Raw genomic sequence first — 55306 nt, forward strand, 5'->3', positions numbered from 1 at the left:
ACGGGCACGATGCGATAGCCGGCCTGCTGCAGATAGCGCGCCACGTCGTAGCTAGGCCGCGTGGGGCGTGGCGACAGCCCGACCACGGCGATGGTCTTGCCGGACAGCAGCCGGCGCATGGTGTCTTGCTCGTCGGCGTAGGAAGGATTGGCGGACATGGTTGGCGATGCAGAGGCAATCAGGTTGTGGGCCGCTTGCATGCGGCGCCCAGGTCATCGAAGCGCACGGCGGCTCGGAATGCGCCCGACGAATACGGACCGACCTCATACGGCCCGTAGTGCACGACGATGCGGTCTCCTTGCAGCGTAAACGGAAACGCCGCGTTACGCAGGTCCCGCTCCTTGAGCGCGCCGCGCGGCGCATCGGGTGCGCCTTCTCGCTTGAGCGCATCGACGATCTGCGTATTGAGGTTCTGCAGGCACGTGGATGTGGGGTTCAGCACATCGGCCAATGCGATTGGCTGAAAGCCCTGCGCACCGCGGCGCCAGTTGCCGGCAGTGAAGCTGTAGTTGCCATGCGCGCCGCCGCTGTAGGCCCACACCATGCGCAAGAGGCTGACGGTGTCGCCGAGGCCGACGGCGCTGATGCGGATGACGCATTCGGTGTCGTATTGGTCGCACTTGCGCACGCGCAGTGATTGGATCAGCGCGTCGATGGCGGCATCGCCCGTCACCGGGTAGCGCTCGGTCAGCTTGGCCTGGCCGGAGGTGCCCGTAGCCTCCTGATAGCGCGCCACGCGCTTCAGCGTGAAGGGCTGGCTGCGGCCACCGTCGCTCCAGGTGCCAGTAGCGGTGGCGCCGTCGGCCGAAAACGCACCGGAGAGCGTGCCGCCCTCGCGCACGACGGACTGCCCGGCCGCATCGAGCGCTTCTGCACGTTCGCGCCACACGAAGCGATGCTCGGGCGCATTACGGCCTTCGATAGTCCAGAAGGCGCGGCCCTGGGGGCGGTCATCGTAGGCTTCGCCGGTTAGTGTGTCGGCCACCGGATCCTTGTCTTTGTCCTGCGCTTTGGGTGGGGGGTCGTACACGTTCAACCACACGTTCCAGCCGGGGCTGTCGGCGCCCTTTCCCACCGCGCCCTGCCAGAAACTGCCGGCCAGACGCTCGGACTGCTCTTTCGTTTTTGCAAGAGGAACGGTTGGCGCAGAAGCAACAGGTGCGGAGGCGGGCGGCGCACTCGCCGGCGTTGCAGGCGGAGCTGAGGCCGCTTCGGGGCCAGCCTGTGCGCCCGCAGCCGCGCCTAGTGCCCCCATCAAGGTAACAAAAACGCCCGCGCCCACTGACTTCTGCAACACATGGTGCATCGCATGCCTGTGCATGCCTCCCTCCTATGAAACCGACACCCCAGACTCGGACACACCCCACTGGTTCGCCTTTCGCCAAGCCCCGTCTGCCTAAGCGGCAAGGTGCTGGGACTGTGCGGGTGCAGCAGGCGTTCCCTGAGCAGGCCCTCCAGGCGCTTTTGCATGCACACCAAGCGACTTTTACAGCGCTTGCATTCGATTGCAATCCGACACACTTTGTTACGCCTCAGGGCCACCCCGTCACCCACAATGCCTTCGCACCTCAGCGTTTGTGTCCAATTGTTGTGCGCCATATCGGACCCCGGACGGTCATTCCTCCGACACGATGGCGACGACACAGTCCACGGTGCAAGGTTACCCCCTCCTTTCGAATTGACCCCTCGAAGGGATTTCCCGTCCGCGCGGTGCTCCCCGGCCCGCGCGCTTTTTTTTTTGTGCGCGCAATTCGCGCGCCTGCCCGCCAGCTTCCCGGCTTTCCCGAGCGCCCTGGATACGGCAGATCCGTCTATCGGCTTCCCGCGCTAGGAAACACGCTCTTACAAAGCCAAGTCGGCCCCTCGACGCCTCCCGCGTTAAATGGAGACATCCACGCGGCACAGGCCGCCATAAAAACGAGGGCTCACCATGTCCAATGTTTCCCGTCGTTCTCCTCTCTCCGGTGTACGGCTGCCGCATGTGCTGCGCGCGGTAGGCGTTGCCGCCGTATTGCTTGTCTGCGGTGCGCAGGCTGCAATGGCCGCCGATCCGGCTTCGCGGGTGGCGCGCCTGTCGGACTTTTCAGGCACGGTGAGCTTCGCACCCGCCGGCTCCGATGACTGGGCCGGCGCCTCGCTCAACCGCCCGCTCACCACGGGCGACCGCCTGTGGTCGGACCAGGGCAGCCACAGCGAGCTGCACGTCGGGTCCACGGCGCTGCGGCTCGGGCAAAACACCGGCGCCACGCTCGTCGACCTGGACGACCGCAACACACAGGTAAAGCTCACCCAAGGCGCCCTGTCGGTTCGCGTGCGTTCGCTGCCCGCCGACCAGACCATCGAGATCGATACGCCCAACCTCGCGTTCACGCCGCAAGCACCGGGCGAATACCGTCTCGACGTCGCACCCGATGGCTCCAGCACGACCGTCACCGTCTGGCACGGTCAGGGCACGGCCTACGGCGATGACCGCTCTACTCCGCTGGGCGCGGGCCAGCAAATCCGCTTTGGCGGCACCGACCTCGCCGAGGCCGGCGGCACCGACAACCCCGGGCGCGACGCCTTCGACCGCTGGGCGGAATCGCGCGATTCCCGCGAAGACGCATCTGTGTCTGCCCGCTACGTCGGTCGTGAAATGACCGGCTATGAAGCCCTCGACGACAACGGCACATGGCGTGAAGAAGACGGCTATGGCGCCGTGTGGGTACCGCGCGCGGTGCCGGTCGGCTGGGCCCCGTATCGCACGGGCCATTGGGCGTGGGTGGCGCCCTGGGGCTGGACGTGGGTCGATGACGCGCCGTGGGGCTTCGCGCCTTTCCACTATGGCCGTTGGGCGTATGTCGGCTCCACCTGGTGCTGGGTGCCCGGGCCGGTGGTGCCGCGTCCGGTCTATGCGCCGGCACTCGTCGGTTTCGTGGGCGGCGGTGGCGGTGGCGGGGTGAGCTGGGGGATCAACATCTCGATCGGCTCGCCGGGTGTGGCGTGGTTCCCGCTAGCGCCGGGCGAGGCATATCGCCCCGTGTATGCGGCCAGCCCGACGTACGTGACGAACATCAACCGCACCGTGGTGGTGAACAATGTCACGGTCAACAAGACCATCATCAACAACACCACCAACGTGACCAACGTTCGAAACGTGAACCGGGTCACATATGTCAACGCAAACAACCCCGCCGCCCTGACGGCAGTGCCGGCCAAGACGTTCGTGAACGGCCAACCGGTCGGCCCCGCCATGACGCATCTGCGGCCTGAACAGCTGCGCGCGCAGATGGCGCACGCGCAGTTTGTGTCGACGCCGGCGCTGGCACCCGTGCGTGCCAGCCTGGTAGGCGCGGCGGCCAACGGCGGGCCGCATCAGTTGCCGCCGCCGCAGGCGTTTGCACGTCAGGCGATTGCAGTGCACGCTCCCGCCACGCCGGCAGGCGGACACGATGCGTTGGCAGAACGCTTCCGCTCTCAAGGCGGAGCGCTCCCGGGCGCTGGCCCTGCGTGGACAGGTGGCAACGCGGGCACCCGCGTTGCGCCGGTGCGGGGTCACGCCAATTTGGAGATGCCGACCGCGCCAGCGGCTGCGCAGGCAGCGGGTCTACGGTTGAGTCGCGCCGCACCGAACGGGTCTGCACACGCCGAGCCCGGCCGACCGGTGGAACAACGCGGTCCGAATGGTCCGCAAGGATTGATGGGCTCCCCGAACCCGCAGGGCACGCCGATGCCGCATGGCGCCCAGCCGGGACCGGCGCCGCGGGCCCTCATGGCCCCGGACTCGATCAACCGCCCACGTCCCTTGCCGGGTGCCGCCACGCCGCAAGAGCGGCCGGGGCAACCGCAGGCTGCGCCTGCGCCGCAAGGCCCGGCCGGCATGACGACACGTCCGCCGCAGCGCGACGGCGCACCCGGCACACCGCGCGACGAGCGCCGCGCCTTCGAGCCGCGTCCGCAACTGCCGCAGACCGGCCCTCAAGCGCCGCATCTTCAACCGCAACCACAGCGCGGTGGCCAGGAGCCGAATCGCTTCAATGGCAATCCTGCCCCGGCCATGCAGGAGCGTCCGCACAACGAGCCGCCGCAGATGCGCACACGCCCGGAGCCTGAACAGCGCCGGCCGGAACCGCACATGGAAGCCCCGCGCCCCGCACCGCAACCGCATGTTGAGATGCGTCAGCCGCAACCGCAGGCCCAACCGCGTCCGCCCGAAGCCCGTCCGCCGCAGGCTCAACCGCCTCGGCAGGAACACCATGAAGCCCAACCGCATCCGCAAGGCAATCGCGGTGATGAAAAGCGCGAAGGCGAGCACCGCTGAGCGCAGGTGCCGCGCCAGTTCGCAGGCAAAAAAAAGCAGCCCTTCGGGGCTGCTTTTTCGTCTGTGCCGACCGATGACACCGGCCGGTACACACTTGCCTTAGCGCTTGCGACGCAGGCGGGCGATCGCTGCAAGCTGCGCAGCGGCCACGGCCAGTTCACTTTGCGCACGCGCCAGATCCAGGTCACTGCTTTGATTCTGCAGCGCCTCTTCGGCCGCACGCTTGGCTTCGTTCGCCTTGGCTTCGTCCAGGTCGTGACCGCGGATTGCGGTATCGGCCAGCACGGTCACCTTCTTCGGCTGCACTTCGAGAATGCCACCAGCAACGAACACGAACTCTTCGCCGCCGTCTTCCTTCTCGATGCGCACGGCGCCCGGCTTGATGCGCGTGATCAGCGGCGTGTGACCAGGCAGAATGCCCAGCTCGCCGGCTTCGCCGGGCAGTGCCACAAACTTGGCATTGCCGGAGAAGATCTCGTGCTCAGCGCTGACGACGTCTACATGAATGGTTGCCATCTCGATTCCTTTGCTCAGAAAAGCGGCTTCCTGAATGGGCTTCAGGAAGCCAGTACTGGCCCCGGCTTACGCGCGGTGCCAGACGTTGCTCTTACTGGAGCTTCTTGGCCTTCTCGAAGGCTTCGTCGATCGAGCCGACCATGTAGAACGCCTGTTCCGGCAGGTGATCGCACTCGCCGTCCACCAGCATCTTGAAGCCGCGGATGGTTTCCTTCAGCGGCACGTACTTGCCCGGCGAACCCGTGAACACTTCTGCAACGTGGAACGGCTGCGACAGGAAACGCTGGATCTTACGGGCGCGGCCCACAGCCAGCTTGTCTTCCGGCGACAGTTCGTCCATGCCCAGAATCGCGATGATGTCGCGCAGTTCCTTGTAGCGCTGCAGCGTCTTCTTCACGCGGTCGGCGACTTCGTAGTGCTCCTGGCCAACCACTTGCGGGTCGAGCTGGCGCGACGTCGAGTCGAGCGGATCCACTGCGGGGTAGATACCCAGTGCAGCGATGTCACGCGACAGCACGACGGTCGAGTCAAGGTGCAGGAAGGTCGTTGCCGGCGACGGGTCGGTCAAGTCATCGGCAGGCACGTACACGGCCTGGATCGACGTGATCGAGCCGGTCTTGGTCGACGTAATACGTTCCTGCAGCTTGCCCATTTCTTCAGCCAGCGTCGGCTGATAGCCCACGGCGGAAGGCATACGGCCCAGCAGTGCCGACACTTCGGTACCGGCCAGCGTGTAGCGGTAGATGTTGTCGACGAAGAACAGGATGTCACGGCCTTCGTCACGGAAGCGCTCGGCCATCGTCAGGCCGGTCAGCGCCACGCGCAGACGGTTGCCCGGCGGCTCGTTCATCTGGCCGAACACCATGGCCACCTTGTCGAGCACGTTGGAGTCCTTCATTTCGTGGTAGAAGTCGTTGCCCTCACGGGTACGCTCGCCCACGCCAGCAAACACCGACAAGCCCGAGTGCTGCTTGGCGATGTTGTTGATCAGCTCCATCATGTTCACGGTCTTGCCGACGCCGGCGCCACCGAACAGACCCACCTTACCGCCCTTGGCGAACGGGCAGACCAAGTCGATCACCTTGATGCCGGTTTCCAGCAGGTCCACCGACGGCGACAGCTCGTCGAACTTCGGGGCCTTCTGGTGAATCGCGCGCTTTTCGTCGCAGGCGATCGGGCCGGCTTCGTCAATCGGGCGACCCAGCACGTCCATGATGCGGCCCAGCGTGCCGTGACCAACCGGCACCGAGATCGGCGCGCCGGTGGTCGCCACGCGCATGCCGCGACGCAGACCGTCGGACGAACCCAGCGCAATGGTACGCACCACGCCGTCGCCCAGCTGTTGTTGCACTTCGAAGGTCAGGCCCTTCTCGGCGAACGAAGCGTCGTTGCTGTCATCCAGCACCAGCGCGTCGTAGACCTTCGGCATCGCGTCGCGCGGGAACTGAATGTCCACCACGGCGCCGATGCACTGCACGATATTTCCGTTTGCGATACTCATTTGTATCTCCAATAACTTGATTCTTTGCCGTGGCTATCAGACTGCAGCTGCGCCGCTGACGATCTCGGACAGTTCCTTCGTGATCGCTGCCTGACGGGTCTTGTTGTAGACCAGTTGCAGTTCGCCGATCACGTTCTTCGCGTTGTCCGAAGCCGCCTTCATCGCCACCATCCGGGCCGATTGCTCGGACGCCATGTTCTCGGCCACCGCCTGGTACACCAGCGCCTCGACGTAGCGGATCAGCAGCTCGTCGACCACCGTCTGTGCGTCCGGCTCGTAGATGTAATCCCACGAGTAGGCCTGCTTCTCGGCGTCGCTCTGCGCTAGCTTGTCGGCGGTCAGCGGCAGCAGTTGCTCGACCACCGGCTCCTGCTTCATCGTGTTGATGAAGCGGGTGTACGCGAGGTACACGGCATCGATCTGGCCAGCGTTGAACGCGTCCAGTTGCACCTTGATCGCGCCGATCAGCTTTTCCAGATGCGGCGTGTCGCCCAGATGCACGACGTTCGAGACCACCTTCGCACCGACGCGGCCCAGGAACTGCATGCCCTTGGTACCGATGGCAGTGGTTTGCGTCTCAACGCCCTTGTTCTGCAGATCGCGCAGTTGGGTGGTGACGGCACGCAGCACGTTGGTGTTCAAGCCACCGCACAGGCCCTTGTCCGTCGTCACCACGATCAGGCCGGCACGCTTGATGTCGCGCGCAACCATGAACGGGTGCTTGTACTCCGGATTGGCCAGTGCCATGTGCGCAGCCACGTTGCGGATCTTCTCGGCATACGGGCGGGCAGCACGCATCCGTTCCTGCGCCTTGCGCATCTTGGATGCGGCGACCATTTCCATCGCCTTGGTGATCTTGCGCGTGTTTTGCACGCTCTTGATCTTGGTGCGGATTTCTTTTGTTCCGGCCATTTCTTCCTCTCCGTTCAAACCTGGTCACGCTGGCTACGCGCGACCAGTTTCGGGAATGACGCGGTTAGAACGCGGCGGACTTCTTGAAATCCTCGATCGCGGCACGCAGGGCGGCCTCATCGTCCTTCGAAAGATCCTTCGTATCTTCGATGCGGTTGATGAGATCGGCGTACTTCGTCTTCAGCGTGTCGTGCAGGCCCTTTTCAAAAGCCAGGATGTCCTTCACGTCCACGTTGTCGAGGAAGCCGTTGTTGGCTGCGTACAGCGACGCGGCCAACTGCCACACTTGCAGCGGCTGGTATTGCGGCTGCTTGAGCAGTTCGGTCACGCGGCGGCCGCGCTCGAGCTGCTTGCGGGTCGCTTCGTCCAGGTCGGAAGCAAACTGCGCGAACGCAGCCAGTTCACGATACTGAGCCAAGTCGGTACGGATACCGCCGGACAGCTTCTTGATGACCTTGGTCTGAGCAGCACCACCCACACGCGACACCGAAATACCGGCGTTGATTGCGGGGCGCACACCTGCGTTGAACAGGTCGGTTTCCAGGAAGATCTGGCCGTCGGTAATCGAGATCACGTTGGTCGGAACGAACGCGGACACGTCGCCGGCCTGCGTTTCGATCACGGGCAGTGCGGTCAGCGAACCGGTCTTGCCCTTGACTTCACCGTTGGTGATCTTCTCGATGTGCTCGGCGTTCACACGTGCAGCACGCTCCAGCAGACGCGAGTGCAGATAGAACACGTCGCCGGGGTACGCTTCACGGCCAGGCGGACGGCGCAGCAGCAGCGAAACCTGACGGTACGCCCAAGCTTGCTTGGTCAGATCGTCATACACGATGAGGGCGTCTTCGCCACGGTCGCGGAAGTATTCGCCCATCGTGCAGCCGGCGTAGGCCGACAGGTACTGCATGGCAGCCGAGTCGGAAGCGGCAGCCGCCACCACGATCGTGTAGTCCAGCGCGCCGTGCTCTTCGAGCTTGCGCACCACGTTGGCGATCGTCGAAGCCTTCTGGCCGATTGCCACGTACACGCAGAAGATGCCCTTGCCCTTCTGGTTGATGATGGCGTCGACGGCCACAGCGGTCTTGCCGGTCTGACGGTCGCCAATGATCAGCTCACGCTGGCCACGGCCGATCGGCACCATTGCGTCGATCGACTTCAGACCGGTCTGCACCGGCTGGCTCACCGATTGACGTGCGATCACGCCCGGAGCGACCTTTTCGATCACGTCCGTCTTCTTGGCGTTGATCGGGCCCTTGCCGTCGATCGGCTGGCCCAGTGCGTTGACCACGCGGCCCAGCAGTTCCGGGCCAACCGGAACTTCCAGAATGCGGCCCGTGCACTTGACTTCGTCGCCTTCGGAAATGTGCTCGTACTCACCCAGCACCACAGCGCCGACGGAGTCGCGCTCGAGGTTCAGCGCGAGGCCGAACGTGTTGCCCGGGAATTCCAGCATTTCGCCTTGCATCACGCCCGACAGGCCATGAATGCGGCAGATACCGTCCGTCACGGAGATGACCGTGCCGGTGTTCTTTGCGTCAGCGCCAGCCTTCAAGCCCTCGATACGGGTCTTGATCAGGTCGCTGATCTCGGAGGGGTTCAGTTGCATCGAATGCTCCTAATTCTTCAATCTGTCTGCGGGCGCGATATCGTCGATGGCATCGGCGCCTCGCAAAACAGCATTACGCGGCGGTCAGCGCAGACTGCATCTGCGTCAGGCGCGCGCGCACCGAGGTGTCGAGCACTTCGTCGCCAATCTGCACACGCACGCCGCCGATCAACGAAGGATCGACGCTCACGTGAGCCTGCAGCTTCTTGCCGAACTTGCGTTCGAGCGTGGCGACCAGTTCGGTCAGGGGCGCGCCCTCAAGCGGGAACGCACTGGTGATCTCGACGTCGGCGGCGCCTTCGCTGGCATTCCGCAGCACATGGAATTGCGCGGCAATTTCCGGCAGCAACGACAGGCGCTTGTTGGCCACCAGCAGGCCAACCAGTTCCTTTGCTTCATGCGATACCGGAGATTTCAGCGCCGACAGGAAGATCCCCGCCACATCGGCTTTGGAGAGCTTCGGATCATCGGCGACTGCCTTCATGTCGGGCACGGCGGCAATTTGCCCCATTTCCGACACGAGCTCAGACCATGCACCCAGATTGCCGGCCTTCGCCACGCGGAACAGCGCCTCTGCGTACGGACGGGCAACGGTTGCGAGTTCTGCCATGATTACAGCTCAGCCTTGAGTTGATTGAGCAGATCGGCGTGGACCTGCGCATTGACTTCACGCTTGAGGATCTGCTCGGCACCCTTGACGGCCAGCACAGCAACCTGGTCACGCAGCGATTCACGCGCGCGCACGGTTTGCTGCTCGGCTTCTGCCTTGGCTTGCGCGATGATGCGCGCGGCTTCGGCCTGGGCGTTTTGCTTGATCTCATCGGCGCTCATCTGGGCGCGCTTTTCAGCGTCCGCGATGCGTTGCGCGCCTTCATTGCGCGCTTCGGTCAGTGCCTGGTCGACCCGCTTGTTGGCCAGCTCCAGCTCGGCCTTGCCCTTATCGGCAGCGGCCAGGCCATCGGCGATTTTCTTCGCGCGTTCGTCGAGCGCCTTCACCAGGGGCGGCCAAATGAATTTGGCAACAACCCACCACAGGATGAAGAACACGACCATCTGCGCGACGAGTGTGGCGTTCAGGTTCATGGTGTGTTCCTTTCGGTATTGAGACTACGGATCAATGCACGAAGCGGCGAGGGTCACGCGCTGCGTTCACCCAGGCCGCCTCCGGCATCATGCAGACCGAAAAGAATTACTTGATGACCGACAGCAGCGGGTTGGCAAACGCGAACAGCATGGCCACACCAACGCCGATCAGGAATGCCGCGTCGATCAGGCCAGCCAGCAGGAACATCTTGGTTTGCAGCGGGTTCATCAGTTCAGGCTGACGTGCGCAGGCTTCGATGTACTTGCCGCCCATCAGTGCGATGCCCAGGCAGGCGCCGATAGCACCCAGGCCAATGATGATGCCGATACCGATGGCGGTCAGACCTTGGATGTTGGCGAGAAATGCTTGCATGATGACTCCCTTTTACGTGAAAGACTAAGAACTTGAGAACTTGGAAAAATCAAACGGAACCGGAGAACCTGAACCGCAACTACTTAGTGGTGTTCATGTGCCTGGCCGATATACACCAGCGTCAGCATCATGAAGATGAAGGCTTGCAGCAGCACGATCAGGATGTGGAAGATCGCCCACACTGCGCCAGCCACCACGTGACCCACGAAACCCAGCGCCGACGCGTCGGCACCGAACGTCCAGACCGAGCCAAGCAGCGCGATCAGCAGGAACACCAGCTCGCCCGCGTACATGTTGCCGAACAACCGCATGCCCAGCGACACAGCCTTGGCGAGGAATTCGATGATGTTGAGGATCAGGTTGAACGGCGCGAGGTACCACTTGGCGCCGAACGGTGCCGACAGCAGCTCGTGCGCGAAGCCGCCAGCGCCCTTGATCTTGAAGCTGTAGTAGATCATCAGGATCAGCACAGCGAACGACATGCCGAACGTGCCGTTCAGGTCAGCCGTGGCCACTGCGCGGTGGTGCGGCACGTGCACGCCAAACGTACCGAGGAGGTGGTTGACGCCCGTGACCCAGTCCACCGGGATCAAGTCGACCGCGTTCATCAGCGTGACCCACACGAAGACCATCAGCGCCAGCGGAGCAATCCAGGAACGATCGCCGTGGATGATGCCCTTGGCCTGGTCATCGACCATCTCGACGACGAGTTCAACGAAGGCCTGGAAGCGGCCCGGAACGCCGGAGGTGACGCGACGTGCGGCGATGCCCAGGAAGATGATGCCGATCAGACCCATCAACACGGACCAGAACATCGTGTCCCAGTTGATGACGGAGAAGTCGACAACGGAGGCCTGCTTGCCGCCGATGCTATTGAAATTCTGCAAATGCTCCGCGATATACGCGGAAGGCGTGAGAGCGTGCTCGGCGGCGTGGCCGGCGGCTTCTGCGACTTCAGTTGCCATGATGATTCAGTCCAATATTGCGAAACATTCTTCGTGACCCATTCCGACTCGCGCCCGATTCAGCCAGGTTTCCCCTGGGGATCGCGGACTGCACGCGGCTGGAACGCGCCACCTTATTCTTTCGGAGTGTCAGCGCAATGAACCGGGGGCTTCTCCTGCCTCACAGGTTCCTGCCACGTGCCAACACGTCCAGTGTGCCCGCCATGTCGCGGTGGGCTGGAGCCGACTCAACGCGCTATCGCAGCGCGAGACCGACCCAATACATCTTGAGCACCAGGATCAGGGTGATCAGCAAGGGCGGCCAATGCAGGCCCTTGAAGACAACCACCACGATCACCAGCAGCGCGACCGTGCCGAGCACCTTGATCGCTTCGCCCACCACCAGACGGGCGATGGATTCGAACCCCTTGGCCGTCGACAGCCGCATCGCGAACCATGCCGAAGGCACCACGCACACGCCACCGCCCAGCAGAGCAGAAAGCGCGGCCTCGCCCGCTGACGCAGCGCCCGTGCCCGCGAACCAACTGCCGACATACCAACCGAGCGCACACAACAGTGTGATGGCCACCTGGCCGAGCACGATGGAAAAAGGCGTGATGCGCGAGGCCTGCAGAGCCTGCTCGCCGAACAGGGCGACCGCTTCGTCATGTGAAAGCACATGCACCGGCGGCTCCGCCTTCTCCTCATCGTCCCAACCATCGTGCTTCGGATCCTGCACCGACTGAGGTCGGGCGGCGTTCAACGAAGCGTAAGAATCGGGCCGTTGCCGGTCGGCTGGCTGCATGGAAGAATGTGCTTTCATCATGCCGCACCGCTTTGGGTCAGGCGGATTTAAAACCGCACGATTTTACGGGACATGGCGTTCACCAGTCAACGCGCAAGCGAACGCTCGTGCGGGCGCCTTCGACAGCACTCTGTGCGGCTGCGTTCCATTCCGCGTGCGCAATGCGTTGCTGCTGCCGGGGTACCGAATCCGCCTGATGGAGCGGCACCCCGTTGATTTCATGATGGTGTTGGCAACGCTCCGCGTCGATGACGCGGGAGGTAATCGCACCAATTCCGTGCCAACTGGCTGCCCCCAAATGGCGCAACGACGCGGGCGACGGCTAGTGCGTCAAACTGTCGCAGATGGAACTCAGGCAGCTTCTTCGTCGCCGTCAGGACGCAGACGCGCCAACAAACCATCGAACTCATCGAGACTGCTGAATTGCACGGTCAGCTGGCCACGACCCTTTGCCGCCAGCTTGATCTGCACCCCCAAGCCGAGTTCGTCTGCAAGTTCTTCTTCCAGACGCGCAACATCACGGCCGCCCTGATGCCCGCCCTTCTGCTTGAGCGACTTCAGCTCGAATGGCTTGAGCGTCAGGGCCACCAGTTTTTCCGTCTCGCGGACCGACAGGCGCTTGTTGACGATCTGATTGGCCAAGGTGATTTGCGTGGCACCGTCGACGGCGAGCAGCGCACGGGCGTGACCCATATCCAGGTCGCCGGCCATCAGCATGGTCTGCACAGGCTGGGCGAGATTGAGAAGACGCAGCAGGTTTGACACCGCGCTGCGCGAACGCCCCACCGATTCCGCCGCCTGCTCATGTGTGAACTGGAATTCACGCACCAGGCGCGCGATGCCCTGCGCCTCTTCCAGCGGATTGAGGTCTTCGCGCTGGATGTTTTCGATCAGCGCCATGGCGGCGGCCGATTCATCCGGCACGTCCTTCACGAGGACGGGCACTTCGGTCAGACCGGCAAGGCGCGAGGCGCGGAAGCGGCGTTCACCCGCAATGATTTCGTACTTCGGCTTGGCACCGTCGGACTCGACCTTGCGCACCAGAATCGGCTGCATCAGGCCTTGGGCGCGGATGCTCGCGGCCAGTTCCTGCAGCGCGCCTTCGTCCATGCGCGTGCGCGGCTGATATTTGCCGGGCTGCATCTGTTCGAGCTTCAGCACCGTCGGCGCGCCCTCCTGCTTGGCGGCTTCGACAATCTCGGCCGGACTGCCGAGCAGCGCTTCGAGGCCTCGGCCCAGTCCCTTTTTCTTCATCGTGCTCATGTTGTTCCTCGTGCTGCTCAGGCCGGCGTGTCGGCCATCTGCCGCACGCGCGCGATCATCTCGGCGCCGAAATCCAGATAGGCCTTCGCACCTTTCGATGCCACGTCAAATGCCACGCCCGGCATGCCGTACGACGGCGCTTCGGCCAGACGCACGTTGCGCGGAATGACTGTCTTGAACACCTTGTCGCCGAAATGCGATTCGAGCTGCGCCGAGACCTGCTGCTGCAGCGTCACGCGCGGGTCGAACATCACGCGCAACAGGCCGATCACTTTGAGGTCCCGGTTCAGGTTTGCGTGCACCTGCTTGATGGTGTTGACGAGATCTGACAGGCCTTCGAGCGCGAAGTACTCGCACTGCATCGGCACGACCACGCCGTGTGCGGCACACAGGCCGTTGAGCGTGAGCAGCGAGAGCGACGGCGGGCAATCGATGAGGACAAAGTCGTAGTCGGCTTCTACCTCGGCGAGCGCAAGCTTGAGGCGGTTTTCGCGATGCTCGAGATCGACCAGTTCGACTTCGGCGCCGGCCAGGTCGCGGTTGGCGGGCAGCACGTCGTAGCGCCCAGCCTCCGAGCGCTGACGCGCCTGCGGAATCGTCGCCAGCCCGACAAGGACCTGGTAGACGCTGAATTCGAGCGTGTGCTTATCGATGCCCGAGCCCATCGAGGCGTTGCCCTGCGGGTCGAGGTCGACCAGCAGCACGCGCTGCCCTTGCGCGGCCAGCCCGGCCGCGAGATTCACCGTGGTGGTGGTCTTGCCGACCCCACCCTTCTGGTTGGCGATCACGAAAATATTCGACATGACTCCTCTGCGGTGAATGGCTCGCTACAACGTTCGCTCACGCCGACGGCGCAAGGATGACCAGGTGACGCTCGGCCGGCAGCCCCGGCACGGTCAGGCGTTCGATGGCTTCGACGGTCCAGCCGGCGGGCAGGCGCTCGATTTCGGCATCCGGGCGTACGCCCTTCATGGCGACCATGCGGCCGCCCGGCGCCAGCAGATGGCCGGCCAGATTCACGAAATCCACCAGCTCGGCAAACGCGCGCGAGGTGATGACGCCGTAGCCGGTGGCATCGGCCAGCTTTTCCACGTGGCCCCAATGCGATTGGGCATTGGTCAGGCCAAGCTCTGCACGGCACTGCGTCAGGAATGCCGTCTTTTTTTGCACGATGTCGACCATCGTGACGCTCACATCTGGAAAAGCGATGGCCAGGGGAATACCGGGCAGGCCACCGCCCGAACCGACGTCCAGCACGCGCGGTGCGCCAGGTTGAGCACGCCGAGCCAACTCAGCAATGCGCGACACGGCCGAGAGCGAATCCAGCAAGTGATGCGTCAGCATGTCGCCGGCGTCACGAATGGCGGTCAGGTTATAGACGCGGTTCCATTTGGCGAGCAGCCCTTGGTAAGCGAGCAGGCGATCCAGCTGCGCGCCGTCCAGGGACAAGCCGAGCGCGCGAGCGCCGGCTTCCAGTTCTGTTCGGGCGTCAGTCAATGCATCCGCCATCAAGCCGCCTCGCCTTGGGAATCAGCGCGCGGGCCTACTTGGCCGCGCAACACGCCCTTCTTCAAATGCACGAGCAGCAGCGACACAGCGGCCGGCGTGACGCCGGAGATACGGGAAGCCTGTCCGATGGTCTCGGGCTTGTGCTTGGCCAGCTTCTGTTGCACCTCGATCGACAGTCCGCGCACTTGCGAATAGTCGAAATCCGCTGGCAGACGGGTGTTTTCGTTTGCACCCAAACGCTCCACTTCATCGGCTTGCCGGGCGATGTAGCCGTGGTATTTGATGCCGATTTCGACCTGCTCGCGAATCTGCTCGGCCAGCAACGGATCTTCCGCCAACGGCGCTTCGAGCGCGTACTTACCGCCCTGCATGCCCATGAGCGTTTCGTAGGTCACGTTCGGGCGGCGTAGCAAGTCGGCCAACGCGTACTCGCGCTCAATGCCCTTCCCAAGGACCGGCTCAGCGTCTTCCAACGGCAGCGTGGCCGGGTTCACCCAAGTCGACTTGAGGCGCTCTGTTTCACGTGAAACAGCGTCGCGCTTGCGGTTGAAGGCATCCCAGCGGGCGTCGTCGACCACGCCCAGCGTGCGACCGACTTCAGTCAGGCGCATGTCAGCGTTATCTTCGCGCAGGCTCAGGCGGAACTCCGCACGGCTGGTGAACATGCGATACGGCTCGGTCACGCCCCGGGTGATGAGGTCGTCAACGAGCACGCCCAGATAGGCCTGATCGCGGCGCGGCGTCCAGGCGTCCTTGCCCCGCACTTGCAAGCCGGCGTTGATACCGGCCAGCAGACCTTGCGCCGCCGCCTCTTCGTAACCGGTCGTGCCGTTGATCTGGCCCGCGAAGAACAGCCCGGAAATTGCCTTCGATTCCAGCGATGCCCGCAGCCCCCGCGGGTCGAAGTAGTCGTACTCGATCGCGTAACCGGGGCGCAGGATGTGAGCGTTCTCCAGCCCGCGCATCGAATGGATCAGGTCAAGCTGCACATCAAACGGCAGGCTGGTCGACACGCCGTTCGGGTAAAACTCGTTCGTCGTCAGGCCTTCCGGCTCCAGGAAGATCTGGTGGCTATCCTTGCTGGCGAAGCGGTGGATCTTGTCTTCGATGCTCGGGCAATAGCGCGGCCCCACCCCTTCGATCACGCCCGTGTACATCGGGGAGCGATCCAACCCGGCGCGGATGATGTCGTGCGTGCGCTCGTTGGTGTGCGTCACCCAGCACGGCACTTGGCGCGGGTGCATATCCGCGCGGCCCATGAACGAAAACACCGGCACCGGATCGAGATCACCCGGCTGCTCTTCCAGCACAGAAAAATCGATGGAACGGCCATCGATGCGCGGCGGCGTTCCAGTCTTGAGCCGCCCTTGCGGCAGCTTCAATTCCTTCAACCGCGCCGACAGCGACACCGCAGCCGGGTCGCCCGCGCGGCCACCGGTGTAGTTGTTCAGCCCGACGTGGATCTTGCCGTCGAGGAACGTCCCCGCCGTCAGCACCACGGCACGCGCGCGGAATTGCACGCCAACCTGCGTCACGGCCCCGACTACGCGATCACCTTCCACGAGCAGGTCTTCCACGGCTTGCTGGAACAGCATCAGGTTGGGCTGGTTTTCCAGGCGATGACGGATGGCAGCCTTGTACAGCACGCGATCCGCCTGGGCGCGAGTCGCACGCACCGCCGGCCCTTTGCTGGAATTGAGGATGCGGAATTGGATACCGCCCTCGTCCGTCGCGATGGCCATGGCCCCGCCCAGAGCATCGACTTCCTTGACCAGATGGCCCTTACCAATGCCCCCAATGGACGGGTTGCAGCTCATCTGCCCCAGTGTCTCGATGTTGTGCGTCAGCAGCAGGGTCTGGCAACCCATGCGCGCCGCCGCTAGGGCGGCCTCGGTGCCAGCGTGTCCGCCGCCCACCACGATCACATCGAATTCAATTGGATACAGCATGGCTTCCTCCTCGCATGGAGGCATCGAAAATTTGAAGAAGCGGAATTATAAGTCGCGCAGCTACCCCGCAGTTCGACCATGCGGCAATCGCGACAAAATTCGGCCGCTTTTCGTGTTTCACGTGAAACATGCACCGCTTGTTGGCAGCGTTTGTGTTTCACGTGAAACACATCAACGGGCTTGGCGCCCTACCTTCGCTGCCCGAATGCGCGCGCCGAAAGTGGACGAAGACGCGGAGCGTGCCCGCCATCTGCGGCGTGGGCGGGACATAGAGACGAAAGCGATACATCGAAGGCGCTGCCGGCCTCAAGCTGACTGACGCGCAGATCTCACTGAAATCCAGGCCGCGTTCCCCCAGACCACGGCATCGCCCATTCCGCAGAGCCTCGCCTACGGTTGCGCCGCAAAAAGCAAAACGCACGGCGCGAACCGTGCGTTTTGCGTGGGAAGACGACGTTGGCTAGGTCGTCAGTTCTGCAGCTTCCACTTCCCGTCCTTGATCTCCACCATCACTCGCGCCCGCTGATCCAGCCCGAGGTGATCCTTCGCATTCATGTTCATCACGCCGTGCGAGATCGCCAGATTGGTCGTCGTCTCCATCGCATCGCGCAGCCCCTTGCGGAACGCCGGCGTGCCGGGTTGTCCCTTCTTCAGCGCTTCGGGCATCGCATGTGTGAACAACAAACCGGCATCCCACATGTGCCCGCCGAACGTGGAGACCTGTCCGCCGTAGGCCTTCTCATACGCCGTCTTGTACGCCAGCGCCGGCTTCTTCACCGGGTTGCTGTCGGGCAGTTGCTCGGCAACCAAGATCGGACCTGCCGGCAGGAACGTACCGTCGCAGTCCTTGCCGCACACGCGCAGGAAGTCGGCGTTCGCCACGCCGTGCGTCTGATACAGCTTGCCCTTGTAGCCACGCTCCTTGAGCGCCCGCTCCGGCAGCGCGGCCGGCGTACCCGAGCCTGCGATCAGCACCGCATCCGGATTGGCCGACATGATCTTCAGCACCTGCCCCGTCACCGACGTATCGGTCCTTGCAAAGCGCTCATTGGCGACAACCTTCAGCTTGCGCAGCCCCGCCACCTTGTCGAACTCCTGCGCCCACGAATCGCCATAGGCATCGGCAAAGCCGATCAGCGCGACGGTCTTCACGCCGTGGTTGACCATGTGTTCGGCAATGGCGGTCGCCATGTGCGAATCGTTTTGCGGCGTCTTGAATACCCACGCCCGCTTGGCGTCCATCGGCTCGATGATGCGCGCAGATGCGGCCAGGGTGATCATCGGCGTTTCGCTCTCGGCCACCACATCCACCATCGCCAGCGAGTTCGGCGTAACGGTCGAGCCGATCACCAAGTCGACCTTGTCTTCGGTGATGAGCTTGCGTGTGTTCTTGACGGCGGTGGTGGTGTCAGACGCATCGTCGAGCACGATGTACTCGATCTTCTTGCCCGCGATTTCCTTGGGCAGCAGCGCCACGGTGTTCTTTTCCGGAATGCCGAGCGAGGCGGCCGGACCGGTGGCAGATACCGTGATGCCGACCTTCACCTGGGCGAATGCCGTACCTGCCAACAGCGCCATTGCGGCGAGTGCAATGCGGGATGCGCGCGAAACCTTCATGCCGTCTCCTGAGATGTGCCGAGCGGGTCTGCGCCCGCCCTGAATCTGCGATTGGCCGACCGCTGGGTCGGGGATGAACGAGTCTAGAAGGAGTCACGCCACGCGGGCAAGGGGGAGATACCCCAAACCTTAACGTGTTCACGACCTGGGCAACTTCAGCCCACGCGATACACCCGCCCGCTCTGCACGCCCTCCACGCTGCGGCGGTAGGCCAGTGCCGCGCGCGCCGCCGTAATCGGTTCGAAGCCCGGAAAGAACGGGCCATAGGCACCCATGGATTCGGTCAGCACGGTCGGGCTGACGGCATTGATGCGGAGGCTGCGCGGCAACTCGCACGCGGCTGCCCGCACGAAGCCTTCCACACCAGCGTTCACGGCCGTCGCGTTGGCGCCCTGGGCGATGGGCTCCTGCCCAACGATGCCGGTCGTGAGCGTGATCGAACCGCCATCGTTCAGATAGTGCTGGCCGACCAGCGCCAGGCGCACCTGCCCAAGCAGCTTGTCCTGCAGGCCGACGTTGAAATCCGCTGCGGTCATCTTGGTGAGCGGCCCGAAGAACAGGTTGCCGGCGGTGGAGACGATGGCGTCCACACGGCCAAGCCTGTCGAACAGCGCGGCCACGCTGTCGGCGCTGGTGATGTCGACCTGATGCTCGCCCTGCGTACGTCCCACGCGGATGATTTCGTGCGCACCGCCCTGCTCCAGTTCCGCCACCACGGCGCGGCCAAGCGTGCCGCTGGCGCCAATCACGACGATTTTCATGCTTTGCTCCTTCACAAATCCGGTTGGAATGGCGCCCATTCTTGGCCGAACTCGCTATGGGATAAAGCCGTGATACCTTCGGGTATTCCTAATCAATAGTTCGGAATATGGACAAGCTGCGGAGCATGGAAACCTTCGTCGCCGTGGTGGAGGGCGGCAACTTCACCGAGGCGGCGGTACGGCTGGAAATGTCCGCAGTGATGGTCGGCAAATACGTGAGCGCGTTGGAAACGCAATTGGGCGCGCGCCTGCTCCAGCGCAGCACACGACGCCAAAGCCTGACCGACGCGGGGCGCGTGTTCTACGAAGACGCCAAGCGCGTGCTGGAACAGGTGCGCTGGGCGGAAACGTCTGTCGAACGGCTGCGCGCATCGCCTTCGGGCACGCTGCGCGTGAGCGCGCCCACCACGTTCGGCGCGTGCGTGATCGCGCCACTGGCCGCGACGTTCCAGCAGGCGCATCCGCAGGTACGTGTGGAGTTGAACCTGAGCAACAGCATGGTCGATCTCGTCGACGAAGGGTTCGATCTCGCCATTCGCATCGGGCCGTTGGGTGACGCCGATCTGGTGGCCAAGCCGCTGTGCGTGTATCGCATGGTCATCTGCGCGTCACCAGATTACCTTGAGCGGCACGGCCGACCGGAAACGCCGGCCGACCTGCCGCAGCATCGCTGCCTGTCGCACATGGTGTGGAACAACCGCAATGCGTGGCAGCTCGCCGGCTGGACCGGCGCCACGCCGTGGCGCGACGACCCGGCCTTCACCTGCAACGACGGCCATGGCCTGCGCGCGGCGGCGGTTGCCGGTGCCGGCCTGCTGCTGCAGCCCGAAGTGCTCGTCGCCGACGACCTGGCAAGCGGCCGACTGGTGCGCGTGCTGCAAGCGTATGCACCCGAGCCGCGGCCGATTCATGTCGTGTATCGACAGGATCGGCGGCCGTTGCCGAAGCTCTCCAGTTTTGTTGGGCATTTGCTGGAGCGGGTGCCCACGTTCGTCCCCGCATCGGCGGCACAATAGCGCCCATGAACCCCGAAGACCTCCAACGCCTCGTCACCACGCAAATGCCCTTCGGCAAATACAAGGGCCGCCTGATTGCCGACCTGCCGGGCCACTACCTCAACTGGTTCGCGCGCGAGGGCTTTCCGCCGGGGCAGATCGGCCACCTGCTCGCGCTGATGCAGGAGCTGGACCACAACGGTCTGAAGGGCCTGCTCGACCCACTGCGCCAGGGCCGCTGACAACGCGATCGATCAATCGCCGTTGATGTACCGCAACAGCCCCGTCGCCAGCGCATCAAACACGACGCGACAGCGCGGGCTGTCACGCAGGTCTTCGTGCATGGCGAGCCAGGTGTCGAGCGTGATGCTGATCTGATCGCTGAACAGACGAACCAGATCCACGTTGTGCCGTGCCAAGCCGACCTGGCAGAAGCCGACGCCAAAGCCCGCACGCAGTGCGGCAATCGCAGCCAGATCACTGTCGGTACGCAGCGCGAAGCGGTTGCGCTGGATCCATGGGAACTGCGCTCGCACGCTGCGCAGGAATGCGTTCTCCTTGTCGTAGCCGATCAACGTGTGGCCAGCGAGTTCTTCCACCGTGCTGGGCGTGCCGCGCTGTGCCAGATAGCGCCGGTGCGCAAACAACCCCAATTCGATCTCGCCGAGGTGCCGCGCGACGAGCACGCCCTGGCTCGGCGGCTGCATGCGCACGGCGATGTCCGCCTCACGGCGCAGCAGGTCTTCCATCCGGTTCGACGGCACCAATTCGAGCGTCAGCTCCGGATAGGCGGCGTGCAGATCGGCGAGGATGGGCGGCAGCACCTCGACCGCCACGACCTCGCTGGCGGTGATGCGCACGGTGCCCCGTACGCCCTCGCCCTGGCTGGAGGCAGCGCGCAGCAAGGCAGCGCTGGTGGCTTCCAGCGATTCGGCAAACGGCCGCAGTGATAGCGCCGCTTCTGTGGGGCTCAGCCCCTGCTGCGTTCGGACGAAGAGCGACATGCCCAGTGCCCGTTCGAGCGCATCGACATGCCGCCCCACCGTCGGCTGCGTCAGCCCAAGCGCCCGGGCGGCGCCCGACAACGATCCTTCTCGCACCACGGCAAGGAAGGTCCGATACAACTCCCAGCCTGGCTCCGATCCGTTCATACAAATTTGTATAACTGCACGCTCATCATCAACAATTCCATTGAAGCACAGTCGCGCCCAGAATGCCTCCATCGCAACGCTCTCTCTCACATCAGGAGCACGGTCATGGAACAGGCACAACGTATCGCATTGGTATTGGGCGCCACTGGCGGCATCGGCGGTGAAGTGGCACGTCGGCTGGTGGCACGCGGCTGGCATGTGCGGGCGCTGCAGCGCAATCCGGATGCGCTGACGAACCGCAACACCGCATTCGAATGGATTCGCGGCGACGCGATGGTGCGCGAAGACGTGGTCGGCGCAGCGCAAGGGGCAGAACTGATCATCCACGCCGTCAACCCGCCGGGCTACCAGAACTGGGCCGGACTGGTGCTGCCGATGATCGACAACACCATCGCCGCGGCCCGCGCCTCGGGTGCACGCATCGTGCTGCCGGGCACGGTGTACAACTTCGCGCCGGACACGTTTCCCGTGCTGCGCGAAACGACAATGCAGGCACCGCTCACCCGCAAGGGCAAGATCCGCGCAGAGCTGGAGCGCCGCATGCAGGCCGCCAGCGCCGAGGGCGTGCGCAGCCTGATCGTGCGCGCGGGTGATTTCTTCGGGCCGCAAACCAGCAACACGTGGTTTGCCGGCGCGCTAGTCAAGCCGGGCAAGCCCGTCCGCACCGTCACGCAGCCGGGTGCTGCCGGCATCGGCCATCAATGGGCGTACTTACCGGACGTGGCCGAAACGATGCTGCGCCTGGTCGAGCAAGGCGACCGTCTGCCGGACTTTGCCGTCTATCACATGCGCGGCCACTGGGATGCCGACGGCACGCAAATGGCCGCCGCGATTGGCCGCGCAGTGGGCCACCCCGTCAAGACGCGCGCATTCCCGTGGTGGCTGATGCCCGCGCTGGCGCCGTTCTCGGAGATGCTGCGCGAGATGCGCGAGATGCGCTACCTGTGGCAGCACCCGGTGCGCATGGACAACGCCAAGCTCGTGCAAGCACTCGGCGCTGAACCGCACACCCCATGGGACGACGCCGTGGGCACGACGCTGCGCAGCCTAGGCTGCCACTGAAACCCGCGCGGCCGTCGCCAGGAAGTGCGCAAGATCAGGCGTGCGCTGCCCGGCCACCTTGGCGAGGTCATCCCACCGGCGCAGTTGCAGGGCATCGGCCGCGTACAGACGCTGCATGAAGGCCTCGGCCTCGTGCGCTGAAAACACACCGCCCTGCAATGCCAGGCTCCGTACAGAATCGGCTGACAGGCGCGCGTAGTAATGCGCGTCCATCGCGCACAGGCATCGCTTGGCATCCACATGCAGGCGGATCGGCTCCAGCACGGCATCGGGAAACGTCGCACGCAGAAACGGCAGCGCAAAGTACTGGTGCTGATCGTCGATGCCGTGCGCGGTTGGCGTCTCGCCCTGCAGGTTCAGCAAATGACCGAGGTCGTGCAGCAGCGCCGCCGTGACCAGCGCGTCCGACGCGCCGGCGGCCTCCGCCAACGCGGCCGTCTGCAGGGCATGTTCGAGTTGCGTGACGGGCTCGCCGCTGTAGGCAATGTTGCCGTGACGGTCAAAGAGCGTGCGGATGTCGTCGAGACTCAGGGCCATGATGCTGCGCGGGCAAAAGCGAAACCTTGCAGCGTAGCCCGCCCGTGCGGCAACACGGTGACAATGCGCCGCGCATTAGCCTGCGTGATCAGCGCGATTAGAAAGTTTGGTTGGGAATGCGCGGCGCCCGCCCTTATCTTCAGTGCCTTCCCACACATCGGAGCGCAACATGCTCGCAGGACACGCCGTACAGGTCGCGCAGGCGCTGGAACAGGTCACGGACTATTGGTCGCCGCGCGTCGTCGGCCAAGTCAACGATCAGTACATCAAGGTCGCCAAGCTCAAGGGCGAATTCGTCTGGCACGACCACCCGAATGAAGACGAGCTGTTCTTCGTGGTCTACGGCCACCTGAAAATCGCCTTCGAAGACCGCGCCGATGTGCACCTCGGCCCCGGCGAATTCTGCGTCGTGCCGCGCGGCGTGCGTCACTTTCCGGTTGCCGACGAGGAATGCGGAATCATGCTGATCGAAACGGTGACCACGCAGCACACGGGCGACGTCGTTACAGAGCGCAGCGTGGCGCTCGAAAAGCAACTCAACGGATAAAGGCGTCGTAGGCCGTCTTCAGAATCAACGCCAGCACCACCACGATGAACACCTTGCGCACGAAGCGGCTGCCGTGCCGCAGCGCGAGGTGGCTGCCGACCTGATTGCCGGCGACGTTGGCAACCGCCATCACCAAGCCGAGCTGCCACCACACGTGGCCCTTGGCGGCTAACAGCAGCAATGCCGCCACGTTGGTCGCGAGGTTGACGATCTTGGTGGACGCCGACGCGTGCAGGAAGTCGTATCCGAACACGCGCACGAACACGATCATCAGAAAGCTGCCGGTGCCCGGGCCAAACACGCCGTCGTAGAAGCCGATCGCGGCGCCGGCCAGCAATGCCGCCGCCCGCTCGCGCCAGCCCTTGAGGCTTGGCGCATGATCTGCGCCCAGGTTCTTCTTGGCCACCGTGTAGACGAGCAGCACCGCCAGCACAAACGGCAGCGCACGGCGCAGCGGCTCAGCCGGGATATGCATGAGCGCCCACGCGCCGAGCAGCGAAAACGCAAACGCCGTGACCACCGCCGGCGCCGTCGCGCCCCAGTAAATGCGCACCGTGCGGCCGTAGCGCACCGCCGCCGTCGCCGTGCCCGACATCGACGCGACTTTGTTGGTGCCGATGAGCGTGGCGGGCGCGATGTTCGGATACGCCGAGAACAGCGCGGGGATCTGCACCAGGCCGCCGCCACCGGCCACGGCATCGATCAGGCCGGCCAGAAAACCGGCCACGGCGAGCAAAGCAAATTCCATCAGGAGAAACGAAGCAGGAAGGATTAGCCCAGCGACTTGGGCGACGGCCGCGCGCTGCGCCGCCAGCAGCCCGATGCGTCGGGCGCAAAGCCGAGCGCTGCGGCGTCTTCAGCCGAAAGCGCCGCGGGCGGCAGAAGGACGTGAAGTATGCCATGTGCTCTGGCGTACTCATTGACAGCCGCCAACGCCACATCACGCGTGGCCGTGTCATCGGAAAACACCATCACGCCCGCCTGCAGCCACGCCACCAAACCGCCCAGCACCAGATGCGGCACGAGCGTCATCGGAGCCACTCCGATCAACACCTCGCCCCTTTCGATCAGGAAGCACGGATGCACGCTCGGATGGGCGAGCAGCGTATCGACGGCATGCGCCAACTGCAGCGGCGAGGCGGCAGACGTAACGGCGGCCAGCAGGCGCGGCCGGTCTTCGGGCGTGGCAAGGCGGGTGGACAGGGTCATGAGCGGCTCTGGCGAAGGCGCCATTGTCATGCAGCGTGCGCATAGGCGTCGACACCGAATGCATTTCTCTTGTGAATGCGCGCGAACCAGAATGGACACGTCCCCCCTTCCGCCGGAGCCCGTCATGGCCGATCCGACCCACGCTCTCACCCTGCAATTGCTGCAGTCGCTGGCCGAGCGGCCGCGGCCCTACGCCGAAGTGCTGGAAACGTGGCGGACGTCGTGTCCGCGTTTGTCGATCTGGGAAGATGCGTGTATCGACGGGCTGGTGGACTGCGCCACCGGCTCTGCGCCTGAACTGCGTCTGGTGACGGTCAGCGCCCGGGGCCGGGCACTGCTGGCTGGCGCTCATGCGAAAAAGTGAGCGCACAAACTAAAAGGCCCTGCCGGGGATCGCCTGGCAGGGCCTTTATCTATTTTGCATCTCCACCGTACGTGCGGTGTGTGCTGTCGTCTCCTCGCTCCCGCCTCATTTATCTCGTGCGAAAACCGTAACGCGACTGTAAAAGATGCACCGCAATGCAGCAACTAGAGCAAACCCTTACGGTGCATCAGGCACCAAGTTCAGCCGTTTGGGTGAAACTCGCTGGCATCTTCTGGCATTGTGGCGTCAACGTCGCAACCAGGGCACCCGCGCCGCGATTTCGCCCATGATGCCGCGGCGGAAGGTCAGCACGCAGATCACGAAGATCGCGCCCGTGACCGTGGTGACCGATTCGCCGAGGATATTGAAGCCGTCGATGCCGGTCGCGCCGGCCAGGAAGCTGCCGACGTCGCCGAGCTTGTTTTCCAGCGCAATCACCAGCGCCGCGCCCAGCAGCGGACCCGACAGGATACCCAGGCCGCCCACCAGCGTCATCAGGATGACCGAGCCCGACATCGACCAGTGCACATCGGTGAGCGTCTCGAAGCCAAGCACCAGCGTCTTGAGCGAGCCGGCCAGGCCCGTGAGCGCCGCCGACAGCACGAAGGCCAGCAGCTTGAAGCGATCGGTGTCGTAGCCGAGGGACGTGGCACGCGGCTCGTTCTCCTTGATGGCCTTGAGAATCTGCCCGAACGGCGAGTGGATCGTGCGAACGATCAGCAGGAAGGCCAGCACCACGATGGCGAGCACGACGTAATACAGCGTCAGGTCGGACGACAGGTCCAGCACGCCGAACAGCTTGCCGCGCGGCACGCCTTGCAGGCCGTCTTCGCCGCCGGTGAACGGCACCTGCAGGCAGAAGAAGTACAGCATTTGCGCCAGCGCCAGCGTGATCATCGCAAAGTAGATGCCCTGGCGGCGGATGGCCAACAGGCCCACGACCAGACCGATGAACGCGCCCGCCGCGGTGCCGGCCAACAGGCCAAGCTCGGGCGTCACGTGCAGGTCGCGCATCATGTAGCCGGCCACATAGCCCGCGCCGCCAAAGAAGGCAGCGTGCCCGAACGACAGCAGCCCCGTGTAGCCCAGCAGCAGGTTGAATGCGGAGGCAAACAGCGCGAAGCACAGCAGCTTGGCGACGAACACCGGATACGCACCGACCAGCGGCGCGGCAATCAGCGCCACCAGCAGCAGGCCGTACAAAACGTATTTGAGGGAAGAAGAGTTGGTCATGTTGGCCGCGCCGCTCATTTCTCTTTACCGAACAGGCCCGCCGGACGCACCAGCAGCACCAGCACCATGATCACGAACACCACGGTCGCCGACGCCTGTGGATAAAACACCTTGGTCAGCCCCTCGATCACGCCCAGGCCCAGCCCGGTGATGATCGAACCGAGAATCGACCCCATGCCGCCAATCACCACCACCGCAAACACGGTGATGATCATGCTCTGCCCCATCAGCGGCGAAATCTGGATGACGGGCGCGGCCAGTACGCCAGCAAACGCGGCCAGCGCCACGCCAAAGCCGTAGGTGAGCGTGACCATCAGCGGCACGTTCACACCAAAGGCTTCGACCAGCTTCGGGTTTTCGGTGCCGGCACGCAGGTAGGCGCCCAGCTTGGTCTTCTCGATCATGAACCACGTGGCGAAGCACACCGCCAGCGACGCCACCACCACCCAGGCGCGATAGTTCGGCAGCATCATGAAGCCGAGGTCGGTTGCACCTTGCAGCAATTCGGGCGTGTCATACGGCAGGCCCGACACGCCGTAAATAGCGCGGAACACGCCTTCGATGACAAGCGTCACGCCCAGCGTGAGCAGCAGGCCATAGAGATGATCGAGCTTGTAGATGAAGCGCAGCAGCGTGCGTTCGATCACCACGCCCAGCAGGCCGATCACCAGCGGCGAGAGCACCAGCATCGCCCAGTACGGCACGCCCAGGTACGAGAAGCCCATCCACGTGAGCACCGCGCCCAGCATGAACAGCGCCCCGTGCGCAAAATTGATGACGTTGAGCAGCCCGAAGATGACCGCAAGGCCGAGGCTCAACATCGCATAGAAGGAACCGTTGACCAGACCCAGCAACAATTGGCTGAGCATGGCCGGTAGCGGAACGCCGAAGATTTCCATCGCGGTCAGGAAGAGAACACCACACCAACAACGTTGATGGCGCCGCCATCCACACGGACGGCGGCGCCGGATTGCCTACGCTTTTACTTCTTCATCAGCGAGCACTTCGACTCGGCCGGCGTGGTGAAGGCCTGTTCGCCCGGGATCGTCGCCACGACCTTCAGGTAATCCCACGGCTTCTTCGATTCGGCCGGCGTCTTCACCTGCAGCAGGTACATGTCGTGGATGGCCCGGCCGTCCTGGCGGATGTAGCCCTTCGTGTAGAAGTCGTCGATCTTGGTCTTCTTGAGCTGGGCGATGACCTTGTCCGGATCATCCGTGCCGGCAGCCGCCACGGCCTTGATGTAGTTCGACACCGCCGAATAGTCCGCGGCCTGCAAGCTGCTCGGCATCTTCTTCATCTTCATGAAGTAGCGGTTGGCGAACTTGCGCGTGGCGTCGTTCATGTCCCAGTACCAGCTGTCGGTCATCAGCAGGCCTTCGGCCGTCTGCAGGCCCAGGCTGTGCACGTCGTTGATGAACATCAGCAGGCCGGCGATCTTCATCGTCTTGGTGATGCCGAATTCCTTGGCCGCCTTGATCGAGTTGATCGTGTCGCCGCCAGCGTTGGCCAGACCCAGGATCTGCGCCTTCGATGCCTGTGCCTGCAGCAGGTACGACGAGAAGTCCGACGCCGACAACGGGTGCTTGACCGAACCCACCACCGTGCCGCCGTTGGCCTTGACCACGGCCGTGGTGTCGTTCTCCAGCGAGTGGCCGAAGGCGTAATCGGCGGTCAGGAAGAACCACGACTTGCCGCCCTGCTTGACCACCGCGCTGCCCGTGCCCTTGGCCAGCGCCACGGTGTCGTATGCATAGTGGATCGTGTACGGCGTGCACTCTTCGTTGGTCAGGCGCGCCGTGCCGGCACCGATGTCGATGAACACGCGCTTCTTCTCGGAAGCCACCTTGTTCATCGCCAGGCCCGTGGCGGAGTTCGTGCCGCCCAGCAGCATGTCCAGGCCTTGCTGATCCATCCACTCGCGCGCCTTCGAAGCGGCAATGTCGGCCTTGTTCTGGTGATCAGCCGTCACCAGTTCGATCGGCTTGCCGAGCACCTTGCCGCCCGCATCCTCGATCGCCATCTTGACCGCTTCGACACCGCCCTGCCCGTCGATGTCGGCATACAGACCCGAGAGATCGGTGATGTAGCCGATCTTCACCTTGTCGCCGCTTACCTGTGCGTGCGCGCCGAATGCTGCCGCGCCCAGCCCTACCGCCATCAATGCACCAGCCAGCTTCTTGAGTGTCATGGTCTTGTCTCCTGTGTCGTACGCGCCGCGGATCACGCTGGCGCAAGGGTCTTGCAAATCGATCGGGAAAACACCTTAAACGCCGAGCAGCTCGTGCAGCACCGGCATCTTGTCCTGCAATTGCGCCGCTTCGAAGCGCTCGACGATGCGGCCGTGTTCCATCACATAAAAGCGGTCTGCCAGCGGCGCGGCAAAGCGGAAGTTCTGCTCCACCATCACCACCGTGTAGCCGCGCTTCTTGAGCATCAGGATCATGCGAGCCAGGGCCTGCACGATCACCGGGGCCAGCCCTTCGGAAATCTCATCGAGCAGCAGCAGGTTCGCGCCGGTGCGCAGGATGCGCCCGACCGCCAGCATCTGCTGCTCGCCACCCGATAGACGCGTGCCCTGGCTCTGGCGGCGCTCGGCCAGGTTCGGGAACATCTCGTAGATCTCGTCGATGCTCATGCCGGCATTGCCGGTCTTGGCCACCTGGCCCTTCAGCACCGGCGGCAGCATCAGGTTCTCTTCGCACGACAGACTCGAGAAAATGCCGCGTTCTTCTGGGCAGTAGCCGATGCCGCAGTGGGCGATCTTGTACGTGGGCAGGTCGATCGTTTCCACGCCCTGGCCGCTTGTGTCATGTACGACGATGGAGCCCTTGCGCGTGCCCACCAGCCCCATGATGGCGCGCAGCGTGGTGGTGCGGCCCGCGCCATTGCGGCCGAGCAGCGTGACAACCTCGCCGCGGTTCACGGTCAGGTCGACACCATGCAGGATGTGCGATTCGCCGTACCAGGCGTGCAGGTCCTTGATCTGGAGCGCGGGCGTGCTCATTCAGTGTTCTCGTGTGTTCGGGTCTAGCGTTCGCTTACGTTTGATACGCGGCACGCAGCCGCGTCGCGTGATCGATCGGCGTCGATCAGGTAGCCTCAACAGCCTCAATGGCCTTCCAGCGCCGCATCGGCGGTGCCCATATAGGCCTCCATCACCTGCGGGTTCTTCGAGACGTCTTCGTACGGGCCTTCGGCCAGGATCTGGCCGCGCTGCAGCACCGTGATCTTGTCGGCGATGGACGAGACCACATTCATGTTGTGTTCGACCATCAGGATCGTGCGGCCCTGCGCGACGCGCTTGATCAGCTCCGTCACACGGTCCACGTCTTCGTGGCCCATGCCCTGCGTGGGCTCGTCGAGCAGCATCAGCTCGGGCTCCATCGCCAGCGTGGTGGCAATTTCCAGCGCGCGCTTGCGGCCGTAGGGCAGCTCCACCGTCACGGTGTGCGCGAACTCCGTCAGCCCCACCTGCTCGAGCAGCTCCATCGCACGCGCGTTCAGCCTATTGAGCGACTGCTCGCTGCGCCAGAACGCGTACGCCGTACCGAGTTGCCGTTGCAGCCCAACGCGAACGTTTTCCATCACCGTCAGATGCGGAAACACGGCGGAGATCTGAAACGAGCGGATGACGCCGCGGCGCGCAATCTGTGCCGGCTTTTCCGATGTGATATCGACGCCGTTGAACAGAATCGTGCCGCGCGTGGGCACCAGGAATTTGGTCAGCAGGTTGAAACAGGTCGTCTTGCCGGCACCGTTCGGGCCGATGAGCGCATGGATGGACCCACGCTGCACGCGCAAGTTGACGTCGGACACGGCGGTAAAGCCCTTGAAGCCCTTGGTCAGTCCGCGCGTTTCGAGAATGATGTCCTGCGCCATGATTCCCTCTTGTCTCCCGCCCTTTTTATGGTGCGGATGATTGTCAACGGCTGTTGCGTTGCAAAACATCGGGGTTTTTACCGAGACGATTACACACCGCTTACGCCTCGGAAACCCGCGCCGGTATTGACTTTGCGGCTCGCAGGAGTGGGTTACGTAGAGTTACGTATCGGGGCAATGCCGATTGCGTATCCAGTGGACACGGGCGGTGTGTCACGCCCGTGTCATCGGCAACGGAACCGGCGTCAGGCTGGCACGGCCTCACCGCGTGCACGCGCCTTGCGCGCAGCACGAATCATCTCGCTCGCCTTCTCCGCAATCATGATCGTCGGTGAGTTGGTATTGCCTGACGTAATCGTCGGCATGACGGACGCGTCGACCACCCGCAGCCCCTCGATACCGCGCACGCGCAATTGCGCGTCGACCACCGCGTTTGCATCGTCAGCGCGCCCCATGCGGCACGTGCCGACCGGGTGGAAGATGGTCGTGCCGATCTCGCCGGCGGCGCGGGCGAGTTCCTCATCGGTTTGAAACGCCGCGCCGGGCAGATACTCCTCCGGCCGGTATTGCGCCAAGGCCGGCTGCGCAACGATGCGGCGCGTAAGCCGCAGCGAATCCGCCGCGACCTTGCGGTCTTCCTCTGTCGACAAGTAGTTCGGCGCAATGCTCGGCGCAGAAAACGGGTCGGCGGACGTGACGTGCACCGTGCCGCGCGAGGTCGGCCGCAGGTTGCACACGCTCGCCGTAAACGCATTGAACGCGTGCAGCGGATCGCCAAACTTGTCGAGCGAAAGCGGCTGCACGTGGTACTCCACATCGGGACGCGCCACGTGCGGATTCGAGCGCGCGAACACGCCCAGCTGCGATGGCGCCATGCTCATCGGCCCGCTCTGGTTGAACGCGTATTGCATGCCGATGAGCGCTTTGCCCCACCACTTGGAGGCGCGCGTGTTGAGCGTGGGCACGCCGTTCACCTTGACCACGCTGCGCAGTTGCAGATGGTCCTGCAGGTTTTCTCCCACACCCGGCAATGCTTGGCGCACCGGGATGCCGAGCGCCTGCAGACGTTCCGGTTGGCCGATGCCCGCCAGCTCCAGCAACTGCGGCGAGTTGATCGCGCCGGCTGAAAGGATCACCTCTTCGCGCGCGGCCACCGTGTAGTCCTGCCCTGCGCCGCGATACGTCACGCCGGTGCAGCGCTTGCCGTCAAACGTCAGCGCCCGCACCTGCGCACCCGTCACGATGGTCAGGTTCGGCCGCTGCGACGCCGGGCGCAGAAAGCCCTTGGCCGTGTTCCAGCGGATGCCGCGCTTCTGGTTGACCTCGAAATAGCCGACGCCGAAGTTGTCGCCGCGGTTGAAATCACTCGTGCGCGGGATGCCCGCCTGCACAGCCGCTTCGATGAAGGTCTCCAGCACCTGCCAGTGCAGGCGTTGCGGCTCGACGCGCCATTCTCCGTTTGCGCCGTGCCATGCGTTCGCGCCGCCGTGATGGTTCTCGCTGGCCTTGAACAGTGGCAGGACGGCGTCCCACTTCCATGAATCGTCACCGGTGATGGCAGCCCAGCCGTCGTAGTCTTCGCGCTGGCCGCGCATGTAGATCATCCCGTTGATCGACGAGCAACCACCCAGCACGCGGCCACGCGGATACCCGAGCGAGCGGCCGTTCAGGCCAGGTTCTTCGCGGGTGCGATAGAGCCAGTCGGTGCGCGGGTTGCCGATGCAATACAGATAACCGACGGGGATGTGGATCCAGTGGTAATCGTCCTTGCCGCCCGCTTCGAGCAGCAGCACGGAGACGTCGGGGTCGCGGGTCAAGCGGTTGGCGAGGACGCAGCCCGCAGAGCCCGCGCCGATGATGATGTAGTCGTAGGTGTCCATGTCTCCGTGCTTCTTTTCCTTGGTGTTATTGGTTTTTGTTTTTGTGGTGCAACCAACTCACTTCAAATCAAATCCGCGAAGCCAACCACTCCGTCATCTTCCCAAACACCTCACTACGCAGCGGCTCGGCTTCGTTGAAGATCTCGTGATAGCCGGTGTCGAACCAGGCCAAGGTCCGCAGATCTTCCGGCGCGTTCGCATAGAAATCGCGGCTGCCGGAAGGATCGACAATCGAATCCGCGCCGCCAGCCATCAACAGCATCGGCGCTTCGAGGCGCGGCGCGTCTTGCTGCGCCTGCGTGATCGTATTGAGCATGAACTCCAGCAATGATGCGCTGATTGTGCCCTGCACCAGCGGGTCTGCCCGATAGGCGGCGGCGATGCTCGGATCGTGTGAAAGCTTGGCCGGATCAACGGGATTGGGCACCGGCAACCGCGGCGCGATGGCGGAGAGAATCCCCCGCACGATGCCCGTTCCGGGCGGCAATTTCACGCGCAGCGCGGGCGACGACAGCAGCACGCCACGCACGGGGCGGATACGCGCGGTGGTGAAGCGCGCGACGATCAACCCGCCCATGCTGTGGCCGAGCACGAACGGCATCTCGTGCCATTCGGCGACAGCCGCGTCGATGATTTCTGCGAGATCGGTGAGGTAGTTGTCTTGCGCGTCGAGCGCCATGCGCGGGCCGCCGCTCTTGCCATGGCCGCGCAAGTCGAAGGCCCGTACGCGCAGGCCAAGGTCGGTGAGCACCTTGGCCACATGCGGATAGCGGCCGCTGTGTTCGGCCATGCCGTGAACGAGGATGACGGTGCCGCGCGGCTCGCCGGTGTCGGGCGCGGGCAACCAGGTGCGGACCAGCAGTTCAGTGCCGTCCTTCATGCGCTGGCGGGATTCCAGTGCTTGCTGGGCGGTGACCTGAGCGGGGGCTTGCGTCATCGGCGTCTCCTCCTTGGGTTGCCAGATTGTGGCATAGACGCCGCCTGTCGCAATCCGCGTCAATAGAGCGGCCCGTCAGTGGCAGCAGGCGTCAGAGTTATCGGGTTCACCGCCCTCGCCGGCCACGCTCTCGAGGATCGGGCAGTCGGGGCGGTCATCACCGTGGCACGCATTGGCGAGCGTCATGAGCGTGTCGCGCATGCTCTGCAGTTCGCTGATGCGCGCGTCGAGATCCGCCACGTGGCGCAGGGTCACGTCCTTCACATCGGCGCTGGCGCGTTCGCGGTCGTTCCATAGCGAAAGCAGCGTGCGAATCTCTTCCAGCGAGAAGCCCAGCGAGCGCGACCTGTGGATAAAGCGCAGCACGTGCACCGCCCGCGCGTCGTACATGCGGTAGTTGCCTTCGGTGCGCGGGCTGGGCGGCAGCAGGCCAATGCTTTCGTAGTAACGGATCATCTTGGCCGACACGCCACTGGCCTTTGCGGCCCCGCCAATGTTGACGGGGCCTTGGGTCTCGTTGATGTCCGTGCGGGTCATGCGTTGTCTCCGGTAGTGCGCCAGCGACGCAGCATCAGTGCATTGGTGACCACGCTTACGCTGGAAAACGCCATGGCCGCGCCGGCAAAGGTGGGGTTCAGCAAGCCGAATGCCGCCAGCGGAATGCCCACCACGTTATAGATGAAAGCCCAGAACAGGTTCTGGCGGATCTTCGCGACGGTGCGGCGCGACAGGTCCAGCGCGTCGCTCACCAGCCGCGGCTCGCCGCGCATGAGCGTGATGCCGGCGGCCTGCATCGCCACGTCGGTGCCCGTGGCCATGGCGATGCCGACATCGGCCGCCGCCAGCGCAGGCGCATCGTTGATGCCATCGCCCACCATCGCCACCACATGGCCGCTCTGCTGCCACGCCGTCACGCGTGCGGCCTTGTCTTGCGGCAGCACTTGCGCGGCCACTTCGTCGATCCCCAGTGCCTGCGCCACGCTGCGTGCGGCGCCTGCGTTGTCGCCCGTCACGAGCGCGGTGCGCACGCCGCGCGCCTGCAGCGCGGCCACGGCCTCCTTCGCACCGGGCTTGAGCGCGTCGCCAAATGCAATCAGGCCCTGCAGCTGCACGCTGCCTCCATCACCCTGCGCAAGCCACGAGACGGTATTGCCTTGTGCTTCCAGCGCACCGGCGCGCGCTTGCAATGGACTGCGATCCAGCCCAAGTTCATCCATCCACCGCGCATTGCCGAGTTGCAGCAATGCGCCATTCACGATGCCGCGCGTGCCGCGCCCAGCCAGCACTTCCGGCGATTGCGCGGGCGCGGCTGCGCGACCGCGCTCCTCGGCATAGTCGCGCGTGGCCTGCGCAAGCGGATGCGTGTTCTCAGCCTGCAGCGCGGCAAGCTGATCGAGCAGTGCATTGGTCTCGATACCGGATGCGGCTTCGACCGCCGTCACGCGCGGCTGGCCGACGGTAAGCGTGCCCGTCTTGTCGAAAACGACGAAATCCACTTGCTGTGCACGCTCCAGCGCCTGCGCATCGGCAATCAAGATGCCGCGCCGTGCACCCGCCCCGGTGCCCGCCATGATGGCGGACGGCGTGGCAAGACCCAGCGCACACGGGCAGGCAATCACAAGCACCGCGACCGCGTTGACGATGGCCGTCTCCCACCCGGCACCAGCGATAAACCAACCGGCCAGCGTGAGCAACGCCGCCACCAGCACCGCCGGCACGAAGATGGCGCTTACCCGGTCGACCAGTTGCTGGATCGGCGGCTTGGCGGCCTGCGCGTCTTCCACGAGGCGGATGATGCGCGAGAGCATGGTGTCGGCGCCGATCGCCGTGGTGCGCACGAGCAGCACGCCATCCGTGGCGATCGCGCCGGCGGTCACGTGATCGCCTTCGTGCTTGGGCACAGGCAGGCTTTCGCCAGTCAGCATGGATTCATCGACGTGGCTTGCGCCTTCCAGCACCACGGCATCCACGGGGATGCGTTCACCGGCGCGCACGGACACCACGTCGCCCACGCGCACCTGGGCGACGGGGGTATCGCGCAGCGTGCCATCGGCACTGCGCACGCGAGCGGTATCGGGGCGCAGTGCCTGCAGCGCGCGGATGGCCTGCGCGGTCTGGCGCTTGGCACGCACTTCCAGCCACTTGCCAAGCCTCACCAGCGTAATGACCACGGCTGCGCTTTCGAAGTACAAGTGCGGCTCATGGTGCATCCCGCCCGCTCCCGCGCGCCACCACAGCCACAGCGATAGCCCATACGCCGCCGACGTGCCAAGCGCGACGAGCAGATCCATATTGCCGGCACCCGCGCGCGCCGCCTTCCAGCCCGCCTTGTAGAAGCGCGCGCCAATCACAAACTGCACCGGCGTCGCCAGCAGCCATTGCGCCCAGGCGGGCAACATCCAGTCACCGCCTAACCAGCCGGCAATCATCGGCAATACGAGCGGCACGGAGAGTGCGGCGGCAATCCACACGGGGCCGGCACCCTCCCAGAAGTCGGGTTCGGCAGCAGCTGGGGCAGCGGTTTCGTCGGAGGCGACGCGCGCCCCATAGCCGGCGGCCGTGACGGCGGCGATCAATGCATCGCTGGCGGCGGCGCCCTGCACCCGCGCGCGCTCGGTCGCGAGATTTACGCTCGCTTCGGTCACACCTGGCACTGCGCGCAAGGCACGTTCGACGCGGCCCGCACAGGCGGCGCACGTCATCCCGCTGATATCCAAATCGGTGGAAGTCACGTCGGCAAGGCTGGCGGCAGTCATGGAAGCGTCCGTTCTGAAGAAGATGACATCAGCCTAGACCTTCCCATCTTGGCAAGGTCAAGTTGCATTTTACGCTTGCGGCTCCCACGATGGGAAGGTTCATACTGCTTACGTGATTCTCTCTTCCTCTTTTCAGGAGCAAACCATGACGACGTCTTCCACGACCTTTTCCGTGTCTGGCATGAGCTGTGGTCACTGTGTGTCGGCCGTCACACGTGCGGTGCAGCAAGTCGATGCCGGTGCCAGTGTGAAAGTAGACCTGGACAAGCAGACCGTGGCCGTCACCAGCGGCTCCAGCACCGATGCGGTCAAGGCCGCCATCGAGCAAGCCGGCTACCCGGTCAAAGCCTTCGCCTGAACCTAGCGCGGGCAACAAAAAAGGCGTGCCGCTTTGGCACGCCTTTTTGATTGTGCGGAAACCGCTTAGAAACGGTAGCCGACGTTCAGGAAGGTCACGACCGGGTTGATCTTGATCTTCGCTTCGCTCACAACGTGGACGCCGGTCGCCGTGGTGCTGTCGATCGTTGCCGTGGTCTTCAGCGGCAGGTACGACACCGACAGACCAACGAACCAGTCCTTGGTGATGGCGTATGTAGCACCCACGTTCAGCACCGGGTTCAACGAACCGTCGGTCGACACGTTGCTCTTGCTGCCCGGGCCGGCCAGCTTCGTCTGGAAGGCGCTGTTCGTGATCTTCTCGTCGGAGAACCACGTGTAGTTCAGGCCCAGACCAACGTACGGGCGGAACTTGGTGTCGGCGTTGAAGAAGTACCACTTCGCCAGCACGGCCGGGCTCCATTGCTTGGCCGAGCCAATTTCGCCGTAACCCGACAGCGCGCCAGTACCTTCGATCTTGTGGCGCGGCGGAATGCCGCCCACAAGTTCAACGGCAATGTTGTCGGTAAAGAAGTGCGTGAAGGCGAGACCAACGGTGTCGGCTTCCTGAATCTTGGCACCCGTGCCGGACTGCGATTGATTCACCGGCATCCCGCCGATGCTCTTTACCAGCAGCGGATCGCTCGAGCTGTTCGGCATCACGCGGAACCAGCCGAGGCTAACGATATTGCTGCCGGCAGCCTGTGCGTGCGCGGCGGTGGCGAGGATCATCCCGGCGGCGGCCGCCAGTGCTTTTTTATAGGCCATCTCTGTATGTGCTCCTGTGTCAGACGCATCCGATGCAGACGGTTGAACCGTTTGCGGTGCGTTCTAAGTCTCCTCCCAGGCGGAAGGGATGGCCATTATCCCGTGTGATTGCCTCGGCTAGAACCCTTTTTCTAGAGGTTTCCTGTTACAAGCTGTGCGCTAGATTGGCCTGCGGTGGGCGTCTTCAGCACATGCTCAGTTTTTAAACAGGCTTGGACTTGGACAGCGCGAGCACGCACGCGGCCAGATCCCACAGGGCACTGCCAACGCTTTTGAATACCACTGGCGACACCGGCGCGGGCTGCGTCAGCGTGTCCGGCGGCGTATCGACGCACTGTTGTAACGGTCGCACACGCGACCACGGCACTCCGGCCTGCAGCAGGTCGCCCGCTTCGGCTTCCAGGTCGACCAAGGTATCGGCGTAGAGCCGATCGACCGCGGCGGCATGCACGCACAGACGCGGCGGCAGCTCGGCCATGTCGGGCCGGAACGCCCCAACGGCGACGACGAAGTGATGTGCGCCCCAGGCATAGCCCGCAGGGTGGCTTGGATCACCCAAATCGGGCAGCACTGGTTGCGATGACGGCGTCGCCGTGATGACCAGCGACGTCTGCGGCAGCACGGCACGGGCAGCTTCTGCCACACCGGCCGCATCGCCACCGGCCAGCGCCTTGGCGTCCATGCCGAGCGCGCGTGCGTGGGCGGCCAGGCCATCGGCGTTGGCAGCCGTGCGCGCGATGATCGTGACGCGTCGTGTGCCCAGTCCGAAACGGAACGCTTCCAAGTGGGCGCGTGCCTGCGCACCAGCGCCGATCAACAGCAAGTCACCGGCCGGCTCAGGCGCCAGCAAACGCGCCGCCAGCAACGACACAGCCGCTGTGCGGTGCGCAGTCACGGTCGGGCCATCGAGCATTAGCCGACGCTCGCCGGTGCGGGCGTCCATCACCACCACCTCGCCGTGAATGGCCGGCAAACCTTGCGCCGCGTTGTGCGGGTGCACGGTGATCATCTTGGTGATGGCAATGTCGGCATTGGACGCGGGCATCAGCAGCAAACTGCCGCCATCAGCCACCGGCATCACAAGCCGCGCGGGCGCCTGGGCACGGCCCGCACGCGCATCGCGCAATACCTGCGCGATGGCATCGGCCAACGCGGCATACGGCAAGCGGGCCGCCGTGGTGGCAGCGTCGAGGGTCTGCAGCATGTGACTCCCGCAGGGGAAGAAACGTCGGACGGACCTTATGCCACGGCGCGGCGCGCGGGCGGCATGCGGCGCGTGAGCAACCCGGCGCTGATCAGGAGCTGGGCAGCGGCGTAGCTCCACCAGATCGCCAGTTCGTGGTCGGTGAACGGAAAAACGAACACGCTGATGCCGATCATCGCGTCGGAAGCCGCAAAGGCGAGTGCGCCCCACGCCGTGAGCGGCCCCGGCAGGCGCGCGAGCAATGCCGCGCAGACCATCGCCGACAGCACGACCATGTAGACGATTACCGGCCCTTTCAACTCACCCAGGCCGGGCCAATACCAAAGCAACATGCCGATGGCCACGCCGATCATCACCCCGACGCCCATCATGCGGATGGCCGACGACGCCCCGCGCAGGCCCACCAGCACCCGCAGGTAGCACAAGTGCGCCAGCAGGAAACAGCCCAGCCCAGCCATGAACGAGAACGCCAGCCACGGCAGCGCAAGCCATAGATCGCCGAGTGCGGAGAACACCATCGCGCCGATCAGCCAGCGCCGCTCGCGCGGAATCTCATGCAGCGAGGCGGCGCGCGCCAGCAGCAACGCCATCAGCATTTTCCACAGCGGCTGCGCGACGATGCGGCCCACCAGCGGCGTGCCGGGCGGCACCTCGACGGCGACCATGGTCAGCATGCCGCCGTAGGTGACGCCTGCCACTGCAGCGGCCACCCACCACGCGCGAACCCGTGCCGGCATGCCGTAGCCGCCTGACAGATGCGCCGGCGCGTGCACCGGATGCGTGGTGTGTCCTTCAACCATCGTGGTCTCCCGCCCAAGACAGGCGTTTCATATCAGCAAGGTGATGTCGGCTTGCAGCGTGACACGCCGCGCACCCTGGCGCAAGGCACGAATCTACCCACCAAGGTGGGATAGCGGCAAGGCGCCATCCCGCTTCAAGGCCGTCAGAACAATATTGGAACGCACGTTATCCACACCCGGCACGCGCATCAGCTTGCGCATGACGAATTCCGACAACGCCGGCAGGTCCGGCACCACCACGCGCAGCATGTAATCGGCGTCGCCGGCCACGGAATAGCACTCCTGCACCGCGTCGAGCAAGCTGATCTCTTCATGAAAGCGTTCGACGATGGCGTCGCCGTGGTGCGCGAGCTTGACGCTGGCAAACACCGTCACGCCCAAGCCCAGCCCCGTCGGCGAAAGCACTACCCGGTAGCCCTCGATCACGCCTTCCGATTCAAGCCGCGCCAGACGCCGCCCGACCTGGCTGGCCGACAGGTGAACCTGCTCCGAGAGCTGCTGATGCGTCGCACGCCCATCGCGCTGAAGGGCCGCCAGCAGAGCCAGATCAAAGGTATCGAGCGAAATCATGCACATCTCCTGCGTTGATAAGCTGAATTCTGCATGAATTCCGCAAACCCTGCGCAATGGGTAGCGGTTTTGCGGCCAATCCGCGTGAGCGCGCCCATACACTGGCCGGACTCTGATTGCACAAGATCGACATTACAAATGGCCATCGCAACCAACGCCCCCGACGCAGCCCAAAACGCCGCCCCGGACGGCTTCAACGGCACCCTGACCGACAAGCTGCGTGAGCAATTCGCAGAAGGCCTCGACGGCCAGACGCTGCGCGCTGATTTCACCATGCAGCAGCCGGTGCACCGCTATACCGCCGCTGATCACGCAACGTGGCGCACGCTATACGACCGCCAGGAAGCGCTGTTGCCGGGCCGTGTATGCGATGAATTCCTGCAAGGCCTGTCGACGCTGGGCATGAGCCGCGATGCCGTGCCGTCATTCGACGAGCTTAACGAAACGCTGATGCGCGCCACCGGCTGGCAGATCGTCGCCGTGCCGGGCCTGGTGCCCGACGAAGTGTTCTTCGACCACCTCGCCAATCGACGTTTCCCCGCAAGCTGGTGGATGCGTCGCCCCGATCAGCTCGATTACCTGCAAGAGCCGGATTGCTTCCACGACATCTTCGGCCACGTGCCGCTGCTGATTAACCCAGTCTTTGCCGACTACATGCAAGCCTACGGCAAGGGTGGCCTGAAGGCCGCGCGCCTGGGCCAGCTCGACATGCTCGCGCGCCTGTACTGGTACACGGTGGAATTCGGCCTGATCCGCACGCCGGCCGGCCTGCGCATCTACGGCGCGGGCATCGTGTCGAGCAAGAGTGAATCGGTGTACGCGCTGGATTCAGCCAGCCCGAACCGCATCGGCTTTGACGTGCGCCGCATCATGCGCACGCGCTACCGCATCGACACGTTCCAGAAGACCTACTTCACGATCGACAGCTTCGAGCAGCTGTTTGACGCCACGCGTCCGGATTTCACGCCGCTTTATGAGGAACTCGCCGCGCTGCCGACCATCGGTGCGGGCGATGTGGTGGAGGGCGATGTTGTGCTGAACGTGGGTAACCGCGAAGGTTGGGCAGACACGGCGGACATCTGAGCACAGATATTTGAGCGCTGACTATACTGCGCGCATTCAAGACAGAACTTCGCCCCCATCATGATGCCCACCCTGAACGACGACCAACGCAAAGCCCTCTTTGCCGAAGTGCCCGGCTGGACGCTACAGAGCGACCGTGACGCCATCCAGAAAACGTTTACCTTTGCCGACTTCAACGCCGCGTTCGGCTTCATGACGCGCGTGGCAATCAAGGCCGAGCAGATGAATCACCACCCGGAGTGGTTCAACGTGTGGAATCGCGTGGACATTACGTTGTCCACGCATGATGCGAACGGGCTCACGCACCGTGACGCCGATCTCGCGCGCTTTATCGAGCAGGCCGCGAAAGGCGCAGGCGCCACTGGCGCCAAGTAATCACCGCAATGCTGGCGCTCAGCCCTGTATGGTTGCGCGCCACGCCTCATACGCTGCCCGCGCCTTGTCGCCCAACTCCTCAGGGGCGATGCGGGTGGCGCCTTGTACAATCATCAGCGCATACGGCTTGGCCAGCGCCGACGCCTCGGCACACAGCCGCAGTTCCTCGCCTTCGGCGGGCGAACGGGCACGCCAGAAATTGATGGCGGCCTCCAGATCGGTGATGGTGAGCAGGGCATCGGTCATCCGCGCATTGTAGCGCTGACCAATCTCGCCGATTGTCCCTTTTTGCCCTTTCCGCCCCGCATCTGGATCGAGTCAATGCGCATCCTGCTGATTGAAGACGACCGTGCCATCGCCAGCGGCATCCATGCCGGGCTCACGCAAGCCGGGCATCGCGTGCATGTCGTGCACGACGGTGTCTTCGCCACGGAACAACTCACGCGGCAGACACACGATCTGGTAATCCTCGATCTTGGGCTGCCCGGTATCGACGGTATGACGCTGCTGTCGCAGTTTCGTGCGCGCGATCGCGTGACGCCCGTGCTGATCCTGACCGCCCGCGACGGCCTGCTCGACAAAGTGAATGGGCTGAACGCCGGCGCCGATGATTACCTGCTCAAGCCGTTCGAGATGCTCGAACTCGTGGCCCGCGTGGGCGCACTGCTGCGCCGTCGCAATGATTCGGCCGAACCCGCAGCGCGCCCTGACATTCTTGTCGGACGGCTGCGCATGAGCGGCGTGGAGCGGCGCATCTTTGTCGATGCGGCGCCGCTGGAACTGTCGCCGCGCGAATTCGCCGTACTGGAGCTGCTGATGCTGCGCCAGGGCCGGGTGGTCAGCAAGGTGCAGTTGCAGGATCACCTCGCGAGCTTCGGCCACGCCATCGGTGAAGCCAGCCACGATGTGGTGGGTGACACGGCCATCGAAGTCTATGTGCACCGGGTGCGCCGCAAGATCGAGCATTCCGAGGCGGAGATCGTCACGGTGCGCGGCTTCGGTTATCTGTTGCAGGCACGCGCCGCGGCGTAGCTCTCGTTCATGTTCAAGCGCCACCGCCCTGCCTCGTCGTCGGCTTCATCAGCTCCGGCCAAGGGTGGCAACGGTGCAATCAGCCTGCGCCTGCATCTGTTGCGTGCGCTGGCGACACCGTTGTTTGGTTTGGTGGTGGGTACCGGTGCGCTGGCGTATTGGCTGGCGGCGCACTACACCGCCCAGGTATTCGATCGCGCCTTGGTGGGCGTGGCCAACACGCTGGCCGAACAGTTGCGCATTGCTGGCCCGAAGGTGCCGGCGGCCAAGCTCTACGACATCGCCCTCACCGCCCAGACGCTCGTTCAGAACAGCGGCGACGACCGCATCTACTGGCGTATTTCCGGCCCCACGGGCACGCTGGTCGGCCGCGATACGCCACTGGGCTACGGCTCGGGCCAGGTCCGCATTGGCGATGCGCGCGTGTTCTACAGCTGGATCGACGGCAAACAGGTGCGCGCCGTCCATCTGCTCGTTCCGGGCGTAAGCGCGGAGGTGCCCAAGCCGCGCTCGCCGCGCCAGCCTGTGCCGCCCGAACCTGAAGACGACGTCACGCGCCCGGCGCTTGCGCCAACGCAGGCGCAGACAGCACCGGCGCTCAATCCTTCCAATCCGCCCGACACCATGAAGGCCGAAGACGGCATCGTCGTGGAAGTGGCGGAGCTGCTGGACCATCGCGATACCGCCGCCAAGGAAGTGCTGCTGTCGGTATCCATTCCGTTGATCGTGCTGCTGGCCATCGGTGGGCTGATCCTCTCGCTCGTGCTCAAGGAAGAACTGCAGCCGTTGCAGACGCTGGCCGACACACTCAACAAGCAGAGCGCACGATCGGTGACGCCGCTGCCCGCGGAATCAACGGAACACGTGCCCGCCGAACTGCAACCGCTCATCAACGCGATGAACGCGCTGCTTGCCCGGCTGCGCGACGCGCTTGAAGCGCAGCGCACCTTCATCGCAGACGCTGCACATCAACTGCGCACGCCGCTCACCGCGTTGAAGCTGCATGCCGATCGCGCTGTCGATGCCAAGACATTGGACGAGGCCCGCCCTGCACTGCTGGAGCTGCAATCGGGTGCCAACCGTGCCGTGCGTCTGTCCAACCAGTTGTTGACGCTGGCGCGTGCCGAGCCAGGCATGACGCTCGATCAATTGGGCCCACCGATGCAGGTCGATCTCGTCGCGCTGGCGTTCGATACCGGCGCCGAGTGGGTACCGCGCGCGCTGGCACGTGGGCTGGATCTCGGCTTCGAGGCCTGGCCGCAGGAGGCAGCATCGCCGGGTTCGTTGCAGGCGCCGGTGCTGGCCAACGTGGTGCTGCTGCGCGAGGCCATCAACAACCTGCTCGACAACGCCATCAAATACGTGCCGGCCGGCGGACGCGTGACCTTGCGCGCCGGCATGGAGGCCGACGGGGCGTCCCAGTGGTGGGGTGTGGTGAGTGTCGAAGACAACGGCCCCGGCATTCCGCCGGAGCGGCGCGGTGAAGTGTTTCAGCGGTTCTTCCGTGGGGATGCGGACCACCGCCCGGGGCAGCCGCAAGGCAGCGGCCTGGGCCTGGCCATCGTGCACGACATCGTGCGTCTGCACGGCGGCACCGTCGCCATTGATGATGCGACCGCGCGTGATGGCAGCCGCGTGATGCGCTTCGTGTTGCGCCTGCCGCTGGCAAGCGAATCCGTCTGAACGACGGACGATCGGCTTACTTCTTCTTTTTCTTCGCGGGCGGCGCCAGCATCGTGCCGCGGCACTTCTTCGCGCCGCAGCGGCACGCAAACTGTTCCTTCAATGCCTTGGTCTGACGGCCTTCGATGACGAGGCCGTAGTCGTAGAACAGTTCTTCGCCAGGTTCGATGTCGCGCAGCGCGTGAATGAACACGCGGCCATCCGCTTCGCGCGCCTCGCAGTTTGGCTTGCAGGCGTGGTTGATCCAGCGCGCGCGGTTGCCGCCAAACTTGGCGTCGATCACGCTGCCGTCTTCCAGGCTGAAGTAGAAGGTGTGATTCGGGTCGGACGGGTCGTGCGGATGGCGGCGCAGCGCCTCCTTCCACGTGATGTGCTCGCCCTTGTATTCGATGATCTTCTTGCCGCGTGCGATGGCGACCACGGCATACACGCCGCGTCCGTGCACGCCGGATTCGCGCACCTCGATGCGATCGCGGCGGCGCAGTTTGGCCGGCGCTTCCGTCGCGGGCGAGGACTCAGCCAGAGCCGGCGTGGCATCAGGGGACGTGCGTGTCATGGGAAATGGCGCAGTAAAGCGAAACAAAAACGTCGATCAACGAAGCCGTGAGCCTACACCAAAAGCATGGCTTCTCGACACGTGCAGCAACCCCATGCCACCCGGCCAATGTGGATAACTTAGCCTGCAGCTGTGGATAACTACCGGCAAAGGCTGTTGGCTGTCTGTGGCTGCCCTGTCGACGGTGTGGGCACAAGTGACCGGGTTGCCAGTCGGGCGATCGGAAAAAGCAGCAAGCTATCCACCTGAGGGCACACGCGGTACCCCATGTTTTGCTTGCCGCAAGTGCTTGAACCTAAAGCCCTTTTCCCACTTATCCACAGAAACTATCCACCGTTATCTACTACTACTATCTGTATACATAAGAAAAAAGGTAAACCAACCAATCGACTTGCGTCGAACCTATCGACGAGCCAACAAGCCAATCGCAAACCGGATCATCAAGTGTCAACAATGATGTGATGGGATCGCCTCGCAACGTAGGCCCCATGCGGGTTTGCGGAACCCGGATGCCGGGCGCGGTTACAAAGCTCACGTGCCGGCGCTGTTCGCATGCCGGTATCATGTCGCCCTTGGAGCCATCCCCCGGACGCTCTGTTGTGTGTTTTATCTACTCTTGAAGGGAGTCAAGCAATGACGAAAACCGAACTGATCGACGCCATCGCCAGCGGCGTAGACGGTCTGACCAAGGCCAAGGCCGAGCAGGCACTGAACGTGACGCTGCAAGCCATCATGGAATCCGTTGGCAAGGGCGATGCGGTCAGCCTCATCGGCTTTGGTACCTTCAGCCAAGGTGAGCGTGCCGAGCGTATGGCTCGCAACCCGCGCACCGGCGAAGAAATCAAGGTCGAGGCGGCCAAGACGGTCAAGTTCAAGGCCGGCCAGAAGTTCAAGGACGCTGTCAACGCCTGATGCAATGACAGCCCTCGGCGCAGCCAGCTGGTCTGGTGAGCGCCAACGACGTGGCATGCCGCTGCATGCGTGAATCGACCGCAGCATTGGCGTACCACGTCGGAAGGCCTGTCTCCCCGTCAGGCCATCCCTTCTCCCTCTTCCATGTCCCGCCCTTTCCTGCGCAATTCGCTCGCTCTGCGTATTGCCCTGCCGATCGTCCTGATCGCACCGGTCCTTTGGTTTGCCGGTTGCGCGACGCCGCCTGCGCGCCCGCAAGCCGAACCGCTGCCCGACAACGAAGTCGTGCAGACGCGCCCCGGTGCCACGCCGCGCGAAAAGATGATCGAGATTGCCCTGACCGAATGGGATCGGTGGGGGCGCCAGGTGGTGCGCGTCGGGCGTGACGATACGTATTGCGTGGCCGGCGGTGGTTTTCCCGACCAGCCGCAAGGCCGTTGGCTGACAGCCGACGACCCCACGCCTGCCCCGTCGGATGAAGAAAGCGGCACCGACATGCCGCTGCCCAATACCGTTGCCACGCCAGCGGTACCGCCCCCTACGCCTTGCCTGCGCTATCCGGATGGCACAGGCGGTGAAGCCACCGCACGTGGTTGTATGCTGGCCAAGCGCTACTGGGGCATCGTCGGCAAGACACCGACCTGCCAGCAGTTGACCACCGGCGGCTGGGCGTGGTCTGCGGTGTTCATCTCGTGGATCATGCGCAAGGCCGGCTTGCAGAACGATCAGTTCCTGACCGGCGCCACGCATGCGGAATACGTGACCGACGCGCGCGACCATCTGCTCAAGCACCCCGCCTTCGTACTCGAACGCACGCCGGCCGTGCCGCGCCCCGGCGACCTCATCTGCACCGCACGCGGCGCAGATCGCTTCATGACGGACCCGGCCGAGATCCAGGCCGGCAGAACGCCGATGCACTGCGACCTCGTCGTTGAGGTGGACCCCGTGCGCCATGAAGTGAAATCGATCGGCGGCAACGTGCAGCAATCCGCGTCGATGAGCATTACCGAGTTGAATGACGCCAACCAGCTCGATCCGTACACGAACTCGGTCATGCAGTGGTTGGTGATCCTGCGTAACCAGTTGCCCTAGCAGACAGCGAGCCAACGGATGTAACGTTGTTTGACGCCGGACGCAAATTCATTAACATGTGAATCACTTGAGCGCCGGCAACCCGACCGGCGCATGGCCCCTGCGATCAGGAGACAGGTCATGAAGGTGCTTTCGCTTTCACCCGACGCCGGATCGGACATCCAGGCGCATCGCCCAGCCTGGTGTGGCCCACGCGAATGGGCCGCACGCGTAAAGCTGGCGGCGTGCTACCGCATCTTTGCGCAGCTCGGCTGGACCGAACTGATCTACAACCACATCACGCTGCGCCTCCCAGCCGAAGATGGCAGCGCCGACGATGGCGGCCCGCATTTCCTCATCAATCCGTTTGGCCTGACCTATGCCGAGGTTTGCGCGTCGAACCTCGTGAAGATCGACCTGCGGGGCAATGTGCGGCGCGCCGCGGGCCAGCCGGACTGGCCGGTCAACCCGGCAGGCTTTACCGTGCATGCCGCCATTCACACGGGCATTGCCGGTGCGCATTGTGTGATGCACACCCACACGACTGCCGGCATGGCCGTGGCCTGCGCGCGCGATGGTCTGTCGATGAGCAACTTTTACGCGGCGCAACTGCACGGCAAGGTGGCGTATCACGACTTCGAAGGCATCACCGTGCATGCAGACGAGGGGCCACGCCTGGTGAAGAACATCGGTGACAAGCCCGCCGTGATCCTGCGCAACCACGGACTGCTGGCCTGGGGCGATTCGATTGCGCGGGCGTTTGCAGTGCTGTGGCTGCTTAACCGCGCGTGCGAGATCCAGCTCGCTTCCACTTCGATGGGACCGGTGCTGGAGATACCCGAGGCGGTAGCGCGCAACTGCACGCGCGATTCACTGCAGTTCAACCCGAACTTTGGCGCGGGCGAAGATGTGTTCGCGGCGCTCACCCGCACCATCGACCGCATCGATCCTTCCTACCGAACCTGATCACATGACGCGTATTTGCATTGTCGGCGCCGGCGCGGTCGGCGGTTATCTTGGCGCGAAGCTCGCGCTGTCCGATCAACCTATCAACGTGCTGGCCCGCGGCGCGACGCTTCAAGCGCTGCAAGCAGAAGGTCTGCGGCTGACCGAAGAAGGCAATAGACGCTCTGTGCCGGCGCACGCGAGTGACGATGCGCGTGCGCTCGGTGAGCAGGATGTCGTGGTCGTTGCTGTCAAGGCGCCCGCTATGGAAAGCGTGGCGCAAACCATCGTCCCGCTCATCGGCCCCGAGACCTGTGTGGTGGTGGCGATGAACGGCGTCCCATGGTGGTTCTTTGATCGACATGGCCCGCTGGAAGGTCTGCGCCTGCAATCGGTCGATCCGCACGGCCGTATCGCGCAGGCGATACCAACCAGGAACGTGCTCGGTTGCGTGGTGCATCTGACGTGCTCGACGGCTGCACCCGCGCACGTGCGCCACGGGTTCGGCAAGCGATTGATTCTCGGCGAACCTGCGGGCGGCACTTCACCGCGCCTCGATGCAGTTGGCTCACTCTTTGAACGCGCCGGTCTGCAGATCGAACGCAGCGACGCCATCCAGCGCGACATCTGGTTCAAGCTGTGGGGCAACATGACCATGAACCCGGTGTCGGTGTTGACCGGAGCAACATGTGACCGCATGCTCGACGACCCGCAGGTGAGTGCGTTCTGTCTGGCCATCATGGAAGAAGCGAAGGCAATCGGTGCGCGCATCGGCTGCCCGATCGAACAGAGCGGTGAAGAACGCAGTGCCGTCACGCGGCAACTTGGCGCGTTCAAGACGTCGATGCTGCAGGATGCGGAAGCCGGTCGCGGGCCGCTGGAGATCGATGCGCTGGTGGCATCGGTGCGGGAAATCGGCCAGCACGTAGGTGTGCCGACGCCGCAGATCGATGCACTTCTGGGACTGGTGCGACTGCACGCCCAGACCCGCGGGCTTTATTGAACCACCGGGCCGGGTTACTGATACGTGAGCGTAAAGGTGGCGCTGCCGTTGGCAACACCGGGCACGATGCTGTTGTCGGTTTGCACGTAGCGCGCCTTGAGGGGAATCGCGTAGTCCCCATCGGTATCTGCCACTTGCCATTTGAATAGCTTGGCGAGTTCCAACGGCTTGTCATCGTAGAGAAGTTGGATTGCGACGCCCGTGGCGCTGGTGGCGGCCGCGTCCAGTTTCAGCATGCCCTGCGCGGCGTCATGTGCAGTACCGTCCAACCGCAGATTGATGCTCGTACCCTTGCCACAGTTCAGAGGAATGTTGAACGCTTGTGTTCGGCCCGGGGGCGAAGTGCCCGGCCCCTTGAACGCACTAATGGGCACGTCGCCAAGTTTCACCGGAATCAACTTGCTGCTCACCGTGCACGACATGACATCGACCTTGAATGCGCCGATATTGATGGCGGACTCCGGCGTGTGCCAAGAGGTCTTGTTGTTGCGGAGGATGAAAGAGCCGACCTGCTTTCCTGACACCGACCCGGCGCCGATGGTTGCGGCCGTCTTGTAGAAGCGAACCAACGCTTTGCCTTGCCTTGGCAGCGCGCTGAACATCCCGTTCACCGCGCAGTAGACGTAGTGGTTCGGGTTGTCGGTGTTCGAACCGGTGACCCAGCGCGTTACGTTGGCGCATGCATCCCATGTGCCCCCAGGGGTCGATATGCCAACGGCATAGCCAATTCCATCAACATTCGTCTTATAGACGCGTTTGCCGTCGAAGTCGGCAACGTATGTTCCATATGCTTTGATGCCGACCTCTTGCCAAGGTAGCTTCGGCTCGGTGTTGGAGCACTTGAAGGTGCTTACGATGTCCGATGCCACCTCTGCAATGACGCTTCCCGCCGGAAGGTCTCTCTGTATCGCAAGATCCTTGGGCTGGATCGTGGTGCTGCTCGTAACGGTTTCGCAGGTGTACGCAAGGGCACTGCCGCCAGCGAGGCACATCAACGCTATCAAGAAGCTTCGGTATCCGATACACACATCCTGCTCCCGTCATGATTGAGAACGGTGAATGGAAGCACATGAGCTATCGCGTGTATGTAGGAATCTTCTCGTTTTGGCGTCAACGCGCGGCGCAGGCCAGCGCAGTTTCAAAGCCGGGGTCAGAGGGAAATCAGCGTGCCTGGTGTACGCACGCTAACCGCAGCTCGAGTGAACCGGTTGCACTGAGCTATTGATACGTGAGCGTGAAGGTCGCGCTGCCGTTGGCAACACCCGGCGTGACGCTGCTGTCCGTTTGCACGTAACGCGCCTTGAGTGGGATCGAATACGTACCTTCGGCGTCGGTTGTCTGCCACTTGAAGCGCTTGGCCAGCTCCACGGGCTTATCGTCATAGAGCATCTGGATGGCCACGCCCGTTGCGCTTGAGGCGTCGTTGTCCAACTTCAGCATGCCTTGCGTGGCGTCATGTGCCGTGCCGTCAAGTTGCAGGTTGATGCTGGCGCCTTTCGGGCACGTCAACGGAATACCGAAGCTCTTCGTGCGGCCATCTGGCGGCGACGTGCCCGGTCCCTTGAACGCGCTGACAGGAACACCTCCCATCGGAACATTGATTGCCGCACTGCCCAACGTGCACGACAGCTTTTCCACTGCGACGGAGCCAATGCTGAACTGGGCTTCCGTCTGCCAGTAATTCTGGTTGTTCTTCAAGATAAAGGCGCCAACCAGTTGGCCCGACACCGTGCCCGTTCCCGTGCTAGCTGCTGTCTTGTAGAAATTGATCAACGCCTTATGTTGCATGGGTTGCGCGGTGAACATGCCGTTGATCGCACAGTAGAGGTAGTGGTTGGGGTTCTCTTTGTTCGTTCCGTTGACCCAGCGTTCCAAGCCTGCAGCACATCCGTTCACCATCCGAATGCCGATGGCATAGCCAATACCCTCAATGTTGGTCTTGTAGACACGCTTGCCATCGATGTCTTTCAGGTAGGTGCCATAGGCCTTGATGCCGGCTTCCTGGTAGGTCAACGCAGGCGCTTCATTGGAACACTTGAAGGTGTTCACCACATCCGACACCACTTGCGTAATGAGTGCACCCTCCGGAAGGTCGCGCTGCACCGAGATCGTAGTCGGCTTGATGGTGGTACTGGTCGAGACTGTGGTGCAAGTGAAGGCAAAAGCGCCCTTTGCAGCGGTTAGCATGAGGCCCGCTACCAGCCTTGCGCACCATACGCGCATGTGTTGCTCCGGTTCGTTATCGTCGGGCAACATAAAAACACGTGATCCAATGTCTGTGGATAGGATTTGTCCCATTCTGCAAACTCAGCTGTTGCAGACATGGCGTGCGCATATCAACGGCGGCAGGGCAAGGTGAAGCGGTCTGCTGGTTAGAAAGACCAACGCGATCCATCGCCATGGCAGCGAGGATCGCGTTGATCAGAACAGCCGAGAAGAAGTGAGGCTGATGCTTACGGCGCGAGCGCAGGATGCTTCAGCGCATGCGCCGTTTCGATCCACTGCTGGTGGTACGCCGCATCGTCGCGTTTGAGGCCGAGTTCGCCGTTCTGATACGCCATCGCCAAGGCCTGCACGGCTTCGGGCAATTCGTGTTCGGCGGCGTCCTGGTACAGCGCCAGCGCGCGGGCTTCATCGCGCGGCACGCCATCACCGTCACGATACGCATTGGCCAGCATGAACATCGCGGCCGGAATCTCATGGCGCGCGGCACGATCAAACCAGTGCGCGGCCTGCGTCATGTCGATGGCTGTTCCGTAGCCGCTGCGATACATCACACCCAAGTAGTACGCGGCGGCAGCATCGCCCTTATCAGCAGATTGGCGCAGCAGGCGCAGCGCACGGGGATAGTCGCGCTCCACACCACCGGTACCCAGCAGCAGCGCCTTGCCCAGCGACAGCTGCGCACCCGCGTCGCTCGGTGCAGCGGTTTCCAGCCAGCGCATCCCTTCGTTACGCAAGGCGCTGTCGTGCGCGCCGAGCAATGCCTCGCCCAACGCGGATTGCGCCGGCACTGAACCGCTGCGCGCGAGCTGACGCAACCGCTGCAGCGCCTCGGGCTCCATCGCTTGCACGACCATGGCACGCCACGATTCCAGCTGCGTGGCACTCACGGCGGGTGACTGGCGTGCGTGCGACAGCCACCCACCGGCCATCACGACAATCGCGAGCGCGGCAGCCACGGTCAGCATCGGCACCGACTGGCGCGCAGACTCCATCGCCGGTGCACCCGCCCATGCGGAACGAAGAGAAGGCATGGCGTGGTCCTCTTACTGCGTCAGGTCGATCTGATACACCGCGAGGCCCTTGCCCGAGCCGTCATCCGCGGCCACCTGCGTGACGTTGGTGATGCCGGCGGCCGTGGCACTGGCCAGCTTGTTGGGCGCCGACGTGAACTGCACCTGCGCCACCGAGCTGGCCAGCTTCGTGAAGCGCCAGCTGCGCTGCGATCCGTTGGTGGCACGCTTCACGCTGCCGATCTTCTTGATGTAGCTGATGAGCACGTCACGGTTGGCGTCCGGCGATGCATAGATCGTCTTGCTGCCGTCCAGGCCCGGGAAGTTGCCGCCGCCGCTTGCACGGTAGTTGTTGGTTGCCACAATGAACTGCGCCGCCGGGTCGAGCGCCACGCCCTTGTACATCAGGTTCTTGATGCGGCTGCCGACCGGCTGCGTGACGTCAATCTCATACGTCAGGTCCGGCGTGGTGAACATGTCGAAGTTGTAGCCCGGGAACGTGCTCACCAGCTTCTGCACCGTCGCTTGCGTCGGGTCGATGGTGTTGAAGCGCTTGGCTGCCGTCTCCAACCAGTTCTTGATGTCGGAGCCCGCCACCTTCACCGCGTAGACCGTGTTCGGATACAGGTACAGGTCAGCCGCGTTGTTGATCGCCAGCGGGCCGGCCGCCACGTCGGTGAAATCTGTCCCACCACCAAAACCGCTCTTGAACGGTGCGCTCACCGACAGCACCGGCAGCGATGCGTACTGCGGCAGGTTCGCCTGGATGTACGCCGACACGTAATCGGCCTGCGCCTGATTCACGATCTCGATGGCACCCGGGTCGCCCACGTCGGCAAAGTACGTGCTCATGTTGAAGTCGGTGCTGCCCACCGGCGTCTTCACGTAGTTGATCGTCGCCTGATGTTCGGTGGCGATGGCGGCCGAGACCGTCGGATCAGCGGTCACGTAGGTCTTGTCGGCGTTCTGGATCGAGCGCGCTTCCACCGTGGTCTGCGTCTTGTCGACAGCCCAGTTCGTGCCGTTGAACGTCAGTCCGAGCTTGATCACGCCCAGGTGTTTGCCCCAGTAGTTCGCCATCACGGTCGGCACACCGTTCACGGTGCCGGCCACCTTGTCCACACCCGGCAGGTTGAACTGGCTGACCGTGCTCTTCGCATCCGGGAAGAGCTGGTGCGAGTGGCCGATCAACATGGCATCGATGCCCGGCACGGTCGACAGCCACCAGCTGCCGTTTTCCATCGTCGGCGAATACGTCGAGTTGTCCAGCCCGCCGTGCGAAATCGCCACCACCAGGTCGGCACCCTTCGCGCGCATCTCCGGGATGTACTTGGCGGCGGTTTCCTTGATACCGACCGTATAGACCTTGCCGTCGAGCCAGCGCTTGTCCCAGCTCGTGATGGTGGGCGGCGTAAAGCTGATGATGCCGACCTTGACCGGCGCGCTGATCGTGCTGCCATCCGGCGCCGTGGCCGTCACTGTCTTGGTGATGATCGTGTACGGCTGGAACAGCGGCGCATTGGTCTTGGCGCTGATCACGTTGGCCAGCACCTGCGGGAAGTTCGGGCCCGCGCATTTCTTCTGCGTGGCCGGATCGGGCAGGCCATCGACGTTGAACGTATTGCCCGTGACTTGCGACAGATACGGCAGGCCGTAGTTGAACTCGTGGTTGCCGATGCCGCCGCCGTCGTACTTGGCGGCGTTCATCACCTTGTAGATCGCCAGCGTCTGGTCGCAGGTGATGGGGCTCACCATGGCCTGGTAGTCCGACAGCGCGGTGCCCTGGATGGTGTCGCCGTTATCCAGCAGCAGCGTGTTCGGGAATTGCGTACGTGCCTGGTTGATGAGCGTCGCTACGCGCTCGAAGCCGAGCGAGTTGTCGGCCGCCAGCTTGAAGTAGTCGTACGACAGCACGTTCGTGTGCAGATCGGTCGTTTCCAGCACGGCCAGCGTGGCCTTGGTGCCTGCGGGGGCGGCGCTGGCGGCAGGCGTGGCGCTGCCGGAGGATGGGCTATCGCCGCTGCCGCCGCAGGCAGCCAACGACATCGACAACACAACAGCAAGCGGCAACGCCGCCGAACACAACGGTCGGACTCGCATGAACTTCTCCCTGAAGTTTATTTTTTGGTCTGCGAACTACGAACTGCTGAATGCGATTTGCTGATGAAGCGAATGACACGCAGACGCGCACGCAGAATCGGGGGAACCGTTTGCGCAACGCGAGAGGACAACAGTCTGGGCCGGGGGGCACAGAAGCGGAGAAGTATCAAAAGCGTGCATGACGATGCTGTGACCGTCGCATGACATTTACGCGTGGCCTCGGCCGCGTGGAGAACAGCGCCGGTTGCGGGGTCTCAGCCGGATGGCGGAGCGGCGGGGCCAAAAAATCCAAGGCGTTTCGTCAACAACGTTAGAATGAGCCCATTTTTCCGCGTAGCCGTTCTATGTCCCAGAAGAAAGCGCCGCTGTTCGAGATCCGCAGCGGCACCGTCGATGCCCTGCTGCTGTCGCCGCGCACCGCCGACATGGACGCCTTGGCCGCCGAACTCACGCGACGCTTTGCCGACACGCCGGAGTTTTTCTCCAACGACGTGATCGCCATCGATGTGCGCCGCCTGGCTGAAGACGAGCGCCTGCCCATCGACCGTTTGGTGGAGACCCTGACCGCGCTGCGTGCCCATGCGATCGGTGTGGTGGCCAGCCCCGAGCAGGCCGAGTGGGCCCAGGCCTTTGGTCTGCCACTGCTAGACAGCCACGGCCGCCGCCCGCGCGGTGAGAAGGACGGCAAGGACGCACAGGATGCGCCCGAACACGCCCAAGCCGCAGAAGCACCTGCCCCTACCCCCGCCGTTCCCGCCGTCGACGCCGTAGCCATGCAGCCCGGCACGATGATCGTCGATCGCCCCCTGCGTTCCGGCCAGCGCATCTATGCGCGCGGCGACCTCGTCGTGCTCGACCTGGTGAGCGACGGCGCCGAGGTGATCGCCGAGGGCAACATCTACGTGTATGCCTCGCTGCGCGGCCGCGCGCTGGCAGGCGTGAAGGGCAACCTGGACGCGCGCATCTTCTGCACGTGCCTGGAGCCTCAACTGATTTCCATCGCCGGCATCTACCGCACCGGCGAAACCCCGTGGCCCGACGCCTACGCCAGCAAGCCTGCGCAGGTCCGGCTCGCGGACAACACGCTGGTTTTCGAACCGTTGCGGATGAAGTGACGCACCCCGTGCGCCGAGCGATTTAACTTTTCGATATACGAGCCATGACCAAGATCATCGTAGTCACCTCCGGCAAGGGCGGCGTCGGCAAGACGACCACCAGTGCGGCGTTCTCTGCCGGCCTTGCGCTGCGCGGCCACAAGACCGCCGTCATCGACTTCGACGTCGGCCTGCGCAACCTCGACCTCATCATGGGCTGCGAGCGCCGCGTCGTGTATGACCTGATCAACGTGATCCACGGTGAGGCCAACCTGAACCAGGCCCTCATCAAGGACAAGAAGTGCGAAAACCTCTTCATCCTCCCCGCTTCGCAGACGCGCGACAAAGATGCGCTCACGCGTGAAGGCGTCGAGAAGGTGATCGAAGGCCTGAAGGAAATGGGCTTCGAATACATCGTCTGCGATTCGCCGGCCGGTATCGAATCGGGCGCGCTGATGGCGATGTACTTTGCCGACGAGGCCATCGTGGTGACGAACCCGGAAGTGTCTTCGGTGCGTGACTCCGATCGCATCCTGGGCATCCTGTCGTCCAAGTCGCGCCGCGCGGTGGAAGGCAAGGAGCCGATCAAGGAACACCTGCTGCTCACCCGCTACAACCCGAAGCGCGTGTCCGAAGGCGAGATGCTGTCGCTGAGCGACATTCAGGAAATCCTGCGCATCAAGCTGATCGGCGTGATTCCGGAATCGGAAGCCGTGCTGCAGGCATCCAACCAGGGCCTGCCCGCCATCCACCTGGAGGGCTCCGACGTGGCCAACGCCTACCACGACGTGATCGACCGTTTCCTGG

At 63.8% G+C, this 55306-nt stretch carries 57 protein-coding genes (2 of these 57 cut by a window edge); 17 read left to right on the top strand and 40 right to left on the bottom strand.

All coding sequences use genetic code 11. The features are described 5' to 3' along the window. Nucleotides 1-158: the beginning of a CoA-binding protein gene (locus ACTJK6_RS21790; RefSeq protein ID WP_322016925.1), read on the bottom strand. The gene continues 304 nt to the left of window position 1, outside the view; the window shows 158 of its 462 coding nt (coding positions 1-158); its start codon is at nucleotides 156-158; the stop codon falls past the left edge of the window. A gap of 20 nt (nucleotides 159-178) precedes the next feature. Then, a complete protein-coding gene (locus ACTJK6_RS21795) occupies nucleotides 179-1321 on the bottom strand; it encodes an RsiV family protein (protein WP_440840159.1) in 1143 nt (380 codons plus the stop codon). Between the two features lie 609 nt (nucleotides 1322-1930). On the opposite strand from ACTJK6_RS21795, the gene ACTJK6_RS21800 reads away from it, so the two are divergent. Next, nucleotides 1931-4300 carry a DUF6600 domain-containing protein gene (locus ACTJK6_RS21800; RefSeq protein WP_440840160.1) on the top strand — a complete coding sequence of 790 codons (2370 nt, stop codon included), beginning with the start codon at nucleotides 1931-1933 and terminating at the stop codon, nucleotides 4298-4300. A gap of 99 nt (nucleotides 4301-4399) precedes the next feature. Here the strand turns inward: ACTJK6_RS21800 and ACTJK6_RS21805 are convergent, their stop codons facing one another. From ACTJK6_RS21805 to ACTJK6_RS21875, 15 genes are all read right to left on the bottom strand, one after another. Further along, entirely contained in the window at nucleotides 4400-4816 is a 417-nt protein-coding gene (locus ACTJK6_RS21805) for a F0F1 ATP synthase subunit epsilon (RefSeq protein WP_027678849.1), read from the bottom strand. Between the two features lie 91 nt (nucleotides 4817-4907). Further along, nucleotides 4908-6311 carry a F0F1 ATP synthase subunit beta gene (atpD, locus tag ACTJK6_RS21810; RefSeq protein ID WP_024542535.1) on the bottom strand — a complete coding sequence of 468 codons (1404 nt, stop codon included), beginning with the start codon at nucleotides 6309-6311 and terminating at the stop codon, nucleotides 4908-4910. 42 nt (nucleotides 6312-6353) lie between these two features. Next, a complete protein-coding gene (gene atpG, locus ACTJK6_RS21815; protein WP_004628636.1) occupies nucleotides 6354-7229 on the bottom strand; it encodes a F0F1 ATP synthase subunit gamma in 876 nt (291 codons plus the stop codon). Nucleotides 7230-7293: 64 nt separating this feature from the next. Next, nucleotides 7294-8835 (bottom strand): F0F1 ATP synthase subunit alpha, encoded by a 1542-nt coding sequence (gene atpA / locus ACTJK6_RS21820; protein ID WP_252692291.1) that lies wholly within the window; start codon nucleotides 8833-8835, stop codon nucleotides 7294-7296. Nucleotides 8836-8908: 73 nt separating this feature from the next. Beyond that, nucleotides 8909-9445 carry a F0F1 ATP synthase subunit delta gene (locus tag ACTJK6_RS21825; protein WP_009239555.1) on the bottom strand — a complete coding sequence of 179 codons (537 nt, stop codon included), beginning with the start codon at nucleotides 9443-9445 and terminating at the stop codon, nucleotides 8909-8911. A 2-nt stretch (nucleotides 9446-9447) separates the two neighbouring features. Further along, nucleotides 9448-9918 carry a F0F1 ATP synthase subunit B gene (locus tag ACTJK6_RS21830; protein ID WP_045205302.1) on the bottom strand — a complete coding sequence of 157 codons (471 nt, stop codon included), beginning with the start codon at nucleotides 9916-9918 and terminating at the stop codon, nucleotides 9448-9450. 106 nt (nucleotides 9919-10024) lie between these two features. Then, complete coding sequence (atpE, locus tag ACTJK6_RS21835; protein WP_003262709.1) at nucleotides 10025-10291, bottom strand: F0F1 ATP synthase subunit C; 267 nt, start codon at nucleotides 10289-10291, stop codon at nucleotides 10025-10027. Nucleotides 10292-10374: 83 nt separating this feature from the next. After that, a complete protein-coding gene (atpB, locus tag ACTJK6_RS21840) occupies nucleotides 10375-11256 on the bottom strand; it encodes a F0F1 ATP synthase subunit A (RefSeq protein WP_045205301.1) in 882 nt (293 codons plus the stop codon). Between the two features lie 235 nt (nucleotides 11257-11491). Continuing rightward, nucleotides 11492-12040, bottom strand: a complete 549-nt coding sequence (locus ACTJK6_RS21845; protein ID WP_440840161.1) for an ATP synthase subunit I — start codon at nucleotides 12038-12040, stop codon at nucleotides 11492-11494. Between the two features lie 351 nt (nucleotides 12041-12391). Next, entirely contained in the window at nucleotides 12392-13303 is a 912-nt protein-coding gene (locus ACTJK6_RS21850; protein ID WP_260803576.1) for a ParB/RepB/Spo0J family partition protein, read from the bottom strand. A 17-nt stretch (nucleotides 13304-13320) separates the two neighbouring features. Beyond that, on the bottom strand, nucleotides 13321-14106 hold the full coding sequence (locus tag ACTJK6_RS21855; RefSeq protein WP_004628617.1) for a ParA family protein: 786 nt from the start codon (nucleotides 14104-14106) through the stop codon (nucleotides 13321-13323). Between the two features lie 37 nt (nucleotides 14107-14143). Continuing rightward, on the bottom strand, nucleotides 14144-14812 hold the full coding sequence (gene rsmG, locus ACTJK6_RS21860) for a 16S rRNA (guanine(527)-N(7))-methyltransferase RsmG (RefSeq protein ID WP_440840162.1): 669 nt from the start codon (nucleotides 14810-14812) through the stop codon (nucleotides 14144-14146). After that, nucleotides 14812-16761, bottom strand: coding sequence for a tRNA uridine-5-carboxymethylaminomethyl(34) synthesis enzyme MnmG (mnmG, locus tag ACTJK6_RS21865; protein WP_260803577.1), 1950 nt, complete (start codon nucleotides 16759-16761; stop codon nucleotides 14812-14814). The genes rsmG and mnmG overlap by 1 nt, the downstream gene beginning before the upstream one ends. 468 nt (nucleotides 16762-17229) lie before the next feature. After that, nucleotides 17230-18378 carry an ABC transporter substrate-binding protein gene (locus ACTJK6_RS21870; protein WP_253535753.1) on the bottom strand — a complete coding sequence of 383 codons (1149 nt, stop codon included), beginning with the start codon at nucleotides 18376-18378 and terminating at the stop codon, nucleotides 17230-17232. 155 nt (nucleotides 18379-18533) lie between these two features. Beyond that, the gene (locus ACTJK6_RS21875) at nucleotides 18534-19139 is read right to left on the bottom strand and encodes a short chain dehydrogenase (RefSeq protein WP_316870514.1); all 606 of its coding nucleotides are present in this window, start codon (nucleotides 19137-19139) and stop codon (nucleotides 18534-18536) included. A 107-nt stretch (nucleotides 19140-19246) separates the two neighbouring features. On the opposite strand from ACTJK6_RS21875, the gene crgA reads away from it, so the two are divergent. Next, nucleotides 19247-20155: a LysR family transcriptional regulator CrgA gene (gene crgA / locus ACTJK6_RS21880; protein ID WP_322016938.1), complete on the top strand. Its 909-nt coding sequence runs from the start codon at nucleotides 19247-19249 to the stop codon at nucleotides 20153-20155. Nucleotides 20156-20160: 5 nt separating this feature from the next. Further along, the gene (locus tag ACTJK6_RS21885) at nucleotides 20161-20376 is read left to right on the top strand and encodes a DUF3820 family protein (protein ID WP_440840163.1); all 216 of its coding nucleotides are present in this window, start codon (nucleotides 20161-20163) and stop codon (nucleotides 20374-20376) included. A gap of 12 nt (nucleotides 20377-20388) precedes the next feature. Here ACTJK6_RS21885 and ACTJK6_RS21890 read toward each other — a convergent pair whose 3' ends face one another. Then, complete coding sequence (locus ACTJK6_RS21890; RefSeq protein ID WP_440840164.1) at nucleotides 20389-21285, bottom strand: LysR family transcriptional regulator; 897 nt, start codon at nucleotides 21283-21285, stop codon at nucleotides 20389-20391. Between the two features lie 105 nt (nucleotides 21286-21390). On the opposite strand from ACTJK6_RS21890, the gene ACTJK6_RS21895 reads away from it, so the two are divergent. Next, on the top strand, nucleotides 21391-22347 hold the full coding sequence (locus ACTJK6_RS21895; protein ID WP_440840165.1) for an SDR family oxidoreductase: 957 nt from the start codon (nucleotides 21391-21393) through the stop codon (nucleotides 22345-22347). On the opposite strand, the gene ACTJK6_RS21900 is transcribed toward ACTJK6_RS21895, so the two are convergent. After that, the gene (locus ACTJK6_RS21900) at nucleotides 22333-22884 is read right to left on the bottom strand and encodes a phosphonate degradation HD-domain oxygenase (protein WP_260803587.1); all 552 of its coding nucleotides are present in this window, start codon (nucleotides 22882-22884) and stop codon (nucleotides 22333-22335) included. The genes ACTJK6_RS21895 and ACTJK6_RS21900 overlap by 15 nt on opposite strands. A gap of 169 nt (nucleotides 22885-23053) precedes the next feature. Between ACTJK6_RS21900 and ACTJK6_RS21905 the strand changes: the two genes are divergently transcribed. Beyond that, nucleotides 23054-23431, top strand: a complete 378-nt coding sequence (locus ACTJK6_RS21905) for a cupin domain-containing protein (RefSeq protein ID WP_232041404.1) — start codon at nucleotides 23054-23056, stop codon at nucleotides 23429-23431. On the opposite strand, the gene ACTJK6_RS21910 is transcribed toward ACTJK6_RS21905, so the two are convergent. Both ACTJK6_RS21910 and ACTJK6_RS21915 read right to left on the bottom strand, forming a co-directional pair. Further along, a complete protein-coding gene (locus ACTJK6_RS21910) occupies nucleotides 23421-24179 on the bottom strand; it encodes a sulfite exporter TauE/SafE family protein (protein ID WP_414561281.1) in 759 nt (252 codons plus the stop codon). The two genes, ACTJK6_RS21905 and ACTJK6_RS21910, sit on opposite strands and share 11 nt — an antisense overlap. Before the next feature lie 23 nt (nucleotides 24180-24202). Continuing rightward, nucleotides 24203-24640 carry a hypothetical protein gene (locus ACTJK6_RS21915; RefSeq protein WP_414561282.1) on the bottom strand — a complete coding sequence of 146 codons (438 nt, stop codon included), beginning with the start codon at nucleotides 24638-24640 and terminating at the stop codon, nucleotides 24203-24205. A 124-nt stretch (nucleotides 24641-24764) separates the two neighbouring features. Between ACTJK6_RS21915 and ACTJK6_RS21920 the strand changes: the two genes are divergently transcribed. Next, nucleotides 24765-25004: a hypothetical protein gene (locus ACTJK6_RS21920; RefSeq protein WP_440840166.1), complete on the top strand. Its 240-nt coding sequence runs from the start codon at nucleotides 24765-24767 to the stop codon at nucleotides 25002-25004. 246 nt (nucleotides 25005-25250) lie between these two features. Here ACTJK6_RS21920 and ACTJK6_RS21925 read toward each other — a convergent pair whose 3' ends face one another. From ACTJK6_RS21925 to ACTJK6_RS21965, 9 genes are all read right to left on the bottom strand, one after another. Next, the gene (locus ACTJK6_RS21925) at nucleotides 25251-26237 is read right to left on the bottom strand and encodes a branched-chain amino acid ABC transporter permease (protein ID WP_232041408.1); all 987 of its coding nucleotides are present in this window, start codon (nucleotides 26235-26237) and stop codon (nucleotides 25251-25253) included. Nucleotides 26238-26251: 14 nt separating this feature from the next. After that, complete coding sequence (locus tag ACTJK6_RS21930) at nucleotides 26252-27136, bottom strand: branched-chain amino acid ABC transporter permease (RefSeq protein ID WP_260803590.1); 885 nt, start codon at nucleotides 27134-27136, stop codon at nucleotides 26252-26254. A gap of 83 nt (nucleotides 27137-27219) precedes the next feature. Beyond that, nucleotides 27220-28428, bottom strand: coding sequence for an ABC transporter substrate-binding protein (locus tag ACTJK6_RS21935; protein ID WP_253535762.1), 1209 nt, complete (start codon nucleotides 28426-28428; stop codon nucleotides 27220-27222). Nucleotides 28429-28503: 75 nt separating this feature from the next. Further along, nucleotides 28504-29244, bottom strand: coding sequence for an ABC transporter ATP-binding protein (locus tag ACTJK6_RS21940; RefSeq protein ID WP_440840167.1), 741 nt, complete (start codon nucleotides 29242-29244; stop codon nucleotides 28504-28506). Nucleotides 29245-29348: 104 nt separating this feature from the next. Further along, nucleotides 29349-30119, bottom strand: a complete 771-nt coding sequence (locus tag ACTJK6_RS21945) for an ABC transporter ATP-binding protein (RefSeq protein ID WP_092976200.1) — start codon at nucleotides 30117-30119, stop codon at nucleotides 29349-29351. Between the two features lie 245 nt (nucleotides 30120-30364). After that, nucleotides 30365-31999 (bottom strand): GMC family oxidoreductase, encoded by a 1635-nt coding sequence (locus ACTJK6_RS21950; RefSeq protein WP_440076414.1) that lies wholly within the window; start codon nucleotides 31997-31999, stop codon nucleotides 30365-30367. Between the two features lie 67 nt (nucleotides 32000-32066). Beyond that, nucleotides 32067-32936 (bottom strand): lysophospholipase, encoded by an 870-nt coding sequence (locus ACTJK6_RS21955; protein ID WP_440840168.1) that lies wholly within the window; start codon nucleotides 32934-32936, stop codon nucleotides 32067-32069. Between the two features lie 75 nt (nucleotides 32937-33011). Further along, nucleotides 33012-33473 (bottom strand): Cu(I)-responsive transcriptional regulator, encoded by a 462-nt coding sequence (gene cueR, locus ACTJK6_RS21960; RefSeq protein WP_440475825.1) that lies wholly within the window; start codon nucleotides 33471-33473, stop codon nucleotides 33012-33014. Next, nucleotides 33470-35692: a heavy metal translocating P-type ATPase gene (locus ACTJK6_RS21965; RefSeq protein ID WP_440840169.1), complete on the bottom strand. Its 2223-nt coding sequence runs from the start codon at nucleotides 35690-35692 to the stop codon at nucleotides 33470-33472. The genes cueR and ACTJK6_RS21965 overlap by 4 nt, the downstream gene beginning before the upstream one ends. Nucleotides 35693-35837: 145 nt before the next feature. On the opposite strand from ACTJK6_RS21965, the gene ACTJK6_RS21970 reads away from it, so the two are divergent. After that, nucleotides 35838-36050 carry a heavy-metal-associated domain-containing protein gene (locus ACTJK6_RS21970; protein ID WP_440840170.1) on the top strand — a complete coding sequence of 71 codons (213 nt, stop codon included), beginning with the start codon at nucleotides 35838-35840 and terminating at the stop codon, nucleotides 36048-36050. 65 nt (nucleotides 36051-36115) lie between these two features. Here the strand turns inward: ACTJK6_RS21970 and ACTJK6_RS21975 are convergent, their stop codons facing one another. The 4 genes from ACTJK6_RS21975 to ACTJK6_RS21990 form a co-directional block, all read right to left on the bottom strand. Then, entirely contained in the window at nucleotides 36116-36835 is a 720-nt protein-coding gene (locus ACTJK6_RS21975) for an OmpW/AlkL family protein (protein WP_024977203.1), read from the bottom strand. A 202-nt stretch (nucleotides 36836-37037) separates the two neighbouring features. After that, a complete protein-coding gene (locus ACTJK6_RS21980; protein WP_440840171.1) occupies nucleotides 37038-38039 on the bottom strand; it encodes a delta(1)-pyrroline-2-carboxylate reductase family protein in 1002 nt (333 codons plus the stop codon). Between the two features lie 35 nt (nucleotides 38040-38074). Beyond that, nucleotides 38075-38839 (bottom strand): lysoplasmalogenase, encoded by a 765-nt coding sequence (locus ACTJK6_RS21985; protein ID WP_232041418.1) that lies wholly within the window; start codon nucleotides 38837-38839, stop codon nucleotides 38075-38077. A gap of 93 nt (nucleotides 38840-38932) precedes the next feature. Beyond that, the gene (locus tag ACTJK6_RS21990) at nucleotides 38933-39409 is read right to left on the bottom strand and encodes an Lrp/AsnC family transcriptional regulator (protein WP_004628561.1); all 477 of its coding nucleotides are present in this window, start codon (nucleotides 39407-39409) and stop codon (nucleotides 38933-38935) included. A 138-nt stretch (nucleotides 39410-39547) separates the two neighbouring features. Between ACTJK6_RS21990 and phhA the strand changes: the two genes are divergently transcribed. Further along, on the top strand, nucleotides 39548-40492 hold the full coding sequence (gene phhA, locus ACTJK6_RS21995) for a phenylalanine 4-monooxygenase (RefSeq protein WP_232041419.1): 945 nt from the start codon (nucleotides 39548-39550) through the stop codon (nucleotides 40490-40492). A gap of 60 nt (nucleotides 40493-40552) precedes the next feature. Next, nucleotides 40553-40867: a 4a-hydroxytetrahydrobiopterin dehydratase gene (locus ACTJK6_RS22000; protein ID WP_414561287.1), complete on the top strand. Its 315-nt coding sequence runs from the start codon at nucleotides 40553-40555 to the stop codon at nucleotides 40865-40867. Between the two features lie 18 nt (nucleotides 40868-40885). Here ACTJK6_RS22000 and ACTJK6_RS22005 read toward each other — a convergent pair whose 3' ends face one another. Further along, nucleotides 40886-41113, bottom strand: a complete 228-nt coding sequence (locus ACTJK6_RS22005) for a DUF3717 domain-containing protein (RefSeq protein WP_232041421.1) — start codon at nucleotides 41111-41113, stop codon at nucleotides 40886-40888. A 75-nt stretch (nucleotides 41114-41188) separates the two neighbouring features. On the opposite strand from ACTJK6_RS22005, the gene ACTJK6_RS22010 reads away from it, so the two are divergent. Further along, the gene (locus ACTJK6_RS22010; RefSeq protein ID WP_232041422.1) at nucleotides 41189-41899 is read left to right on the top strand and encodes a response regulator transcription factor; all 711 of its coding nucleotides are present in this window, start codon (nucleotides 41189-41191) and stop codon (nucleotides 41897-41899) included. A gap of 9 nt (nucleotides 41900-41908) precedes the next feature. Then, the gene (locus ACTJK6_RS22015) at nucleotides 41909-43582 is read left to right on the top strand and encodes a sensor histidine kinase (RefSeq protein ID WP_440840172.1); all 1674 of its coding nucleotides are present in this window, start codon (nucleotides 41909-41911) and stop codon (nucleotides 43580-43582) included. Nucleotides 43583-43598: 16 nt separating this feature from the next. Here the strand turns inward: ACTJK6_RS22015 and ACTJK6_RS22020 are convergent, their stop codons facing one another. Further along, a complete protein-coding gene (locus ACTJK6_RS22020; protein ID WP_252692260.1) occupies nucleotides 43599-44138 on the bottom strand; it encodes an SET domain-containing protein in 540 nt (179 codons plus the stop codon). A gap of 633 nt (nucleotides 44139-44771) precedes the next feature. Here ACTJK6_RS22020 and ACTJK6_RS22025 point away from each other — a divergent pair. The 4 genes from ACTJK6_RS22025 to ACTJK6_RS22040 all read left to right on the top strand — a co-directional run bounded on the left by ACTJK6_RS22025 (nucleotide 44772) and on the right by ACTJK6_RS22040 (nucleotide 48069). After that, on the top strand, nucleotides 44772-45050 hold the full coding sequence (locus tag ACTJK6_RS22025) for an HU family DNA-binding protein (protein WP_004628548.1): 279 nt from the start codon (nucleotides 44772-44774) through the stop codon (nucleotides 45048-45050). A 144-nt stretch (nucleotides 45051-45194) separates the two neighbouring features. Beyond that, the gene (locus ACTJK6_RS22030) at nucleotides 45195-46142 is read left to right on the top strand and encodes a DUF2272 domain-containing protein (RefSeq protein WP_260803602.1); all 948 of its coding nucleotides are present in this window, start codon (nucleotides 45195-45197) and stop codon (nucleotides 46140-46142) included. A 120-nt stretch (nucleotides 46143-46262) separates the two neighbouring features. Next, nucleotides 46263-47087, top strand: coding sequence for a class II aldolase/adducin family protein (locus ACTJK6_RS22035; RefSeq protein ID WP_440840173.1), 825 nt, complete (start codon nucleotides 46263-46265; stop codon nucleotides 47085-47087). 4 nt (nucleotides 47088-47091) lie between these two features. Continuing rightward, nucleotides 47092-48069, top strand: coding sequence for a 2-dehydropantoate 2-reductase (locus ACTJK6_RS22040; RefSeq protein ID WP_440840174.1), 978 nt, complete (start codon nucleotides 47092-47094; stop codon nucleotides 48067-48069). 14 nt (nucleotides 48070-48083) lie between these two features. On the opposite strand, the gene ACTJK6_RS22045 is transcribed toward ACTJK6_RS22040, so the two are convergent. The 4 genes from ACTJK6_RS22045 to ACTJK6_RS22060 form a co-directional block, all read right to left on the bottom strand. Then, nucleotides 48084-49061, bottom strand: coding sequence for a fimbrial protein (locus ACTJK6_RS22045; protein ID WP_440840175.1), 978 nt, complete (start codon nucleotides 49059-49061; stop codon nucleotides 48084-48086). A gap of 226 nt (nucleotides 49062-49287) precedes the next feature. Further along, a complete protein-coding gene (locus tag ACTJK6_RS22050) occupies nucleotides 49288-50256 on the bottom strand; it encodes a fimbrial protein (protein WP_440840176.1) in 969 nt (322 codons plus the stop codon). Nucleotides 50257-50522: 266 nt separating this feature from the next. Continuing rightward, complete coding sequence (locus tag ACTJK6_RS22055; RefSeq protein WP_440840177.1) at nucleotides 50523-51326, bottom strand: tetratricopeptide repeat protein; 804 nt, start codon at nucleotides 51324-51326, stop codon at nucleotides 50523-50525. A gap of 12 nt (nucleotides 51327-51338) precedes the next feature. Continuing rightward, nucleotides 51339-53405: a bifunctional 2',3'-cyclic-nucleotide 2'-phosphodiesterase/3'-nucleotidase gene (locus tag ACTJK6_RS22060; protein WP_440840178.1), complete on the bottom strand. Its 2067-nt coding sequence runs from the start codon at nucleotides 53403-53405 to the stop codon at nucleotides 51339-51341. A 344-nt stretch (nucleotides 53406-53749) separates the two neighbouring features. On the opposite strand from ACTJK6_RS22060, the gene minC reads away from it, so the two are divergent. Further along, nucleotides 53750-54520 (top strand): septum site-determining protein MinC, encoded by a 771-nt coding sequence (gene minC / locus ACTJK6_RS22065; protein WP_232041432.1) that lies wholly within the window; start codon nucleotides 53750-53752, stop codon nucleotides 54518-54520. A gap of 44 nt (nucleotides 54521-54564) precedes the next feature. Then, on the top strand, nucleotides 54565-55306 hold the 5' portion of the coding sequence (minD, locus tag ACTJK6_RS22070) for a septum site-determining protein MinD (RefSeq protein ID WP_232041433.1). The gene runs 77 nt beyond the window's last position; 742 of the gene's 819 nt are visible here — the first part of the coding sequence; its start codon is at nucleotides 54565-54567; its stop codon lies off the right edge, out of view.

Source organism: Ralstonia sp. 22086 (assembly GCF_052045975.1).
Lineage (GTDB): Bacteria > Pseudomonadota > Gammaproteobacteria > Burkholderiales > Burkholderiaceae > Ralstonia > Ralstonia wenshanensis.

Bases quoted from the DNA above. Each gene is read 5' to 3' on its own strand.
- ACTJK6_RS22020 (WP_252692260.1), bottom strand. From the start codon at position 44,138: ATGACACGCACGTCCCCTGATGCCACGCCGGCTCTGGCTGAGTCCTCG.
- atpE (WP_003262709.1), bottom strand. From the start codon at position 10,291: ATGCAAGCATTTCTCGCCAACATCCAAGGTCTGACCGCCATCGGTATC.
- ACTJK6_RS21965 (WP_440840169.1), bottom strand. From the start codon at position 35,692: ATGACTGCCGCCAGCCTTGCCGACGTGACTTCCACCGATTTGGATATC.
- ACTJK6_RS22060 (WP_440840178.1), bottom strand. From the start codon at position 53,405: ATGCGAGTCCGACCGTTGTGTTCGGCGGCGTTGCCGCTTGCTGTTGTG.
- ACTJK6_RS22000 (WP_414561287.1), top strand. From the start codon at position 40,553: ATGATGCCCACCCTGAACGACGACCAACGCAAAGCCCTCTTTGCCGAA.
- ACTJK6_RS21805 (WP_027678849.1), bottom strand. From the start codon at position 4,816: ATGGCAACCATTCATGTAGACGTCGTCAGCGCTGAGCACGAGATCTTC.
- ACTJK6_RS22030 (WP_260803602.1), top strand. From the start codon at position 45,195: ATGTCCCGCCCTTTCCTGCGCAATTCGCTCGCTCTGCGTATTGCCCTG.
- ACTJK6_RS21975 (WP_024977203.1), bottom strand. From the start codon at position 36,835: ATGGCCTATAAAAAAGCACTGGCGGCCGCCGCCGGGATGATCCTCGCC.
- ACTJK6_RS21885 (WP_440840163.1), top strand. From the start codon at position 20,161: ATGAACCCCGAAGACCTCCAACGCCTCGTCACCACGCAAATGCCCTTC.
- ACTJK6_RS21920 (WP_440840166.1), top strand. From the start codon at position 24,765: ATGGCCGATCCGACCCACGCTCTCACCCTGCAATTGCTGCAGTCGCTG.
- ACTJK6_RS22015 (WP_440840172.1), top strand. From the start codon at position 41,909: ATGTTCAAGCGCCACCGCCCTGCCTCGTCGTCGGCTTCATCAGCTCCG.
- ACTJK6_RS21940 (WP_440840167.1), bottom strand. From the start codon at position 29,244: ATGAGCACGCCCGCGCTCCAGATCAAGGACCTGCACGCCTGGTACGGC.
- phhA (WP_232041419.1), top strand. From the start codon at position 39,548: ATGGCCATCGCAACCAACGCCCCCGACGCAGCCCAAAACGCCGCCCCG.
- ACTJK6_RS21900 (WP_260803587.1), bottom strand. From the start codon at position 22,884: ATGGCCCTGAGTCTCGACGACATCCGCACGCTCTTTGACCGTCACGGC.
- ACTJK6_RS22005 (WP_232041421.1), bottom strand. From the start codon at position 41,113: ATGACCGATGCCCTGCTCACCATCACCGATCTGGAGGCCGCCATCAAT.
- ACTJK6_RS21925 (WP_232041408.1), bottom strand. From the start codon at position 26,237: ATGACCAACTCTTCTTCCCTCAAATACGTTTTGTACGGCCTGCTGCTG.
- rsmG (WP_440840162.1), bottom strand. From the start codon at position 14,812: ATGGCGGATGCATTGACTGACGCCCGAACAGAACTGGAAGCCGGCGCT.
- ACTJK6_RS21795 (WP_440840159.1), bottom strand. From the start codon at position 1,321: ATGCACAGGCATGCGATGCACCATGTGTTGCAGAAGTCAGTGGGCGCG.
- ACTJK6_RS21855 (WP_004628617.1), bottom strand. From the start codon at position 14,106: ATGTCGAATATTTTCGTGATCGCCAACCAGAAGGGTGGGGTCGGCAAG.
- atpB (WP_045205301.1), bottom strand. From the start codon at position 11,256: ATGGCAACTGAAGTCGCAGAAGCCGCCGGCCACGCCGCCGAGCACGCT.
- ACTJK6_RS21830 (WP_045205302.1), bottom strand. From the start codon at position 9,918: ATGAACCTGAACGCCACACTCGTCGCGCAGATGGTCGTGTTCTTCATC.
- ACTJK6_RS21905 (WP_232041404.1), top strand. From the start codon at position 23,054: ATGCTCGCAGGACACGCCGTACAGGTCGCGCAGGCGCTGGAACAGGTC.
- ACTJK6_RS21890 (WP_440840164.1), bottom strand. From the start codon at position 21,285: ATGAACGGATCGGAGCCAGGCTGGGAGTTGTATCGGACCTTCCTTGCC.
- ACTJK6_RS21970 (WP_440840170.1), top strand. From the start codon at position 35,838: ATGACGACGTCTTCCACGACCTTTTCCGTGTCTGGCATGAGCTGTGGT.
- ACTJK6_RS22045 (WP_440840175.1), bottom strand. From the start codon at position 49,061: ATGTGCCTCGCTGGCGGCAGTGCCCTTGCGTACACCTGCGAAACCGTT.
- atpA (WP_252692291.1), bottom strand. From the start codon at position 8,835: ATGCAACTGAACCCCTCCGAGATCAGCGACCTGATCAAGACCCGTATC.
- ACTJK6_RS22050 (WP_440840176.1), bottom strand. From the start codon at position 50,256: ATGCTAACCGCTGCAAAGGGCGCTTTTGCCTTCACTTGCACCACAGTC.
- ACTJK6_RS21950 (WP_440076414.1), bottom strand. From the start codon at position 31,999: ATGGACACCTACGACTACATCATCATCGGCGCGGGCTCTGCGGGCTGC.
- ACTJK6_RS21990 (WP_004628561.1), bottom strand. From the start codon at position 39,409: ATGATTTCGCTCGATACCTTTGATCTGGCTCTGCTGGCGGCCCTTCAG.
- ACTJK6_RS21825 (WP_009239555.1), bottom strand. From the start codon at position 9,445: ATGGCAGAACTCGCAACCGTTGCCCGTCCGTACGCAGAGGCGCTGTTC.
- ACTJK6_RS21910 (WP_414561281.1), bottom strand. From the start codon at position 24,179: ATGGAATTTGCTTTGCTCGCCGTGGCCGGTTTTCTGGCCGGCCTGATC.
- ACTJK6_RS22040 (WP_440840174.1), top strand. From the start codon at position 47,092: ATGACGCGTATTTGCATTGTCGGCGCCGGCGCGGTCGGCGGTTATCTT.
- ACTJK6_RS21800 (WP_440840160.1), top strand. From the start codon at position 1,931: ATGTCCAATGTTTCCCGTCGTTCTCCTCTCTCCGGTGTACGGCTGCCG.
- cueR (WP_440475825.1), bottom strand. From the start codon at position 33,473: ATGACCCGCACGGACATCAACGAGACCCAAGGCCCCGTCAACATTGGC.
- ACTJK6_RS21955 (WP_440840168.1), bottom strand. From the start codon at position 32,936: ATGACGCAAGCCCCCGCTCAGGTCACCGCCCAGCAAGCACTGGAATCC.
- ACTJK6_RS22025 (WP_004628548.1), top strand. From the start codon at position 44,772: ATGACGAAAACCGAACTGATCGACGCCATCGCCAGCGGCGTAGACGGT.
- ACTJK6_RS21915 (WP_414561282.1), bottom strand. From the start codon at position 24,640: ATGACCCTGTCCACCCGCCTTGCCACGCCCGAAGACCGGCCGCGCCTG.
- ACTJK6_RS21845 (WP_440840161.1), bottom strand. From the start codon at position 12,040: ATGCAGCCAGCCGACCGGCAACGGCCCGATTCTTACGCTTCGTTGAAC.
- crgA (WP_322016938.1), top strand. From the start codon at position 19,247: ATGGACAAGCTGCGGAGCATGGAAACCTTCGTCGCCGTGGTGGAGGGC.
- ACTJK6_RS21985 (WP_232041418.1), bottom strand. From the start codon at position 38,839: ATGGTTGAAGGACACACCACGCATCCGGTGCACGCGCCGGCGCATCTG.
- ACTJK6_RS21980 (WP_440840171.1), bottom strand. From the start codon at position 38,039: ATGCTGCAGACCCTCGACGCTGCCACCACGGCGGCCCGCTTGCCGTAT.
- ACTJK6_RS21945 (WP_092976200.1), bottom strand. From the start codon at position 30,119: ATGGCGCAGGACATCATTCTCGAAACGCGCGGACTGACCAAGGGCTTC.
- ACTJK6_RS21870 (WP_253535753.1), bottom strand. From the start codon at position 18,378: ATGAAGGTTTCGCGCGCATCCCGCATTGCACTCGCCGCAATGGCGCTG.
- ACTJK6_RS21850 (WP_260803576.1), bottom strand. From the start codon at position 13,303: ATGAGCACGATGAAGAAAAAGGGACTGGGCCGAGGCCTCGAAGCGCTG.
- minC (WP_232041432.1), top strand. From the start codon at position 53,750: ATGTCCCAGAAGAAAGCGCCGCTGTTCGAGATCCGCAGCGGCACCGTC.
- ACTJK6_RS22055 (WP_440840177.1), bottom strand. From the start codon at position 51,326: ATGCCTTCTCTTCGTTCCGCATGGGCGGGTGCACCGGCGATGGAGTCT.
- ACTJK6_RS21875 (WP_316870514.1), bottom strand. From the start codon at position 19,139: ATGAAAATCGTCGTGATTGGCGCCAGCGGCACGCTTGGCCGCGCCGTG.
- ACTJK6_RS21935 (WP_253535762.1), bottom strand. From the start codon at position 28,428: ATGACACTCAAGAAGCTGGCTGGTGCATTGATGGCGGTAGGGCTGGGC.
- ACTJK6_RS21895 (WP_440840165.1), top strand. From the start codon at position 21,391: ATGGAACAGGCACAACGTATCGCATTGGTATTGGGCGCCACTGGCGGC.
- mnmG (WP_260803577.1), bottom strand. From the start codon at position 16,761: ATGCTGTATCCAATTGAATTCGATGTGATCGTGGTGGGCGGCGGACAC.
- ACTJK6_RS22035 (WP_440840173.1), top strand. From the start codon at position 46,263: ATGAAGGTGCTTTCGCTTTCACCCGACGCCGGATCGGACATCCAGGCG.
- ACTJK6_RS21930 (WP_260803590.1), bottom strand. From the start codon at position 27,136: ATGGAAATCTTCGGCGTTCCGCTACCGGCCATGCTCAGCCAATTGTTG.
- atpG (WP_004628636.1), bottom strand. From the start codon at position 7,229: ATGGCCGGAACAAAAGAAATCCGCACCAAGATCAAGAGCGTGCAAAAC.
- ACTJK6_RS22010 (WP_232041422.1), top strand. From the start codon at position 41,189: ATGCGCATCCTGCTGATTGAAGACGACCGTGCCATCGCCAGCGGCATC.